The 54,407-nt window shown below is 62.8% G+C and carries 61 protein-coding genes and 1 tRNA gene (2 of these 62 only partly in view); 44 read left to right on the forward strand and 18 right to left on the reverse strand.

Translation table 11 applies throughout. The features are described 5' to 3' along the window. Together Q0887_RS13730 and Q0887_RS13735 are read left to right on the forward strand one after the other, a co-directional pair. A protein-coding gene (locus tag Q0887_RS13730; protein WP_299196351.1) for a hypothetical protein crosses the window boundary here: on the forward strand, nucleotides 1-42 show its 3' end. 363 nt of this gene lie to the left of the window's left edge; the window shows 42 of its 405 coding nt (coding positions 364-405); its start codon lies beyond the left edge, outside the window; its stop codon occupies nucleotides 40-42. A 50-nt stretch (nucleotides 43-92) separates the two neighbouring features. Beyond that, on the forward strand, nucleotides 93-3,398 hold the full coding sequence (locus tag Q0887_RS13735) for an amidohydrolase family protein (RefSeq protein ID WP_299196353.1): 3,306 nt from the start codon (nucleotides 93-95) through the stop codon (nucleotides 3,396-3,398). 12 nt (nucleotides 3,399-3,410) lie between these two features. Here the strand turns inward: Q0887_RS13735 and Q0887_RS13740 are convergent, their stop codons facing one another. From Q0887_RS13740 to Q0887_RS13765, 6 genes are all read right to left on the reverse strand, one after another. Continuing rightward, nucleotides 3,411-4,142, reverse strand: a complete 732-nt coding sequence (locus Q0887_RS13740; protein WP_299196355.1) for a sigma-70 family RNA polymerase sigma factor — start codon at nucleotides 4,140-4,142, stop codon at nucleotides 3,411-3,413. Next, nucleotides 4,139-6,238: a flagellar biosynthesis protein FlhA gene (locus Q0887_RS13745; RefSeq protein WP_299196357.1), complete on the reverse strand. Its 2,100-nt coding sequence runs from the start codon at nucleotides 6,236-6,238 to the stop codon at nucleotides 4,139-4,141. The genes Q0887_RS13740 and Q0887_RS13745 overlap by 4 nt, the downstream gene beginning before the upstream one ends. A gap of 20 nt (nucleotides 6,239-6,258) precedes the next feature. After that, nucleotides 6,259-7,317 (reverse strand): transglycosylase SLT domain-containing protein, encoded by a 1,059-nt coding sequence (locus tag Q0887_RS13750; RefSeq protein ID WP_299196359.1) that lies wholly within the window; start codon nucleotides 7,315-7,317, stop codon nucleotides 6,259-6,261. Nucleotides 7,318-7,441: 124 nt separating this feature from the next. Beyond that, complete coding sequence (locus Q0887_RS13755; protein WP_299196361.1) at nucleotides 7,442-7,798, reverse strand: flagellar protein FlgN; 357 nt, start codon at nucleotides 7,796-7,798, stop codon at nucleotides 7,442-7,444. Next, entirely contained in the window at nucleotides 7,795-8,097 is a 303-nt protein-coding gene (gene flgM, locus Q0887_RS13760) for a flagellar biosynthesis anti-sigma factor FlgM (RefSeq protein ID WP_299196363.1), read from the reverse strand. Before flgM ends, Q0887_RS13755 begins: the two co-directional genes overlap by 4 nt. Nucleotides 8,098-8,175: 78 nt before the next feature. Next, entirely contained in the window at nucleotides 8,176-8,736 is a 561-nt protein-coding gene (locus Q0887_RS13765) for a flagella basal body P-ring formation protein FlgA (protein ID WP_299196365.1), read from the reverse strand. Nucleotides 8,737-8,927: 191 nt separating this feature from the next. Between Q0887_RS13765 and Q0887_RS13770 the strand changes: the two genes are divergently transcribed. Beyond that, a complete protein-coding gene (locus Q0887_RS13770) occupies nucleotides 8,928-9,986 on the forward strand; it encodes a GGDEF domain-containing protein (protein ID WP_299196367.1) in 1,059 nt (352 codons plus the stop codon). Nucleotides 9,987-10,000: 14 nt separating this feature from the next. Here Q0887_RS13770 and Q0887_RS13775 read toward each other — a convergent pair whose 3' ends face one another. Further along, a complete protein-coding gene (locus Q0887_RS13775; protein ID WP_299196369.1) occupies nucleotides 10,001-10,432 on the reverse strand; it encodes a hypothetical protein in 432 nt (143 codons plus the stop codon). Beyond that, nucleotides 10,429-11,118 (reverse strand): MotA/TolQ/ExbB proton channel family protein, encoded by a 690-nt coding sequence (locus Q0887_RS13780; RefSeq protein ID WP_299196372.1) that lies wholly within the window; start codon nucleotides 11,116-11,118, stop codon nucleotides 10,429-10,431. Before Q0887_RS13780 ends, Q0887_RS13775 begins: the two co-directional genes overlap by 4 nt. A 243-nt stretch (nucleotides 11,119-11,361) precedes the next feature. Here Q0887_RS13780 and flgB point away from each other — a divergent pair, with 243 nt between their 5' ends. The 15 genes from flgB to Q0887_RS13855 all read left to right on the forward strand — a co-directional run bounded on the left by flgB (nucleotide 11,362) and on the right by Q0887_RS13855 (nucleotide 24,500). Next, entirely contained in the window at nucleotides 11,362-11,715 is a 354-nt protein-coding gene (flgB, locus tag Q0887_RS13785; RefSeq protein WP_299196374.1) for a flagellar basal body rod protein FlgB, read from the forward strand. Between the two features lie 3 nt (nucleotides 11,716-11,718). Then, the gene (flgC, locus tag Q0887_RS13790; protein WP_299196376.1) at nucleotides 11,719-12,132 is read left to right on the forward strand and encodes a flagellar basal body rod protein FlgC; all 414 of its coding nucleotides are present in this window, start codon (nucleotides 11,719-11,721) and stop codon (nucleotides 12,130-12,132) included. Next, entirely contained in the window at nucleotides 12,129-12,470 is a 342-nt protein-coding gene (locus tag Q0887_RS13795; protein ID WP_299196378.1) for a flagellar hook capping FlgD N-terminal domain-containing protein, read from the forward strand. The genes flgC and Q0887_RS13795 overlap by 4 nt, the downstream gene beginning before the upstream one ends. Before the next feature lie 27 nt (nucleotides 12,471-12,497). Next, nucleotides 12,498-13,310, forward strand: coding sequence for a flagellar hook basal-body protein (locus Q0887_RS13800; RefSeq protein ID WP_299196381.1), 813 nt, complete (start codon nucleotides 12,498-12,500; stop codon nucleotides 13,308-13,310). Nucleotides 13,311-13,333: 23 nt separating this feature from the next. Next, the gene (gene flgF, locus Q0887_RS13805) at nucleotides 13,334-14,083 is read left to right on the forward strand and encodes a flagellar basal body rod protein FlgF (RefSeq protein ID WP_299196384.1); all 750 of its coding nucleotides are present in this window, start codon (nucleotides 13,334-13,336) and stop codon (nucleotides 14,081-14,083) included. A 62-nt stretch (nucleotides 14,084-14,145) separates the two neighbouring features. Beyond that, the gene (flgG, locus tag Q0887_RS13810) at nucleotides 14,146-14,937 is read left to right on the forward strand and encodes a flagellar basal-body rod protein FlgG (protein WP_299196385.1); all 792 of its coding nucleotides are present in this window, start codon (nucleotides 14,146-14,148) and stop codon (nucleotides 14,935-14,937) included. Nucleotides 14,938-14,945: 8 nt separating this feature from the next. After that, the gene (locus Q0887_RS13815; protein ID WP_299196387.1) at nucleotides 14,946-15,629 is read left to right on the forward strand and encodes a flagellar basal body L-ring protein FlgH; all 684 of its coding nucleotides are present in this window, start codon (nucleotides 14,946-14,948) and stop codon (nucleotides 15,627-15,629) included. Then, nucleotides 15,629-16,732: a flagellar basal body P-ring protein FlgI gene (locus Q0887_RS13820; RefSeq protein ID WP_299196389.1), complete on the forward strand. Its 1,104-nt coding sequence runs from the start codon at nucleotides 15,629-15,631 to the stop codon at nucleotides 16,730-16,732. The genes Q0887_RS13815 and Q0887_RS13820 overlap by 1 nt, the downstream gene beginning before the upstream one ends. Next, nucleotides 16,729-17,028, forward strand: a complete 300-nt coding sequence (locus Q0887_RS13825; protein WP_299196391.1) for a rod-binding protein — start codon at nucleotides 16,729-16,731, stop codon at nucleotides 17,026-17,028. The genes Q0887_RS13820 and Q0887_RS13825 overlap by 4 nt, the downstream gene beginning before the upstream one ends. Further along, nucleotides 17,028-18,383, forward strand: coding sequence for a flagellar hook-associated protein FlgK (gene flgK / locus Q0887_RS13830; protein WP_299196393.1), 1,356 nt, complete (start codon nucleotides 17,028-17,030; stop codon nucleotides 18,381-18,383). Before Q0887_RS13825 ends, flgK begins: the two co-directional genes overlap by 1 nt. Continuing rightward, nucleotides 18,383-19,300 (forward strand): flagellar biosynthesis protein FlgL, encoded by a 918-nt coding sequence (locus tag Q0887_RS13835; protein ID WP_299196395.1) that lies wholly within the window; start codon nucleotides 18,383-18,385, stop codon nucleotides 19,298-19,300. Before flgK ends, Q0887_RS13835 begins: the two co-directional genes overlap by 1 nt. Nucleotides 19,301-19,315: 15 nt before the next feature. Beyond that, nucleotides 19,316-20,179 carry a flagellar motor stator protein MotA gene (gene motA / locus Q0887_RS13840; protein WP_299196398.1) on the forward strand — a complete coding sequence of 288 codons (864 nt, stop codon included), beginning with the start codon at nucleotides 19,316-19,318 and terminating at the stop codon, nucleotides 20,177-20,179. 1 nt (nucleotide 20,180) lies between these two features. Beyond that, nucleotides 20,181-21,167, forward strand: a complete 987-nt coding sequence (locus Q0887_RS13845; RefSeq protein WP_299196400.1) for a flagellar motor protein MotB — start codon at nucleotides 20,181-20,183, stop codon at nucleotides 21,165-21,167. A gap of 49 nt (nucleotides 21,168-21,216) precedes the next feature. After that, nucleotides 21,217-23,682, forward strand: a complete 2,466-nt coding sequence (locus Q0887_RS13850; protein WP_299196402.1) for an HAD family hydrolase — start codon at nucleotides 21,217-21,219, stop codon at nucleotides 23,680-23,682. After that, entirely contained in the window at nucleotides 23,679-24,500 is an 822-nt protein-coding gene (locus tag Q0887_RS13855) for a class I SAM-dependent methyltransferase (protein WP_299196404.1), read from the forward strand. Before Q0887_RS13850 ends, Q0887_RS13855 begins: the two co-directional genes overlap by 4 nt. Nucleotides 24,501-24,667: 167 nt before the next feature. Here Q0887_RS13855 and Q0887_RS13860 read toward each other — a convergent pair whose 3' ends face one another. Beyond that, on the reverse strand, nucleotides 24,668-25,486 hold the full coding sequence (locus tag Q0887_RS13860) for a flagellin (protein ID WP_299196407.1): 819 nt from the start codon (nucleotides 25,484-25,486) through the stop codon (nucleotides 24,668-24,670). Between the two features lie 262 nt (nucleotides 25,487-25,748). Between Q0887_RS13860 and Q0887_RS13865 the strand changes: the two genes are divergently transcribed. The 18 genes from Q0887_RS13865 (at nucleotide 25,749) to Q0887_RS13950 (ending at nucleotide 41,503) form a co-directional block, all read left to right on the forward strand. Next, entirely contained in the window at nucleotides 25,749-27,086 is a 1,338-nt protein-coding gene (locus Q0887_RS13865; RefSeq protein WP_299196409.1) for a sigma 54-interacting transcriptional regulator, read from the forward strand. Then, on the forward strand, nucleotides 27,083-27,448 hold the full coding sequence (gene fliE, locus Q0887_RS13870; protein WP_299196412.1) for a flagellar hook-basal body complex protein FliE: 366 nt from the start codon (nucleotides 27,083-27,085) through the stop codon (nucleotides 27,446-27,448). The genes Q0887_RS13865 and fliE overlap by 4 nt, the downstream gene beginning before the upstream one ends. 3 nt (nucleotides 27,449-27,451) lie before the next feature. Next, nucleotides 27,452-29,107 carry a flagellar basal-body MS-ring/collar protein FliF gene (gene fliF, locus Q0887_RS13875; protein ID WP_299196415.1) on the forward strand — a complete coding sequence of 552 codons (1,656 nt, stop codon included), beginning with the start codon at nucleotides 27,452-27,454 and terminating at the stop codon, nucleotides 29,105-29,107. Then, the gene (locus Q0887_RS13880) at nucleotides 29,104-30,150 is read left to right on the forward strand and encodes a FliG C-terminal domain-containing protein (RefSeq protein ID WP_299196417.1); all 1,047 of its coding nucleotides are present in this window, start codon (nucleotides 29,104-29,106) and stop codon (nucleotides 30,148-30,150) included. The genes fliF and Q0887_RS13880 overlap by 4 nt, the downstream gene beginning before the upstream one ends. Beyond that, nucleotides 30,134-30,775 (forward strand): FliH/SctL family protein, encoded by a 642-nt coding sequence (locus Q0887_RS13885; protein WP_299196419.1) that lies wholly within the window; start codon nucleotides 30,134-30,136, stop codon nucleotides 30,773-30,775. Before Q0887_RS13880 ends, Q0887_RS13885 begins: the two co-directional genes overlap by 17 nt. 17 nt (nucleotides 30,776-30,792) lie before the next feature. After that, nucleotides 30,793-32,112, forward strand: a complete 1,320-nt coding sequence (locus tag Q0887_RS13890; RefSeq protein ID WP_299196776.1) for a FliI/YscN family ATPase — start codon at nucleotides 30,793-30,795, stop codon at nucleotides 32,110-32,112. A 64-nt stretch (nucleotides 32,113-32,176) separates the two neighbouring features. Next, a complete protein-coding gene (locus Q0887_RS13895) occupies nucleotides 32,177-32,548 on the forward strand; it encodes a hypothetical protein (protein WP_299196421.1) in 372 nt (123 codons plus the stop codon). 255 nt (nucleotides 32,549-32,803) lie between these two features. Continuing rightward, the gene (locus Q0887_RS13900; protein WP_299196423.1) at nucleotides 32,804-34,483 is read left to right on the forward strand and encodes a hypothetical protein; all 1,680 of its coding nucleotides are present in this window, start codon (nucleotides 32,804-32,806) and stop codon (nucleotides 34,481-34,483) included. Between the two features lie 43 nt (nucleotides 34,484-34,526). Beyond that, nucleotides 34,527-35,111: a flagellar basal body-associated FliL family protein gene (locus Q0887_RS13905; RefSeq protein WP_299196425.1), complete on the forward strand. Its 585-nt coding sequence runs from the start codon at nucleotides 34,527-34,529 to the stop codon at nucleotides 35,109-35,111. Continuing rightward, a complete protein-coding gene (locus Q0887_RS13910; RefSeq protein ID WP_299196426.1) occupies nucleotides 35,108-36,067 on the forward strand; it encodes a flagellar motor switch protein FliM in 960 nt (319 codons plus the stop codon). The genes Q0887_RS13905 and Q0887_RS13910 overlap by 4 nt, the downstream gene beginning before the upstream one ends. Continuing rightward, nucleotides 36,064-36,381: a flagellar motor switch protein FliN gene (gene fliN, locus Q0887_RS13915; protein WP_299196427.1), complete on the forward strand. Its 318-nt coding sequence runs from the start codon at nucleotides 36,064-36,066 to the stop codon at nucleotides 36,379-36,381. Before Q0887_RS13910 ends, fliN begins: the two co-directional genes overlap by 4 nt. Next, the gene (locus Q0887_RS13920; protein WP_299196428.1) at nucleotides 36,378-36,665 is read left to right on the forward strand and encodes a flagellar biosynthetic protein FliO; all 288 of its coding nucleotides are present in this window, start codon (nucleotides 36,378-36,380) and stop codon (nucleotides 36,663-36,665) included. The genes fliN and Q0887_RS13920 overlap by 4 nt, the downstream gene beginning before the upstream one ends. 50 nt (nucleotides 36,666-36,715) lie before the next feature. Further along, nucleotides 36,716-37,447, forward strand: coding sequence for a flagellar type III secretion system pore protein FliP (gene fliP / locus Q0887_RS13925; protein WP_299196779.1), 732 nt, complete (start codon nucleotides 36,716-36,718; stop codon nucleotides 37,445-37,447). Between the two features lie 10 nt (nucleotides 37,448-37,457). Continuing rightward, on the forward strand, nucleotides 37,458-37,730 hold the full coding sequence (fliQ, locus tag Q0887_RS13930) for a flagellar biosynthesis protein FliQ (protein WP_299196429.1): 273 nt from the start codon (nucleotides 37,458-37,460) through the stop codon (nucleotides 37,728-37,730). Nucleotides 37,731-37,746: 16 nt separating this feature from the next. Further along, complete coding sequence (locus Q0887_RS13935; RefSeq protein ID WP_299196431.1) at nucleotides 37,747-38,541, forward strand: flagellar biosynthetic protein FliR; 795 nt, start codon at nucleotides 37,747-37,749, stop codon at nucleotides 38,539-38,541. Further along, a complete protein-coding gene (locus tag Q0887_RS13940) occupies nucleotides 38,538-39,665 on the forward strand; it encodes an EscU/YscU/HrcU family type III secretion system export apparatus switch protein (protein WP_299196433.1) in 1,128 nt (375 codons plus the stop codon). The genes Q0887_RS13935 and Q0887_RS13940 overlap by 4 nt, the downstream gene beginning before the upstream one ends. Nucleotides 39,666-39,695: 30 nt before the next feature. Beyond that, a complete protein-coding gene (fliD, locus tag Q0887_RS13945) occupies nucleotides 39,696-41,129 on the forward strand; it encodes a flagellar filament capping protein FliD (RefSeq protein WP_299196436.1) in 1,434 nt (477 codons plus the stop codon). Beyond that, nucleotides 41,111-41,503, forward strand: a complete 393-nt coding sequence (locus Q0887_RS13950) for a hypothetical protein (protein ID WP_299196438.1) — start codon at nucleotides 41,111-41,113, stop codon at nucleotides 41,501-41,503. The genes fliD and Q0887_RS13950 overlap by 19 nt, the downstream gene beginning before the upstream one ends. Here the strand turns inward: Q0887_RS13950 and Q0887_RS13955 are convergent. Next, entirely contained in the window at nucleotides 41,500-42,375 is an 876-nt protein-coding gene (locus Q0887_RS13955; RefSeq protein ID WP_299196441.1) for an alpha/beta hydrolase, read from the reverse strand. The two genes, Q0887_RS13950 and Q0887_RS13955, sit on opposite strands and share 4 nt — an antisense overlap. Nucleotides 42,376-42,579: 204 nt before the next feature. On the opposite strand from Q0887_RS13955, the gene Q0887_RS13960 reads away from it, so the two are divergent. Both Q0887_RS13960 and Q0887_RS13965 read left to right on the forward strand, forming a co-directional pair. Continuing rightward, complete coding sequence (locus tag Q0887_RS13960) at nucleotides 42,580-43,104, forward strand: flavin reductase family protein (RefSeq protein WP_299196444.1); 525 nt, start codon at nucleotides 42,580-42,582, stop codon at nucleotides 43,102-43,104. Continuing rightward, entirely contained in the window at nucleotides 43,104-43,724 is a 621-nt protein-coding gene (locus Q0887_RS13965; RefSeq protein WP_299196446.1) for a TetR/AcrR family transcriptional regulator, read from the forward strand. Before Q0887_RS13960 ends, Q0887_RS13965 begins: the two co-directional genes overlap by 1 nt. A gap of 3 nt (nucleotides 43,725-43,727) precedes the next feature. On the opposite strand, the gene Q0887_RS13970 is transcribed toward Q0887_RS13965, so the two are convergent. Genes Q0887_RS13970 through Q0887_RS13980 form a run of 3 tightly spaced genes read right to left on the reverse strand, consistent with a single transcriptional unit; the run spans nucleotide 43,728 to nucleotide 45,604 of the window. Further along, on the reverse strand, nucleotides 43,728-44,129 hold the full coding sequence (locus Q0887_RS13970; protein ID WP_299196448.1) for a PaaI family thioesterase: 402 nt from the start codon (nucleotides 44,127-44,129) through the stop codon (nucleotides 43,728-43,730). 6 nt (nucleotides 44,130-44,135) lie between these two features. Further along, nucleotides 44,136-44,498: a cupin domain-containing protein gene (locus Q0887_RS13975; protein ID WP_299196450.1), complete on the reverse strand. Its 363-nt coding sequence runs from the start codon at nucleotides 44,496-44,498 to the stop codon at nucleotides 44,136-44,138. Further along, nucleotides 44,498-45,604 carry an S-(hydroxymethyl)glutathione dehydrogenase/class III alcohol dehydrogenase gene (locus Q0887_RS13980; protein ID WP_299196452.1) on the reverse strand — a complete coding sequence of 369 codons (1,107 nt, stop codon included), beginning with the start codon at nucleotides 45,602-45,604 and terminating at the stop codon, nucleotides 44,498-44,500. Before Q0887_RS13980 ends, Q0887_RS13975 begins: the two co-directional genes overlap by 1 nt. A 212-nt stretch (nucleotides 45,605-45,816) precedes the next feature. Between Q0887_RS13980 and Q0887_RS13985 the strand changes: the two genes are divergently transcribed. After that, nucleotides 45,817-46,065 carry a DUF6356 family protein gene (locus tag Q0887_RS13985; protein ID WP_299196454.1) on the forward strand — a complete coding sequence of 83 codons (249 nt, stop codon included), beginning with the start codon at nucleotides 45,817-45,819 and terminating at the stop codon, nucleotides 46,063-46,065. Nucleotide 46,066: 1 nt separating this feature from the next. Here the strand turns inward: Q0887_RS13985 and Q0887_RS13990 are convergent, their stop codons facing one another. From Q0887_RS13990 to Q0887_RS14000, 3 genes are all read right to left on the reverse strand, one after another. Continuing rightward, a complete protein-coding gene (locus Q0887_RS13990) occupies nucleotides 46,067-47,143 on the reverse strand; it encodes a putative sulfate exporter family transporter (RefSeq protein WP_299196456.1) in 1,077 nt (358 codons plus the stop codon). Between the two features lie 85 nt (nucleotides 47,144-47,228). Beyond that, nucleotides 47,229-47,315, reverse strand: a tRNA-Leu gene (locus Q0887_RS13995). Between the two features lie 108 nt (nucleotides 47,316-47,423). Continuing rightward, entirely contained in the window at nucleotides 47,424-48,371 is a 948-nt protein-coding gene (locus tag Q0887_RS14000) for a zinc-ribbon domain-containing protein (RefSeq protein WP_299196459.1), read from the reverse strand. A 177-nt stretch (nucleotides 48,372-48,548) separates the two neighbouring features. Between Q0887_RS14000 and ftsE the strand changes: the two genes are divergently transcribed. The 4 genes from ftsE to Q0887_RS14020 are packed head-to-tail and all read left to right on the forward strand — an operon-like array spanning nucleotide 48,549 to nucleotide 51,513. Further along, the gene (gene ftsE, locus Q0887_RS14005; protein WP_299196461.1) at nucleotides 48,549-49,304 is read left to right on the forward strand and encodes a cell division ATP-binding protein FtsE; all 756 of its coding nucleotides are present in this window, start codon (nucleotides 48,549-48,551) and stop codon (nucleotides 49,302-49,304) included. Continuing rightward, nucleotides 49,301-50,242 (forward strand): FtsX-like permease family protein, encoded by a 942-nt coding sequence (locus Q0887_RS14010; protein WP_299196463.1) that lies wholly within the window; start codon nucleotides 49,301-49,303, stop codon nucleotides 50,240-50,242. Before ftsE ends, Q0887_RS14010 begins: the two co-directional genes overlap by 4 nt. A 4-nt stretch (nucleotides 50,243-50,246) precedes the next feature. Continuing rightward, the gene (locus tag Q0887_RS14015; protein ID WP_299196465.1) at nucleotides 50,247-50,783 is read left to right on the forward strand and encodes a YdcF family protein; all 537 of its coding nucleotides are present in this window, start codon (nucleotides 50,247-50,249) and stop codon (nucleotides 50,781-50,783) included. 7 nt (nucleotides 50,784-50,790) lie between these two features. Beyond that, nucleotides 50,791-51,513, forward strand: a complete 723-nt coding sequence (locus tag Q0887_RS14020) for a lysophospholipid acyltransferase family protein (RefSeq protein ID WP_299196467.1) — start codon at nucleotides 50,791-50,793, stop codon at nucleotides 51,511-51,513. A 264-nt stretch (nucleotides 51,514-51,777) separates the two neighbouring features. On the opposite strand, the gene Q0887_RS14025 is transcribed toward Q0887_RS14020, so the two are convergent. Together Q0887_RS14025 and hisC are read right to left on the reverse strand one after the other, a co-directional pair. After that, nucleotides 51,778-52,686, reverse strand: coding sequence for a prephenate/arogenate dehydrogenase family protein (locus tag Q0887_RS14025; RefSeq protein WP_299196469.1), 909 nt, complete (start codon nucleotides 52,684-52,686; stop codon nucleotides 51,778-51,780). After that, nucleotides 52,683-53,798, reverse strand: a complete 1,116-nt coding sequence (gene hisC / locus Q0887_RS14030) for a histidinol-phosphate transaminase (RefSeq protein ID WP_299196471.1) — start codon at nucleotides 53,796-53,798, stop codon at nucleotides 52,683-52,685. The genes Q0887_RS14025 and hisC overlap by 4 nt, the downstream gene beginning before the upstream one ends. 97 nt (nucleotides 53,799-53,895) lie before the next feature. On the opposite strand from hisC, the gene Q0887_RS14035 reads away from it, so the two are divergent. Next, nucleotides 53,896-54,407: the start of a homoserine O-acetyltransferase gene (locus Q0887_RS14035; RefSeq protein ID WP_299196473.1), read on the forward strand. It continues 598 nt past the right edge of the window; only the first 512 of its 1,110 coding nucleotides appear in the window; the start codon lies at nucleotides 53,896-53,898; its stop codon lies off the right edge, out of view.

Raw genomic sequence — 54,407 nt, forward strand, 5'->3', positions numbered from 1 at the left:
ATTTCGATTGACCGAGTCGAGCCCGAAGACACTCGCCCCTAGCAATATTCTTTCGCGCCGCTAGTCTCCCGTTCCAATACAGGGAGAGACTCATGCGCCGCATCGCACGCACATTGACCGCCACACTTCTCGCAGGTTCCATGCTGGGAGCGCCTTCGCTGGCACTCGCGCAGGATGAGGACGAGGGCTGGGACGTCGAGGCTCCGCGCGGGGCGACAATCGAGCAGGTGCCGATCCAGACCGACGAAGCCACCTGGATGGATGTCGATGTCTCGCCTGACGGACGCATGATCGCCTTCACGGTGCTGGGTGATATCTACACCATGCCGATCGGCGGCGGCACGCCGAGACGGATTGCCGAGGGGCTGGCTTGGGAAGTGCAGCCGCGCTTTTCCCCCGATGGCAGCCGCATCGCCTTCACTTCGGATCGCGGGGGCGGCGACAATATCTGGGTGATGAATGTCGATGGCTCAGACAAGCGGCAAGTGACCGATGAGAGCTTCCGCCTGATGAACCAGCCCAGCTGGTCGCCCGATGGCCGCTTCATCATCGCCAAGAAGCACTTCACCACCCAGCGCTCTGCCGGGACTGGCGAGATCTGGATGTATCACGTCTCTGGCGGCGGCGGCGTCGCGATTGTCGAACGCGCGAATGAGAGCCAGCAAAAGGAGCTGGGCGAGCCGGTTTTCTCTCCCGATGGAGAGGCGATCTACTACACCCGCAACACGACGCCGGGGAACACCTTCATCTACGCGCAGGACAGCCAGACCGGCATCTTTGCGATTGAGCGGCATGATCTGGAAACCGGCGAAGTTACGACTGCGGTTGACGGCTTTGGCGGGGCGGTGCGCCCGACCCCTTCGCCTGACGGGACCGAGATCGCCTTTGTGCGCCGCTATCAGGACACCTCGCAGCTGTGGGTCAAGGACATCGCCAGCGGGCGCGAGCGGATGATTTACGACGCGCTCGATCTCGATCTGCAAGAGACCTGGGCGGTTTACGGGGTCTATCCGAATATGGACTGGACGCCGGACGGCCGCTCGATCGTGTTCTGGGCGGGCGGCAAGCTCAACCGGATCGACCGCGACGGGTCGAACTTCGCGCAAATCCTCTTTGCCATCGACGACACACGCGGCGTGGCCGATGCGCCGCATCCCGAAATCGAAGTCTCGCCCGACCGTTTTGTCACCACAATGCCGCGTTTCGCGCAGCTTTCGCCTGACGGGTCGCGGGTGGTGTTTGAGAGCCTTGGACGGCTCTACACCAAAAGCGCGCGCGGCCGTGACGGTGCGCGTCCGCTGACGGGCGCGAGCGGCGTGGTCGAAGCCTTCCCGGCATTCAGCCGCGATGGTTCGCAAATCGCCTATGTCGAATGGACCGACGAGAATTTGGGGCGGATCATCGTTGCAGGCGCGGACGGGCAGAACCCGCGTGTCATCACCAGCGAGCCGGGCCATTATGCCGATCTCGTCTGGTCGCCCGATGGCCAGCATATCGCCTATGAAAAGCGCTCTGGCGGCTTCCTCACATCGTCGGATTATTCGGAGAATACCGGCATCTACATGGCTCCGGTTTCCGGCGGAGAAGCGATGCGGGTCAGCCGCTCGGGCTCCAACCCGCAATTCGGCGCGGATGCATCCCGCATCTTCATGACCGCCAGCGAAGGCGACGGGCTTGCGCTCGTCTCAACCGATCTCGACGGCGAAGACCGGCGGGTGATCGTCAAGGGCGATCTCGCCAATGATTTCCGCGTTGCGCCGGACGGGCAAACGGTTGCCTTCCGCCAGAATTACGAAGTCTTCGCCATGCCGCTGATCCCCGGCGGCACCACGGTGAGCGTGAGCGAAAGCGGCGGCGCATTGCCGGTCACCAAAGTCTCCGAAGGCGGGGCGGACTATATCGGCTGGGCGCGCGGCGGAGAGACGGTTTACTGGTCCATCGGCGCGCAATTGCTGAGCGCCAATGTGTCCGATTTCTTCGCCAACGCGCCGGCTGGCGATGATGACGATGAGGATGACGGCTACAGCCCGCCCGACAGCGGTATCTCGATTGCGATCACGGTCGATGCGGCCAAGCCGGAGGGGACGACTGTCATCACCGGCGCGCGCATTCTCACCATGGCGGCAGGGCTTGATGCGACCGATGCGGGCGTAATCGAGAACGGCGTGATCGTGATCGAAGGCGACCGGATCGCGGCCATCGGCGCGTCGGGCGAAGTCGATATTCCAGGCGGCGCGACCATGATCGACGCAAGCGGGCAGACCATCATGCCCGGCCTCGTCGATGCCCACGCGCACGGCCCCTACGGCATTGGCGACTTCATCCCGCAGCAGAACTGGACGCTGGTTCAGGATCTCGCCATGGGTGTGACCACGATCCACAACCCGTCCAGCGATGCGAGCGTGGTCTTTGCCGCGGCAGAGCGCCAGCGCGCTGGCATGATGCTGGGCCCGCGTATCTTCTCGACCGGAGAGATCATTTACGGCGCGAAAGCTCCGAGCGTCTATGCCCGGATCGACAGCTACGAAGACGCGCTCGCCCATGTCCGGCGCATCCGTGCGCAGGGCGGTATCTCGGTCAAGAACTACAACCAGCCGCGCCGCGAGCAGCGCCAGATGGTTGCCCGCGCCGCTGCGGAGGAAAACATGCTGGTGGTGGCCGAAGGCGGTTCGCTGTTCGGCATGGATATGAACCTGATCGCGGACGGCAATTCGACCATCGAGCACAATGTGCCCGGCGATGTGTTCTACGAGGACGTGCTGCAATTCTTTAGCCAGTCCAACTCGAATTACACGCCGACGCTCAACGTCACCTATGGCGGTCTCGCAGGCGATCCCTATTGGCGCCAAGCGACCAATGTGTGGGAGAATCCGCTGATGATCCACACCCCGCCGCGCGCGCTGCTCGCACAGACCGGCAGGCGCACGACCGCGCCCGACTGGGCCTTCGTCGATGACAATGCCGCGCGTGAGGCACACAAGCTCGCGCAGCGCGGTGTGCTTGTGTCCATCGGCGCGCATGGTCAGCAATCGGGCGTCGATGCGCATTGGGAGCTGTGGAGCTTTGCTCGCGGCGGAATGAGCCCGGTCGAGGCTCTGCGCGCAGGCACGATTGCGCCTGCACAATCGCTTGGCATGGCGGATGACATCGGATCGCTGGAAGTCGGCAAGCTCGCCGATCTGGTAATCCTCAGCGCCGATCCCAGCGAGGATATCGCAAACTCTGACGACATCGTGCAGGTGATGCTGGGCGGGCGACTATATGATGCGCTGACCATGAACGAGGTCGCGACCGGCACCACCGAGCGCCGCACCTATTGGTGGGAGTCCACCGGTGCTGGCGGATCAGAAGCCGCCGCTCATGCAGCGGGCGTCCACGCCGACGGAGACTCGAACTAGTCCCAAGACTAACTAATCTTCATCGCGTTGCATCGCTGCGCGCAGGTCTTTCAAGGCCTTGGCGCGCAGTTGATGCACGCGCGGGACGCTAACTTCGAGCACTTCGGCGATCTCGGTGAGGTTCATTTCCTCGACGAAGAAGAGTTGCAGCACCAGTTTTTGCCGGTCAGCCAACCCGGTCATCGCGGCGACTAGCCGTTCGCGATCTTCCTGCCCGCACAGCACTTCGAACGGGTCGGGATCTTCGCTGGCAAAGGCGGTGTTGCTGTCGTCATATTCCTCGCTGATCGAGGTGAGATGGACGGCGGAGGCTTCGATTTCGGCGAGCTCGCTATCGCTGACGCCAAGCGCTTGCGCGATCTGACTGCGGGAGGGATCATCGCCCGATTGCGCCCTTAGCGTATCGACCACTTCCAGATAGCGCATCCGTTTCTTGCGCGCGGTGCGGGTGTCACTCAGCAGCCTGCGGATCTGATCGAGCATCGCGCCGCGCACGCGGATCTTGGCATAGGCGGCAAAGCCGTCTTCGGTCGGGCCATTGTGCTTTTGGGCGCATTCGGTCAGCGCCATGATTCCGGTCTGGATCAGGTCTTCGATCTCCAGCCCGTCGCGGCCCATTCCGTAGATATGCCACGCCGCGCGGCGAACCATGGGGAGGAAACGCCGCACGCGGTCCTCCACCTCTTCGCGCGAGGATGCGCCATAGGCTTTTGCGCCTGCAAAACTGGCCGGATCGTGCTTCATGCGGCCCTTCCTTGTTCGGCTGGTTCCTGTCCGATTTGCAGCGCCTCTTCGGCGCCGATCACCGCGATGACTTCAACCGGCTGCGTGACGGGGAGTTCGTTGATCGACAGCACCTGACAGCGGCTCGCGCGCTGGCGCAAAAGGCCGGCGAGCGCGCGGCGGGCAGGCGGCTGGACGATCAGCGCAAGCGGCGCTTGTGCTTCTTCGATAAGCTCTGAAATGCGCCCCGCGATCATCGCCCCGCAATCGGGTTCGATCAGCGGCTGCCCGGTCGCGGGGTCGACCATCCCGCCAAGGATCGCGCTTTCTAGCCCCGCATCAAGCGTGACCACTTTAAGCCGCTCACCGGATTCGCAAATCGGAGCAATCAACCGCGCGCCAAGGTCTGCACGAACCGCGTCGATGATCGCGTCAAATTCCTGCGTGGTCTGGAGCGCCAGCGCGAGGCTGGTCAGCAATGGCTGCGGATGGGCCAGACTGATCCCGTCGGCGATCAGCGCCCGGCAGATGCGGGTCAGCGCGGCAAGCGAGAGCGGATCGGGGTGGATCGCCTCGATCAAAGCAGGGGCGCGGTCTTTCAGGTCATCGATCAGCGCGCGGACCTCTTGGGGCCCCAGCAATTGGTGGCTTGCGCGCAGCAATTCCTGATTGGCATGGGTGGCGATCACGGTGCTGGGATCGACGGTCATAAAGCCTTCGGACACGGCGTGATCGCGCGCGGCTGCGTCGATCCACAAAGCCGGGCACTGGAAGCTGGGATCGCGGGTCAGGTCGCCGGGCACGCCGTGCCCTTCGCGCACTTCGCCAGTGTTGATGGCGAGCAGTTTGGCCGGTTTGACCTCGCCCTGCGCGATGGTCAGCCCGCCAAGCAGCACCTTGTACTGGTTCGCGGCGGCATCGAGCGAATCGCGAATGCGAAACTGCGGCAGAACAAAGCCGAGATCGCGAGAGAGCTGTTTGCGGATACCGGTGATGCGGGTGAGCAGCGGGGCGCCTTTACCTTCGTCAACGAGGTGGACGAGGCCGTAGCCGAGCTCGATTGTGACCAGCGTCTGGTCGGAAACTTCGGTGATGTCGATCCGGTCGGGCGATATCTCTTCGATCACTTCCTCGACTTCGTCAGGCAGCGCCGCGCGTTTGCGCATCGCCCACCAGATCGCGCCAGCAATCGCGGCGGCGGGCATGAAGATCATCTGCGGCATGGCGGGAACCACGCCGATGGCTGCGAGGATCACCGCGACCGGCAACCACCCGCGCGGGTCGGAAAATTGCCCGCCGATTTGCCCGGCCAGATCGCGCGTATCGGCGACGCGGGTGACAATCGCCGCTGCCGCAATCGAGAGCAGCAGAGCGGGCACTTGCGCCACCAAGGCATCACCCACGGCAAGGGTGATGTAGAGCTCGCCCGCTTCGCTGGCCGAAAGTCCGTGGCTGATCATGCCGAGCGCGAAACCGGCGATGATGTTGACGCCAAGGATCAGCAAAGCGGCAATCGCATCGCCCTTCACGAATTTGGACGCACCATCCATCGAGCCGTAGAAATCGGCCTCGACCGTGACTTCGCGGCGGCGCACGCGGGCTTCGTCGGCGGTGATGAGGCCTGCCGCGATATCGGCGTCGATCGCCATTTGCTTGCCGGGCAAGGCGTCGAGCACGAAGCGCGCGGAGACTTCGGACACCCGGCCCGCGCCCTTGGTGATGACGATCATGTTGATGATCAGCAGGATGCAGAAGACGAACAATCCGACCGCGAAATTGCCGCCGACCAGAAACTGTCCGAAACTTGCGATGATATCGCCCGCCGCATCGCCGCCTTCGTGACCGTTGACGAGCACGATCCGGGTCGATGCGACATTGAGCGCGAGGCGCAGCAACGTAGCGAAGAGCAGCACGCTCGGGAAGGACGAGAAATCAAGCGGAGTGCGCGCATTGAGCGCGACCATCAGCACTGCAACGGCGACCGCGATGTTGAGCACGAAGAACATGTCGAGCAGCAGCGGCGGGATCGGCAGCACCATCAGCACGAACAGTGCGAAGATGCCCAGCGGCAAGGCTATGGCGGCAGGGGCGGCGCGCAACCGGTCGGCCCAGGTCACGCTCCTATTGGCAAGAACGCTCACAGGCCGAGCGCTTTCAGCCGCTCATAAGCGCGCTGGACTTGCTCGGGCGGGGCGCTGTGAGAGCTTGCGCCAAATGTGCTCTGGAGCAAGCCGGACATCGGCCCGCGCGATAAAGGCGCGGCGAGTTCCCCCATGCCGGATGCGCTCGCGCCCGGCCTCGACCGGCCTGTAATCGCGGGTGGGTTGCGGGGGCCAAAGACCGCTTCTTCAGCGATGATATAAGGAGGGGGAGGCTGGAACTGGCGTCCGTAAACTTCTTGAATCGCGGCAGGCGGCGGGGTCAGCGTATCGGGGGCGTAGCCTTGTGTGACGCTCGAAGGCGCGTCGGCGCGGGCGCGCTCAAGCTTGCCAGACAGGTGGTCCATCACCCCGGCAAGGCTGCGCGGGCGGCCACCGGGTTCAAAAAAGATCGCGCGGTTGGCGGCAGCCGGACGGCGGAAGAGCGAAGCGGCAGACTGCGACGGGTTCTGCTCCATCGCTGACAGGAAGCGTCCGGCTCCGCCTGCACCGAGGAAATGCGCGAGGTAGAGCTCGCTGTGATCGGGTTGACGGCCGAGGATCGGGGCCAGATGCGCGCGATTGTCTTCGGCCAGACCCGCCGCCATCAGCGAAGCGATCTGCGGGTCGCGCCGCAGCGCGAGGATCGAAGCGCGCGCCTGCGGATCGGCGACATAGGCACGCCCGCTGCTCGTCCGCCCGATCTGCGCGGCAACGTCGCCTAGGCCAAATCTTTCGCCGTGGCGCTCCATCGTGCCCAGCCATGTGCTTTCGATGAACTGATAGAGCCCCGTCGCAGAGGACGTGCGCGCGCGGGCATTGGGGTTCATCGAGCTTTCGACCTGCGCCTGTGCGACCAGAAAATCGAAATCGATTGTGGTTTGCTCGGCGGCGCTGGCAATCGCGCGCTCGACTTGAGTAGCGGGCTGCGCTGGGGCAATCTCGCGGCTGGCCCCCTCGCGGCTTATACCCTGCCTGGGCCGTGCCTCCTCATGCGCGCGCGCCGCTTGCTCGAAAGCGAGCCGCGTGCCTGCCGCAGGGATCAGTGGATGGGTCACGGCTTTCGCTTGCCTCTCTTGCCATTATTCGCATCGCAGCCCGCCTTTGCGGCAGAGGCCATGCAGGCAATGAAGAGAGCAAGCAGCGTGCCAGAATGGCGGCTCTGCGCACAATTACCCAGGCTCAGGCGTGGGCGGCGTTAACCGTTGAATAGGTGTGCTGCGCGGCGCCCAAAGCTTCGAGGCGGGTCGCGACATTGGCCGCCAGCAGGTTGCGCACCCGCCGGTTGACGTCGTTGAGTTGCTGCGCGGTGCGCGCCAGATCGCGGGTTTGCTGGTCAAGCGCATCGGCGCCGAAAGGCGAAAGCGCATCGCAAAGCGACTGCTTCGCATGGGTCGCTTCGAACAATCCGTCCGCATCCAGAGTGGCAAGCGCTTGCCGCTCATTTTCAAGAACGGCAATCATTTGCCGCAGATTGCCGCTTAAAGAGCGGTCTTCGATTGCCGTGTTATCAGATGCGGTTTCAATCACAGCGTTCATTGGGGTATCCCGAAGCTAAGCCTTGCGGCGATCATGGCATCGGCAATCTCTGCCGGCAAAAGCGGGTAACTGCCCTCCTGCAACGCCTTGCGGATCTGAGCCACACGGTCGGTATCGACCGGCGGGCTGGCAGCATCGACCGGGCTCGCCACTTCGATCGATACGCCGCTCGAAGGCGCGGCTGGTCCGGCACCGGCGCTTGATGAGGCGCGGCGCGCCTCAATCGCGGCACGGTCGGTTTCGGACAAGGCTCTGGGGCCTGTCACCGCCTGCAATTTGCTCAGTTCGAAAGAGGGCATGATGCGTCTCCAGCGTGAATTCGTAGTGCTATGAACGGCGACCACGAAAGAGGTTTAAGAGCGATCGGCAAAATTTTCTCAATTGCCCGGGATAATAGCGAGGCCGGGGCGTTCGATGCGCGCGCGCACCGGGGCCGCATCGCGCGACATGCGCACTGCGATCCAATCGCCGATCGCGCCGTTTTCCATCGCCTCACCGCCCTGCTGGACGCTGAAACCGCGCCCGCGAACCTGCACCGCGATCGGATCGCCGCGCGACACGCTGGGTTCGGCCGCCTCTGCGCGCGCTTGCGGGCGAGTGGCGATGAAGATGCGCCAGCTTTGCGGTCCGGGGCAGGCGACGCGGATGGTCGAGCGGCCATTACCGTGCCAGGCGAGATCGAGCGGCCCTTCGCAGGCGGCGAGCCGCAAGCGCTGGTCCGCCGGAACGCGCGCGCCGCCGACTTCGCCGATGGGAACGCCGGTAAATTCGCGCACCGCGCGGTCAATCTCACCCGGATCGGTAAAGCGCGCGACCGGACTGTTTTGCGCCTCGGCAGCAGCGGCAAAGATCGGCAGGCATGCAAGCAGTGTAGCCAGCGCGAGAAGCTGGAACTCCTTGCGCGCTGCACTGCGGGCGGCGGTTTCAAGCGGTCTCATATCAGGTTCCAATCGGTGATGTTTCAGACAATTCCGTGTCCTGATGTTCTGCAAGCCTTGTGCCAATAAGCGCGCCATGGCGGATCGCTGGCTGACTAGGGAGTTCCCGCAGGCACCGGCGAGCCGCGTATTAAGCCTCTTGCCCTAGGCCGGACCCAGAAAGACAAGAAACGAGGCGCACGAATTCAATCATGGAAATGTCCGCACCGCCCGAAGTGCCCGAAAAGGACTCGCCAAGCAGAGCCCGTGATGCCCGGAACGAATTGCTCGATCGTATCCGCGAATTTGTCATGAAGCACGATCTCAATGCCACCGGCTCCAATCTTGCGGCGATCACCACTGCGCTTTCGGGTTCGAATGCGGCGCTCGCCAAGGCCTTTGCCGCGCGCGAGATTTCAGGCGAGCCGATCGATCAGCGCTGGCTCGATACGGTGGTGCGGCTGGACCCAGAGACCGGCCAACGGATGAATGAGCTTGAGGAGTTGATGGACCGGATGGAATATTCGCTGATGCGTTTTGCCCAGACCGCCAAAAGCGCGGCAGACGAAACAACCGAGCAGCGCGGCGCGCTTGATGCGCAGCTGCGCGAGATGAAACGGACGGACGGAGACCTGACGCCCCAAGCCGAAGTTGACCGTGTTATCAGCCTGTCCAAGGTCATGCTCGACCGGTTGGGGCAGGTCGAAATCGCGATGGAGCGCAGTCAGGCCGAATCCGACCAGCTGCGCGCCAATCTGGCCAAGGCGCGGATCGAGGCAGATGTCGATCACCTGACCCGTCTGCCCAATCGCCGCGCCTTTGAACGCCGTCTGGCTTCGGCGGCTCAAGAGGCGCAATTGTCAGGCAAGCCGCTTTGCGTCGCCTTTTGCGATGTCGATCATTTCAAGTCGATCAACGACACGCATGGGCATGATGCGGGCGACCGCGTTCTGGTCACGATCGCAAGCCTGCTCAATGGCAATGCCAGCGATGAATGCTTCGTCGCGCGCCATGGCGGCGAAGAATTTGTGCTTCTGTTCTACGGGCTCGATGCCGATGCGGCTTTCAACAAGCTCGACGGAATTCGCAGTGCGCAGGCGATGAAGCAATTGCTCAACCGAGAGAATGGCAAGCCCTTTGGCAAGGTTACATTCTCCGGCGGGATCGCAACCGTGAACTCGATCGAGGATATGCGCGACGCGCTGGGCCGGGCCGATGCGGCGCTGTATCAGGCCAAGGAAAATGGTCGCAACCAGATCATGGTGATCTAGCGCCTTATTGCTCGTCAGAGCTCCGTTTCCGGATCGATTATCGGAGCGTCATAGGCGAGGCTGGCATAGATATCGCTGCTGTCGGCGCGGCTTAAAACCACTCTGACAGCAAATCCGCTTTCACTTGCTTCGCTGGCCAAGGCTTCGGCGTCACGCCAGATTTGCGAGCGCTCACTCGCGGCGAAGCGGGCAAAGACGGTCAAAGTAGCGCGCCCGTCCGCCGGACGTTCGGCGAGCCATTGCGAAAGTGACGGACCGCGCGGGTCAGGCCGGAAGAGCGCTTGTGCTGCTGCGATTTGCGGAGCCTCTGTCTCAGGAGCCTCTGCCTCAGGGGCCTCTCCATCATGGCCTTCCTCAACGGCCAGCGCTGACAGAGTCACCAGAAACAGGATCAGGGCAAGGTCGGCAAGGATCAGTTGCCAGCTTTGGGCATGGCGGACGATCATGCCGCATCCTGAACCGGAGTGATCGAGCGTGTGCTGCCGCCGGTCAGCTCTGCATCGAACCATTCAAGCAGATCCGCGCGCACTTCTTCCTCGCGTTCGCCGCGGCGCTCGATTGCGCGGGCGAGCGGGATGCAGACAAGGTTGGCGGTCAGCACTCCGTAAAGCGATGACAGAACCGCCGTCCCGACCGCTGCCATGGTCACTTCAGCTGCGCTTCCCGTAGCAGACGGCGCAAGCTGGGTAATCGAGAACAAGGTGCCCACCAGGCCGAAGACCGGAGCCAGCTCGCCGGCAAATTCGAACACGCGCACAGCCTGCGCCATGGCGATTTCGCGGTGCGCGCGCTCGGCTCTGGCGGTGGAATGGAGCAGGTCGAGCGAGCCGGAGACGACATAGGCATCGACCAGCCGCGCGGTTGCCGGGTCGGGCGGGGTGGAGGTCTCTGCGCAAAGGTGCCCGCGCTTGGCAATCGCGCTGACACTGCGGGCCAGGGCAGCGCGGTTGGCGTCTTCGTCGAACGTGCGTTTGCCGAGCCGGATCAATGCGCGCCCGGCGGCCCTGATCTCGCGCCCTCCGCAGCGGGCGATGGTGGCGAGAAATGTTCCGGCCAGCACGACCACCAATGCCGCAGGATCGAAAAACCCCTCCAGAATCCCTCCGGAGCTTGCGGCGGTCTCGCTCAACATCTGTGGCTGCTCCTTGGGTCCGATTGAGGTGGCATCAATCAGAACGGCGCTGGCACCGCAGAATTAAGCGCAATCATATCTGCGAGGCCGGGCAGGGGCAGCGTCTTGCAGGGAGCCTGCAAAGGCTTGCCGCAATCCCGTGTCCTCCCCCTGTGATTGTAGGCGGAACGGTGCGTTTGGCACGCATGCTGCATCATGTGAACGCACACCGGATTGGCCGGTCCAATATGCAGGACATGATCCATGAACGAGCAGATCTTTGGCATCCACGGCGCCGCGCTCGAACTGCGTTCGCAGCGTATGGGCGTGCTCGCTTCGAACATCGCCAATGCGGCAACTCCGGGTTTCAAAGCGCGCGATATCGATTTCAACGCTGCGCTTGATGCGCGGCTTTCCTCGTCACGCAGCGGCGACATGATGGCGGGCGAGCCGGAAATGCTGTTCCGCCGCCCGACCATGCCCAGCCTTGATGGCAACACGGTCGAGCTGGGGCGCGAGCAGGTCGCCTTTGCCGAAAACGCGCTCGCCTACTCCGCAACGCTCAGCTTCGTGCAGGGCAAGGTCAACACGATCACCCGCGCGCTGAAAGGGGAATGATTGATGCCTGACCGCGCTCCCATGACGATGTTCTCGATGACGCAGCAGGCCATGTCGGCCCAGATGGTGCGGATGAATGCGGCGACTTCGAACCTCGCCAATGCCGGTTCGGTTTCCTCCAATGAAGCCGATGCGTACCGCCCGATCCGCGCGGTTTTCGCCAGTGAGCTGGACCGCGCGAGCGGGCTTTCGGCTGTGCGCAGCGACGGTCTGGTGCGCTCCGAATCGGCGCCGACCAAACGCTATGATCCGGACCATCCGCTCGCCGACGAGACCGGCCATATCTGGGAGGCCGCCGTCGATGAGAGCGCCGAGATGGTCGAGATCATGGAAAGCGCGCGCCAGTACCAGAACATGGTCCAGGCGCTGCAAACCGCCAAGCAACTGATGCTCGAAACGCTGAGGAGCAATTCATGACCGAGATCACCAATAATGTGCTGAATGACCTGAACGCGCCCGGTTCCATCCGCCGCGAAAGCGCGGCTGCTTCGCTCGGTGCGGCCGATTTCCTGCGCCTGATGACCGCGCAGCTGGCCAATCAGGATCCGTTGGAGCCGCAATCGAACGAGCAGATGCTCGCCCAGCTGGCGCAATTCTCTTCGCTGGAGAACAACACCGCCTCGCGCGCCACTTTGTCCGAGATTGCGGCCAAGCTCGACGCGCTGATCGAAGCGCAGGAGCGCGCCGCCGAGGCCGCAGCTGCCGAGGCCGCCGCGTCAGCCGCTGGCTCCACCCCCATCGCAGAAACCGTCTGATCCTCTTTCAACCACAAGGAAAACCCCATGTCCTTCTTCACTTCGCTTAGCGGCATGCGCAACGCCGAAACCGATCTGCGCGTGATCTCGAACAATATCGCCAATGCCGAAACGGCGGGCTTCAAAAAGTCGAACGCGCAATTTGCCGATCTGGTCGCGACCGGCGGTAGCACCGATCCGCGGCGCACGCCCGGCATCGGCGCGGCTGTTTCAGCGATCTCGCAGGACTTTGGTCTCGGCCAGCTCGAACAGACCGGGCGCGTGCTCGATGTCGCGATCAATGGCGACGGATTCATTGCCACGGCCAATGCGATTTCGGGCGACGTCACCTTCACCCGCAACGGCAATCTGCAACTGGTCGCAACCGGCGAATTGCAGGATGCGTTCGGCGACCTGGTGCAGGCCTTCCCTGTTGATGCAACCGGCACACCGACTTCGACCACGCCGGCCAATGTGCTTGTCCCTACCGTCAATGGCGCAGGTGAGACGCTGTCTAGCATTTCGCTCGATGCCCAGGGCCTGCTCGTTGCGACCTATTCCGATGGTTCGAACGAACCGGTTGCGATGATCTCGCTGGCTTCGTTCGCATCGAATGGCGGATTGCGGCCGATCGGGCAGACCAAGTGGGAGACGACCGCTGATTCGGGACCGCCCACTTACGGTCAGCCGGGTATTGGCAATCTGGGCCAGTTGTTCAGCGGCGCGCTGGAACGCTCCAATGTCGATCTGGCTGAGGAAATGGTTTCATTGCTGACGGCGCAGCGCAACTTCCAGGCCAATGCCCGCGCGATCGACACCGCCACCGCGATCTCGCAGACCGTCCTGAACCTCCAGCGGTAATGGCTAGGATTTAGGAACCCGCCATGGACCGCCTGATCTACACCGCTTTGACCGGCATGAACTCGGCGATGGATCGCCAGCGCACGATTGCCAACAATCTTGCCAATGCGTCCACGCCGGGTTTCCGGCAGGAGATCTTTGCCGTCACGCCCGCAACTTTGCGCGATGGCAGCATCGAAGCGCGGGCTATGGCGCGCGGCTTGGTGCGCGGGGCGGATATGGCGCAGGCGCGGGTCAATCCGACCGGCCAGCCGCTCGACATTGCGGTGCAGGGTCAGGCGCTGATCGCCTATCAATCGCCGGATGGTTCGGGCACCGAGATCTATTCGCGCCGCGGCGATCTGCGCGTGGCCGAAACTGGCGTTTTGGAGAATGGCGAAGGCCTTCCGGTGCTGGGCGAAAGCGGAGCGCCGATCACGGTGCCCGCAGGCTTCCGCATCACCATTGCTGGGGATGGCAGCGTGCTTGCGAGCGATCCGGCAGCTCCCAACGCAGAGGCGCAGGCGATTGACCGGATCAAGCTTGTCTCTCCCGAAGGCAGCCAGCTGCTCAAGGGGATCGACAGCTTTCTCGAAGTGCCCGGCGGCGGCGTCTTGCCGATTGATCCCACGGCGCAAGTGACAGCGGGCGCGCTCGAGCAATCCAACGTCCAGACCGCCGAAACCCTCGTTCAGATGATCGAGGCCCAACGCGCTTTTGAACAGCGCGCCAAGATTATCCAGACCGCAGGCGAACTCGACGAAGCAAGCAGCCGCTTGCTCGGCATGGGTTGAGCTTGGGGTTGAGCTTGGGCTTGAGCCTGAGCCTGCGGACCAGAGACTGAAAGGATACACAGATGCCCACTTCCGCCCTTCACGTCGCCCGAACGGGGCTTGAGGCGCAGGATGCGCGCATGCGTGTCATCGCCAACAATCTCGCCAATATCGGCACGTCGGGTTTCAAGCGCGACCGGGCCGATTTTGCCACGCTCGCCTATCAGGAACAGCGCGTGGCGGGCCAGCAATCGACGGGGCAGACCGCCTATGCGGTCGGGCTCAATCTGGGCACCGGCGTGCAGGTTCAGGGCACCACGCGGATCAATTCGCAAGGGACGCTGAACCAGACCGGCAACACGCTCGACATTGCGCTCGATGGTCCCGGCTTCTTTCAGGTTGAACTGCCCGGCGGCGGGCAGACCGCCTATACCAGAGCGGGCAATTTCACCCTCTCACCCGAGGGCCAGCTGGTCACCTCGCAAGGCTATTCAGTGACGCCGCCAATCCAGATTCCGGCCGGTGCGCGCAGCGTCTCGATCGCGCCTGACGGGACAGTCAGCGCGGTCCAGCCGGGTCAGGCCGCGCCGATCCAGGTCGGCCAGCTTCAGGTCGCCAGCTTCATCAACCCGGCGGGCTTGCAGTCTATCGGCGACAATTTCCTCGTCGAAACCGCTGCCAGCGGGCCTGCCGATAGCGGCCTCGCCGGACAATTCGGGCGAGGCAATATCCGGCAGGGCATGCTGGAGGGTTCCAACGTCAATGTCGTCGAAGAGCTGGTCGAGATGATCGAAGCCCAGCGCGCCTACGAGATCAATTCCAAGATGGTCAGCGCGGTCGATGAGATGCTCCGCAACGCCAATCAGACCCTGTGAGGATATTCATGCGAACCCCAATCCGCCTTGCCATTACCGCGCTCGCTGCGCTGTCGCTTTCTGCCTGTCTGGGGGGAGGTCCGGACCGCGAGCTGGGCTTTACCGCCCCGCCGCCTCCGCCTGCGCCCACCGCGATTGCCGGCGCGCAAAGCGGTACGCAGGGCGCAATCTTTCAGGCCTCGCAAGGTTACTCGGCGCTGGTCGTCGGCACCCGCGCGCGCCAGCTTGGCGATATGGTCACGATCCTGCTGATCGAAAGCACCAGCACTTCGAAGAGCACAACCGGATCAACCCAGCGCGATGGCGGCTTTGCCTTGATCCCGCCCACCGCCGGTCCGCTCGATTTTCTCAACCCCAATGCCCTTAATGCCAGCGGCCAAGGGTCGTTCAATGGAAGCGGGAATGCTGCACAGCAAAGCCAGATGACTGGCGCGGTCGCGGTCACGATTGCCGCGATCTATCCCAACGGAACCGCCGAAGTTGTCGGAGAGAAACAGATGTCGCTGAGTCAGGGGGATGAGTGGGTGCAATTTGCCGGCCGCATCCGCTTGGTTGATATCGACGCTGATAACACTCTGCCCAGCTCGCGCGTTGCCAATGCGCGGATCATCTATGCCGGGCAAGGCGCGGTGCAGCAGGCGAGCCGTCCGGGCTGGCTGTCGCGCTTCTTCAACGCGGTCTCGCCGTTCTGATGCCCCGTTTCAGCATCTTTGCCGCTCTGCTCGCGCTCTTCGCTTTGCTCGCGCCCGCCCCTGCTGCTGCCGAACGCATCCGCGATCTCGGGCAGTTCGAAGGGCTGCGCGCCAACCAGCTCACCGGATATGGCGTGGTGGTCGGCTTGCAAGGGACCGGCGATGACAACCTTGAATATGTGACCGAAGCGATGCGCGGTGTCTCCGGCAGGCTGGGGCTGCAACTGCCGCCCGGTGTCAGCCCCAATCTGCGCAATGCCGCAGCCGTCATCATCACGGCTGAGCTCCCCGCTTTCGCAAAGCCGGGGCAGCGTATCGACATTACAGTCTCGACCTTGGGACAGGCGCGTTCCTTGCGCGGCGGCGCGCTGGTGCTCGCCCCGCTCTACGGCGCCGATGGACAGATCTACGCCATGGCGCAGGGCAATGTCGCGGTCGGCGGTCTGGGCGTGTCGGGCCGCGATGGATCGCAGCTGACCGTCAACGTCACCACTGTGGGCCGGATCGCTGACGGAGCCTCGGTCGAACGCGCGGTTGCAACCGGCTTTGACCGCGAGGCGAGCCTGCGTTTCAACCTCCATCAGGCCGATTTCCTCACCGCTGCCCGCGTGCGCGATGCGATCAATTCCCGCTATCCCGGCATGGCGCAGATTGCCGACGGGGTGAGCATCGAATTGACGCTGCCCTTTGGCAATGATGTGCGCGCAGCGGCTTTGGCTGAAATCGAGATGCTGCCGGTGACGCCAGCGCCGGTCGCGGCGCGGGTGATCGTCAACAGCCGCACCGGCACCGTTGTAATCAATCAGGCCGTCCGGCTAGCGCCCGCCGCGATCAGTCATGGCAAGCTGGTAATCCGCATCGATGAAGCCCCGCGCGTGGTCCAGCCCGAACCCTTTGGCAATGGCGAGACGGCGGTGGAGGAATCCTCCGAAATTTCGGTCGTGCAAAGCGATGACCGTGTGGCTCTGATGCCGGGCGCGGCCAATCTTTCGGAGATTGTCGACGCGCTCAATCTGCTGGGCGTGGGTGCGTCTGACCTTGTGGTGATCCTCGAAAGCCTCAAACAGGCCGGCGCTTTGCAGGCCGAGATGGTGGTGCTGTGATTACGCCCATTCGTCCCCAAACCGATGCCGCATCCGCGCAGATCAGCCCTGAACGGCTGGAGCTGCGCGAGGCTGCGCAAGGGTTCGAGGCGATCATGATCCGGCGCATGCTGGAATCTGCGCGCGCGGCGAGCTTTTCAGAGGACACCCCGCTGACGGGCGGCGGGCTGAAACAGTTCGAAAAGATGCGCGATGAAAACTTCGCCGAGATCGCTTCGCAAAGCGGGGCCTTCGGGTTTGCACGGAGTATCGAAGAGCAGCTTGCTCAATTCCTCCCTGCCAATGGTGAAGAATAATGTCGACGAGCATCCTCAATATCGGCCGGACAGGGGCCGCAGCAGCGCGGGCCAGCCTCGAGCTGACTGCGCAGAATATCGCCAACGCCTCCAATTCCGACTACACAAGACGGCGGATGGATCAGGTTGAACTGGTCGGCACCGCGCGGATCGATCGCCAGTCGCGCAGCACTTTGAACGGCGTCCTGATCGGTGACGTACGCCGCTTTGACAGCGAGTTTGGCCAGCGGCAGGTTCGTGCGAGCACTTCGGATCTTGCCCGCGTTGCAACCGAGATATCGGGCCTGCGCGATGCCGAATTGGCGCTCGAAGAATCCGGGCTCTACGAAAAGCTGATCGACTTTGAGGCCTCGCTCACTCTGCTGGAGAGCGACCCCACCGATCCTGCTTTACGTACCGGCGCGCTCGAAACCGCGCGCCAGCTGACGCAAACATTCCAGACCGCCGAATTTGCGCTTAGTAACGCGCGCAGCTTCATCGAATCCGAGCTGACCGCCGGGGTTGAAACTGTCAACGGCACCGCAAGCGAGCTTGCGCGGATCAATGTCGAACTTGTCAATGCCCGCGAGGGTACAGCAGGCCGTGCGGCATTGCTCGATGCCCGCGATGCGGCGCTGCGCGATTTGTCCGAGGAAGTGGGGATCACAGCCACTTTCGACGAATTCGGCGCGGCAGAAGTGCGCGTTCTTGCAGACCCGCCGCCGCCTGGCGAAACCGGCGTTCTGCTCGTTTCCGGGTCGAATTTCAGTCAGCTCAGCGCCACCACAAACAATGGCAATCTATCACTCGCGGTGGGCGGAGCGAGCTTCACTGCGGTCGGCGGAGCGATGGCGGGCCGGTCTTCGGCCCTGTCCGATATTGCTGGCCGCCAGGTCGAGCTCGATGCGATTGCAAACTCAATAATTATAGGCGCCAACGCTGCTCAGGCAGCCGGAAGCGCGCTCGATGGTTCGCCGGGACAGCCCCTGTTCTCCGGCAACGGGGCCAGCGACATCGCCTTGGTCCTTGACGATGGAGCTGGCCTCGCATTGGCTCCCGCGGGCGCTCCTGCGGGCAGCCGTGACACGTCCAATCTTGGCAATCTGATCGCCGCTTTTGGTGCCGATAACGGCCCTATAGCTGCAACCGACCGAATGTTGCTGTCGCTGTCGAGCCGGATATCCGGGCTTGATTCGCTGCGCGACGGGCTCGCGATTATCGCCGAGAGCGCTGAAGCCAACCTGCTCGCCGAAGTCGGTGTCGACCTAGATACCGAAGCGACCAATCTGATCCGGCTGCAACAGGCTTTCGAAGCAAACAGCCGCGTGATGCAGGTCGCAACCGAGTTGTTCGACACGATCCTGGGGCTGGGCTGATGAACATTGTTGGAAACTCAACCGGCGCATTTTTTGAGCGCTCGCTGGGCCAGATGGGGAGTCTGCGCGAGGCGCTGGAGACCTTGCAGACCCAGATTGCGACGGGTGAGCGGATCACGCGCGGGTCCGATGATCCGGTGGGAGCCTCTCGCCTGCGCGCGCTTTCCCGGCTCGAAGTGCGCGGGCGCACCGAACAGGAAAACGCCGCACGGCTCGAACAGGATCTGACCGAAGGCGCCGAACAGATCGCCGGCGTGCTCGAATTATTCCAGCGCGCGCGCGAGCTGGCGATCACGGCAGCCAATGATCCAACCGGCGAGAACGGCCGCGCGGCGATTGCTGACGAGCTTGAGCAGATGAGCGAAGAGCTGTTTGCGCGCAGCAATTCCCGCTCGATCACCGGCGCGCCGCTCTTTGCAGGCACTGCTGGCAATCCCGCTTTCATTCGCGATGCGAGCGGCGTTGTCACTTATAATGGCAACAATCAGAACGGATCGGTGCCGGTTGCTCCGGGCACAGAGATCGAACGCGGTGTGACGGGTGAGCAGTTGTTCGAATTCGATGTCGGGGGCAGCCAGACCAGCGCCTTTGCCGTCATTTCCGGCCTTGCCGCAGCGATGCGGGGCGGAGCGGTTGATCCCGCCGCGGCGGCACAAGATGCCATCGCCGGGATCGATGCGGCGATCGACACCGCCAACCGCAGCCAGACCGTCATCGGAACGCGGCTCGCCTGGGTCGAGGCGATCCAGCAGGACCAGCAGAACCGCGCGGTGACAGTCGCTGAAAAGCGCTCCGATATTGGCGATACGGACATTGCCGACACGATCGTGCGTCTGCAGCAAACCCTCACCGCGCTCGAAGCCAGCCAGGCAAGCTTTACCCGTGTCAGCTCGCTGACCCTGTTCAACGCGCTCTAAGAAGGGGTCGGTTCCATGTTTGCCGCAATCGGTATCGTAGTTCTGATCGTCCTGGTGTTTGGCGGCTTTGTGCTGGCGGGCGGGGCGTTGGGGCCGGTTCTCGCCGCCTTGCCGCTTGAAATGATGATGATCGGCGGGGCCGCGCTAGGCGCGACCATAATCGGCAATTCCATGCACGAGATCAAACTGCTCGGCGGCGGTCTTGGCAAGGTGTTCAAAGGGCAAAAATACACCGACGAAGATCATATCGACGCCATCGCGCTCACCAGCAAGCTGATGAAACTGATGCGATCGGAAGGGGCGGTCGCGCTCGAAAGCCATGTGACTGAACCCGAGAACTCAACCGTTTTCAGCGAATATCCGCGCCTGCAAAAAGACCCGGTCGTGGTCGATATGATCTGCGATCCGCTGACTTTGATGGTGGTGTCGTCGGGAACGCTCGACACCCATGCGGTCGAGGATGTGATCGACAATGCGATCAAGACCCAGCTGCACGAAATGCACGAGCCCGAACATGCGATCCAGTCGCTCGCCGATGCGTTCCCGGCATTGGGTATCGTCGCGGCTGTGCTGGGTGTGATCAAGACGATGGGTTCGATCAACGAACCGCCCGAGGTTCTGGGCAAGATGATCGGCGGCGCGCTGGTCGGCACGTTTCTGGGCGTGCTGCTGGCCTATGGATTTGCCGGGCCGATGGCCGCTCGGCTGAAACAGATCAACGCGCATGACGAACAGATCTTCCACACGATCAAGCAGGTCATCATTGCCAGCCTCCACGGCTATCCGCAGCCAATGGTGCTCGAGGCCGCGCGTTCGGGCCTGCCGCCTGCGCACCGTCCGAAACTGACCGAATTGCTCGACGCGATGCGGGGCAAGTGAGATGGCGAAAGAGGCAGTCGCTGAACCGCCAGCCGAGATTCCGGCACCGATCATCGTCAAGAAGATCACGATTGAAGGTGGAGGCCATCACGGCGGCGCTTGGAAGGTGGCCTATGCCGACTTCGTGACCGCGATGATGGCGTTCTTTCTATTGCTCTGGCTGCTGGGTGCGACAGAGGAAAACCAGCGCAAGGGCATTGCCGACTATTTCGCGCCAACCCTGGTCAAGACCCGCCAGCAAAGCGCAGGTTCTGACGGCATGTTGGGCGGCAGCTCGATCACTGATGTCGATAATTACCCCAACCGTCAGGGCCAGACCGGCACCCAGTCGATGACTGTTCCGCGCGGCGCGCAGGGCGGGCCGGTCGAAGGCGGCGGTCGGGGTGAGGCCGATGTGGAGCGGGTGCGCGACCTGCGCGAAGCCATTGATCGAAAGCTCGCGGAGCAGCGCGAACTCTCTCACCTCGCCAATCAGGTCCGCGTGATGCGCGCGCCTGATGGCATCAGGATTGATCTGGTCGATGATGCGGACTTCTCGATGTTCTCGCTCGGCACCACGATCCTCACCGACGATGCGCGCGGGCTCCTGGAGATCATCGGAGAGGCGATCTCGGACCAACAAAGCCCGCTGATCCTGCGCGGTCACACAGATTCGCTGCCGTGGCGGTCAGGCGTTGTTGCCAACAATTGGTCGCTCTCCGCAGGCCGCGCAGAGGCAACGCGCCAGCAGCTGATCCTCGGCGGCATTCCGCAGGGCCGCTTTGCCCGGATCGAAGGGGTTGCCGATACCGAGCCGCTGATCGCTGATGATCCCGCCGACCCGCGCAACCGCCGGATTTCGCTGCTGTTGCTTAACGAGCCGCGCGAGCGGGTCAGGCCCCGCCCGAGAACTCCGCCTGCTATTCCGCCGGCAGAGGCTCCGCCTCTCGAGCGCCCTCAGCAAACCGCCCTAAGGGATAGCGCGGAGGCTGCTGCTCCGACCCCGTAAAGCATGATGGCTTAGCTCTGCCGTGCATGGACCAATGGGGAACGACGCGATGACAGAGACAATCCTGCCGCATGAAATGCCGCACGCGCTGGAGCGCGGACCGGCCAATATGAAAGTGCTTTCACTCGATTGCTTCGACACTTTGCTGTGGCGCGATTGCCATGCGCCAACCGATGTCTTTGCCGGTCTTCCGGACCTGTCCATCGCCCAGCGCGTGAGAGGCGAAGCCAATGCCCGCAAACAAGCTGCGACCTTGCACCAGCGCAGCGAGGTTGGCCTTGCCGATATCTATGCCCACTCAATGCCCAGCGCCTCGCCTGAGGCCCGCGAAGCCGCGATTGCGGAAGAACTCGCCGCCGAAGCGCGCGCCTGTTTTGGATTTGAACCGACTATCGCCCTGATGCGTGCAGCCAAAGCGGCGGGTCACAAGGTCATGATCGTCTCGGACACCTATCTCGATGCCGATCAGCTGCGCCAGTTGATCGCGGATGCAGCGGGTGCAGAAGTGGCCGCACTGATCGACAATGTTTTTGCCTCCTCGCAAGAAGGCGTTTCGAAAACCCAAGGGATGCTGGCCTGCGCGATCAAGGCGATGAAGTGCCGCGCGGCTGAGGTCTTGCATATCGGCGATAATAAGGCAGCCGATTTTGACGCGGCGCGCGCGTTGGGCATTCCGGCGCTGCATTTGCTCCAGTTTTCCGAGCACGCCCGCCAGCGGATGCGCTTTGAACGATCATGCCAGCAGCTTGCGGGTGATGAGCAAAGCGGCGTGCGCGGATTGATGCCGCATCGGCCGCTACTGGCGGCCGCAGAACCGCGAGAGGATGATCCAGCCGGAGCCTTGGGGGCGAGCGTGCTTGGCCCGGTCTTTCACGGATTTGACCAATGGCTGCGTGCCGAGGCGGAGGCCATCGAGGCTGAGCGGGGCGGAACGGTCCATTGGCTCTTCATGCTGCGCGACGGACATTTGCCGCATCTAATCCACCAGACCGGCGATGAAGCGCCCAGCACCGCGCGGGTCGAGATCAGCCGCTTTGTCGCGATTGGCGCCTCGCTGACCACGCGCGAGGCCTATCGTCAGCAATGGACGCTTGAGTTTGGCCTTAACCCAGCAACCTTGGCGCGCCAGATGCTGTTTGAAGGCGCGGAAGTCGCCAAGATCGTCGGCAATCCCAGAACCGATGCGGACAGGGTTGCTGCGAGCCACCGCCTGCGCGCCGAACTGAAGAAAGGCCAGCGCGAGAAACTCACCCGCCGCCGTTCGCGCGCGCGCGCCGAACGCCTGATCGCGCATATTCGCGCGGCGGTCGATCCGCAAAAACCGATCGCGCCGGGCGACACGCTGATGCTGGTCGATCTTGGCTATAACGGCTCGGCGCAGGACCGCGTTGATGCGCTGCTGGCCGAGGCTTTCGATTGCCATGTTGCGGGCCGTTACCTGTTGCTGCGCGAGATGAGCGCAAGCGGGCTCGACAAGAAAGGGCTGATCGATGCGCGGCACTATGATGCCGAAATGCTCGAAGCCTTGTGCGCCAATGTCGCGGTGATCGAGCAGCTGGCTACTTGCGAGCTGGGATCGGTAGTGGACTTCAGCGAAGTCGGCGATCCAATCCGCAAGCAAAGCGCGGTCAAAGGCGCGCAAAGCGATGTGCGCGGCCGCGTGCAAGCGGGCGCGGTTCGCTTTGCCCAAGCGGCGCAACACCCCCCTATCAACCGTGAAACCGACACCCATGCCGAGCGTGGCTGGCGCGAAGCGGCGCTGGGCGTGCTCACCCGCTTTATGTTCCTTCCTCTCCCGCAGGAACTGGAGGTGCTCAAGAGCTTTGAGCATGACGTCAATCTGGGCAGCGAACGGATGGTGGCGCTGTTCGATCCGGATCATTCGGCAGAGGGGATGCGGCGGCGCGGACTGTTCTACATGAAGGGCTCAGCGCGCATGTTCCTGCCCGCCGAACTCGCAGGTGAAGACATCAATACGCGGCTGTCGCTGCTGGTGCAGAAACGCTTTGGCCTTAGCCTGTCCTATACCGACAGCAGTTTTGTCAAAATTGCGGTCCCGGCCTTTTATCTTGGCGAGAAAGACAGCGCGCGGCTCGAAGTTGAGGCCGAGGCCACGCATCAGGGTTACTACACAGTGCGGCTGCCAATTGCGCCGGGTGCGCGCGGAATTGCGCTGCAAGTCGGCTCGGTTTTCGAGTGGCTTGAATTGTCGTCGGTCACTTTGTCGGAAGTGGCGACGCTCAAGGGCGATGCCCGCAATGACGAGACTCCAGCCCGGCTCGAGGCGCAATTCGACGCGATGACCGAGCATGCAGAGGGCATTTTCGAATGCACCGATCCGGCGGCTTTTATGCTGGTCAATCCGCCTGCTCAAAGCGAAGGCGGCAAGCCTCAAATGATCGAAATCACACTTCGGCCACTGCGTCTTCGACCTGTGGGCCAGCGCGCCCATCAGGCCAGCTCTTCCAGCCAGCCTGCAACCCGCGAAAACCAAATGAAGGATGCTGCGGCATGAGCGAACTCCTGATCCACTCGATGTCCGAATTTTCGAGCATTATCCTGCCCTGTCTTGACGAGGCCAAGGTCCGCGACATTGCCGAGATCGGCAGCGAATTCGGCGGGATGTCCAAAGTGCTTGCGCAGCGCGCGGCTAAGGTCGGAGGGACGCTTACTTGCATCGATCCCGAACCAGCCGACGGCTTTCTCGAATGGCAAGCGGGCGAGGACCAGGTCAATCATGTCCCGCGGCCCAGTCTGGAAGCACTGGAGGATTCCGGCGCAGTTGATGCGTGGTTCATCGACGGCGATCACAATTACTACACGGTCTACAATGAGCTGATTGCGGTCGACGCGATCCAACGCGAGGCTGACCGGCCCCTGCTCGCATTTATGCACGATGTGTCATGGCCCTGTGCACGGCGCGACTTCTATTACGCGCCCGACCGTGTTCCGCCCGGCTGGCGCCACCCGCACAGCTATGATCACGGGGTGGTGCTCGGTAATGATGGGGTTTTCAAAGGGCGCGGCTTTCGGGGGCAGGGGCAGTTCGCTGTCGCACTTGAATCGGGCGGCGAACGCAATGGGGTTCTTACCGCTGTCGAAGATTTTCTGCGCGAAGCAGACACCGATGAGCGCCCGCTGTTCTATGTCCATGTTCCGGCGGTCTTTGGCCTTGGCATCATCTTCGATGCCAGCGCAGACTGGTCAACAGCTGTCGCCGAATTCCTGCTGCCCTTTCATGCCAATCAGCTGATCGCGCGGCTGGAGGAAAACCGCCTGCGCAATTATCTCGAAGTGGTCGACTGGCAGGACCGCAGCGCTGCCGGTTTCTGATCGCTCCGGTTCCAATTCTTATGACACGGCAGAAACGATAAGGCCCGCTTGTGCACGTCGCGCAAGCGGGCCTTTTATCTGACCGGATTGTTTAAGCAGCAAGAAGCCCGGAGCGAATTGCCCCGGGCTTCCCTGCCACCCCAGCGGGGAGCTTGTCCTGCGTTCGATTAACGGAGCAGGGACAGTACGCTTTGCTGCGACTGGTTTGCCTGGGCAAGCATTGCGGTTGAAGCCTGTCCGAGGATCTGCGCCTTGGCGAGCGCGGTGGTCTCGGACGAATAATCCGCATCCTGGATCCGCGACCTTGCATCGGAAAGGTTGGTTGAGGTTGTGGTCAGGTTACCGATAGCCGCTTCGAGCCGGTTCTGCCCCGCACCCAGCGAGGAACGCGTGGTGTTTACGGCCGAGAGCAGGGAGTCGACATTGGTGATCGTCGTTCCCGCTGCGGTGGCGGTGGTCACGTCAAGGCCGGTGGCGGTGATGTTGGTGCCATCGATCGCATTGCTGGTGAGCGTCACCGTGCGGCCCGCATCGATCGCGATATCGACCGTAACATCGGTGCCGCTCGTCGTGCTGAACAAGGTCACACCATTAAAGCTGGTGTTCGACAGAATGTCGGTGATCTGTGCGCGCAACTCGTCGACTTCCTGATCCATGAAGCCGCGAGCTTCCGTATCATAAGTGCCGGTGCTCGACTGGATAGCCAGTTCGCGAACGCGCTGGAGCATGTTGGTGACTTCTTCCAACGCGCCTTCAGCGGTCTGGGCGAGCGCAATACCGTCGCTGGCATTGCGAATGCCCTGATTGAGGCCGCGAATGTCGGAGGTAAAGCCGGTTGCAATCGACAGGCCAGCAGCATCATCAGCCGCACCGTTGATACGTTGGCCGGTCGACAGACGCTCCATTGCAGTGCCGAGCATTTCATTGGCCCGCATGCTCGCATTCTGAGCGCGAAGGGCCGAGATATTGGTGTTAATTACAGACATTATTCAAACTCCCGTGGTGGTCATCGAGTGGTCAGGACAGGGCGGGGAAATGCACCTGCTGGAGCTAAGAGCGACCACCTGCGAAAATGTTTAAGGGCTTTGCCGGAGAAGCTTTTCCCAACCGCCCGTTTCCGCGCTGTTTCTTGGCCCATCGATACGGGGGCAAACCCTTAGGGATGATACGGGTGCTTAAATTCGTCCTATCTTGGACGCCGCGGGCGCAAATCCTTTCCACCAGCAATGATCTTGTGGATTCAGGCGAGTGCTCCAGAGCGAAATTCCAGAAATACAAACAGACGAAACAAGCGGCGAAGCATTGTTTCCGGGCGAGCCGATTTGCGGTCCTCATAGCGCTCTTGTTGATCCGACCCTGCCTCTGCTCGCCCAAAGCTGGCAGCGCGACCGGATCGTTTTGGGCGATCATGGCCGCTTTGATCCGCGCAGCAAATGCAGCGCTGGTCAGCTTGCCATCGATCTTGTTCATGACGACAAGCCCGCACTTACCCGCATCGGCGCTGCCCGTGTCACTTTGGCCTATTCGCCGCAAACACTCGGCGCGGCGCAATCGGCGCTGATCGCCAGTGCTGCTGCAAAAGGCTGGCCGGTCGCGGGCGACAATGAAAGCCTTGCCCTGCTGACATTGGCAGAGCGGATCGCCGCGAGCGAGATACCCGTCCTGCTCGAAGGGCCGACCGGCACCGGCAAGGAAGTGATCGCGCGCTTCGTCCACCGGATGAGCGCGCGCAAGGACGCCGCATTCCTCGCGGTCAATTGCGCTGCCATGCCCGAGGCGATGCTCGAAGGCATGCTGTTCGGCCACCGCAAAGGCGCGTTTACCGGCGCCGCCGAAGCGCGCGAGGGGCTGTTCCGCGCGGCTGACGGCGGTACATTGCTGCTCGACGAGATTGGCGAGCTGCCAATTGCGCTTCAGGCCAAATTGCTGCGGGTTTTGCAGGAAGGCGAAGTGCTGCCGCTGGGCGCGACCAAGCCGGTCAGCGTCAATGTCCGCATCGTCGCCTCCACCAACCGGACGCTGGCCAGCGAAGTGCAGGCAGGGCGGTTCCGCGAAGACCTGCTCTACCGTCTCAACGTTTTTCCCATGGCTCTGCCTGCCTTGCGCACCCGTGCGGGCGACATTGCTCCGCTCGCCTTTGCGATGCTGCTGCGGCACGCCTGCGAGCCGGGCATGCCGTGCTGGATCTCGCAATCCGCGCTCGACATGCTCAAAGCGCATGTCTGGCCGGGCAATGTCCGCGAGCTGGAAAATGTCATCCGCCGCGCGATCCTGTTGGCGGGTAAAGAGCCGTGCATCGGCTCTGAACACATTGTCTTTGATCAGAAAGTGCGTCCTGTCGATGCGGCTATGCAGGAGGCGGGCGAGGCCTCCCCGACACCTTCAACGCCATCCCGGTCCGGCGCGAAATCGCTCTCCGATGTCGCGTTCCAGTCCGAGGCGAAAGCGATCCTGTCGGCTCTGGAAAGCCATAACGGCCACCGCGCACGGACCGCGCAAAGCCTCGGCATTTCCGAGCGGACCTTGCGTTATCGGCTCGCCTCGATGCGCGAAACCGGATTGATTGCCAAAGGGGGTAAAGCATGAGCAGCGTCGGACAAGCGAGCGGTGTCCAGCAGGTCATGGCGCTGCGGGCAGAAGTGCTCTCGCGCAGCCGGGCCTTGCAGGATGTGCGCGATGCAACCGGCAATCCGCCGGTTCAGGGCGCGAGCCAGACACCGCCTCAAGGCGGCGGTTTTGGCGAAGTGCTGACCGACGCGCTGCAAAATGTCAGCGCGGTTCAGCAACGTTCGGGCAATATGCAGGCCGCCTATGAGCGCGGTGAGGTGACGGATATCGCGCAGGTTATGCTCGCCCGTCAGGAAGCGGGTGTCGCGTTTGAGGCGACCTTGCAGGTCCGCAACAAACTGCTCTCCGCCTATCAAGAAATCATGCGGATGGGGAGCTGATAGGTGGCTGAAACAATGGTTCCTGTGCCCGCTGAAGGCGCGATTGCGATTGGCGGCGCGCCTCCTGCCGATTGGCGCGCGCGCTTTTCCGAATTTACCGCACAGCCCGCCTTTCGCCGCGCTTTGCCCGCTTTGATCTGTGTCGGAGTGGTGGCGATCCTCGCCGCGCTCTATCTGATGATCGCCGATGGGCCGCAGCGCACGCTCTATGCAGGGCTTAGCGATGGCGAGCGGGCCAAGGTGGTCGAAACGCTCGACCGCTCTGGCATTTCCTATTCGATCGACAACGCAACCGGCGCGCTCACCGTGTCGGAAAACGACGTCTACCGCGCGCGGATGCTGGTGGCGAGCGATGCCGGTCTGGCCGCTCCACAAGGCGCGAGCGAGATGCTCGATGCGATCCCCATCGGCTCCAGCCGCACGCTGGAAGGCGAAAGATTGCGGTTGGCACGCGAGCGCGAATTGATGCTGACCATCCGCGAAATTGACGGGATCGAGAGCGTGCGCGTCCACCTTGCGACGCCCGAACGCTCGGTCTTTGTGCGCGCCAACAATCCGCCCAGCGCCAGCGTGATGGTGCGGCTTGTCTCGGGCCGCAGTCTGAACGAGGCGCAGGTCAATGCCATCGTCAATCTGGTGTCCGGTTCGGTTCCGGGGATGAGCAGCGATGCCGTGCGCGTGGTCGACCAGAATGGCCGCCTGCTGTCGTCCGAACGCGAAGGCACGCTCGACGGGTTGATTCTCCAACGCGAATTCGAAGCGAAACTGCGCGAGCAGGTTACCAGTCTGCTTCTGCCGCTGCTGGGCGACGGAAATTTCTCCAGTCAAGTTCAGGTCGAACTTGATCAGGCGGAGATCACTTCGGCGCGCGAAACCTATGATTCCGAAGGGGCGATCCGCAGCGAGAGCGAACGCACCTCTACGCGCCTGGCCGGTGCAGGCGTTGGCGGAGTGCCGGGCGTGCCTGCCAACACCCCTCCGCCCGATGCAGAGCTTGTCGACGGTCCGCCCGACCCGCAGGCCGCCGGTGCCGGCGAAGAAGCGCCAGCGCAGCCACCCACCGACAGTGAAAGCGCGGTGCAACGCAATTACGAATTGGGCCGTGAAGTGGCGGTCTCCAGCACACGTCCGGGCGGTCTGGTGAAGCTCTCGGTCGCAGTCGCGGTCAGCGATGCCGCGCTCGAAGCGGCTGCGCCAATGACGTCCGAACAGCTGCAATCGCTGGTCAGCGCGGCAGTCGGCGCGGATGAAGCGCGCGGCGATCAGGTTCAGGTTGTGGTGAGCGCTTTCGAAGCCTCCGAATTGCCAGCGCCGGCCTTTTACGAAGCCAAGTGGTTCGCCGATGTGCTGCGCTATATGACCGCGCTGATCGCGGTGCTGCTGGTGCTGATGCTGGCCGTGCGCCCGCTGATCAAGCGGATGCGCGAAGCAGGCGCGGCGCCCGGCACGCTTGAAGAAGAGGGTGAAAGCGCAATGATCGAGGGCGACGAGAAACGCGAACGCGCCGCCGAGGATGCAGAGGTGCTGCAAGCCAACTTCCCGCAAAAGGTTGATCTGGCGCGGCAATTGGCTGCGGCCCAGCCCGATCGCGCGGTCGAGGCGCTGCAACGCATGCTCGATCTATCCCGCGACCAGCAAAAAGAGGCAACTGCCCGGTGAACGCGCTCTCAACCGAAGAAATGGAGGAAGGCGCTCCTACTGCACCCGCGCCCTTGCTCAGCCGGGTCGACCGCGCGGCAGTCTTTTTGATGTTGCTGAGCGACGACGAGGCCGCAGGCCTGTTGTCGCGGCTTGGCCCCGACGAACTTGAACAGATCGGCGCGGCCATGTGCCAGCTGGGCGAGATCGACGCGCCATCCATGGCCGAGGCGCTGGAGGATTTCGTCAGCGAAAGCACGCGCGAGGTCCTTGCCAAGGCGGATCGCGGCGCTCAGGTGCGCGCATTGCTCAACCGCTCGATTGGCCCGACCAAGACCGAAAGCATGATGCTGCGGATTGATCCCGTCAGCCGTCCCCGCAGTATCGAGATGGCGCGCTGGCTGGCCCCGCCTGTGCTGATCAAGCTGGTCGAAGACGAACACCCGCAGATGATCGCGGCCTTGCTGCTGATGCTCGAGCCCGAACCCGCTGCCGAAGTGCTTTCTGCACTGCCCGAACAGGTCCAGTCGGCTGTGGTCGAACGCGTAGCGCGGATCGGGCCGATTTCGCAGCAGGCGGTCGGCATGATCGACAAGCTGCTATCCCAGCGGATCGGTGCACGCTTCGGTCCGGGTGCTCTGACTTTGGGTGGCCCGCGCGAAGCGGCCAACCTCATCAATCTGGGCGCTGGCGATCTGCGCAACACTGTGCTGCCCGCAATCGCGCAGCGCGACGCGCCGCTCGCCGAGAAAATCGAAGAGGAACTGTTCACCTTCGAAATGCTCTACGACCTCGACGCAATGGCGATGGGCAGGTTGCTGCGCGATGTCGACAACGAAGCGCTGGTCGATGCGCTCAAAGGTGTCGACGAGGCCAGCCGCGAACCGTTCTTCGCATCCATGTCGAGCCGCGCTGCCGATGGCATCCGCGACGAGATCGAACTGCGCGGCCGCCTGGCGCGCAGCGAAGTGGACGCGGCGAAGCGCAAGATTGTCGAAGTCGCGCGCGCACTGGCCGATCAGGGAGAGATTGCAATAGGGGCCGACGATGGCGAATTCGTCTGATTGGATCGCCGCGCTGGCAGATCCGGCGGAACCTGATGAGCGCCGCGGCACGCCTGACTGGATCGCCGCGCTCGCGGCTCCGGGCGGCTTTGTCGAAGGCCTGCCGATTGCGCGCAAACCGGCGGTTGTCGATTGTCCGGCTGACCCCAGCGTCACGGCTCCCCCGCCGCCCGATCCGGTGGCAGAGGCGCTCGCGCGGGGTGAAGCTCTGGGCCGGGCTGCCGCGAATGAAGAGCGCGAGGCCGATCTGCTTCACCGCAAGGCGCTGCGCCTGACCTTTCGCGAGCTTGATGCAGCAGCGATCGACAGTCTGGCAAACGAGCTGGCTGAGACGGTCATCGCGCTGTGCGGACAGACACTTGCAGATTACCAGCCCGAGGCCGAGGCGCTCAGGGCGCGCTGCGAGGCTGCGGCGACGCGGCTTGGCAAGGCGGCCTGCGAACATGCGCTGCACCTCAATCCTGCGGATATGGAGCTGCTCGACGCCGATACCAAAGAACATTGGCAAGTAGTTGCCGATCCAGCGGTGGAGCGCGGGGGGCTGCATTTCGAAGGACCCGATGGCGCGATCAGCGATGGTCCAGCCGACTGGCGCCGCGCCATCGCCGCTGCGATCCGCGGATAATAGCGATGCTCGCTGAGATGCAGATCGAACTCGCGCGGTTCCGCAATATCGAAACCGCCTCGGGCCCTGTCTTGTCAGGCCGCGTGGTGGCCTGCGATGGCGGCTTGATCGAGGTCGCAGGGCTTGCTCTGCCGATTGGATCGCTGGGAGCTATCGAGAATGACAACGGCACCGAGGCGCTGGCCGAAGTGATCGGATTTCGCGGCGGTCATTCGCTGATGATGCTGCTTGGCGATACGCAATTGCTCCATCCCAGCGCCCGCGTCCGATCGGTCGGATCGCCGGGAACGGTGCGCGTCGGAGAGGCCTTGCTGGGCCGAGCAGTCGACGGGCTGGGCAATCCGATTGATGGCGGCCCGCCGCTGGATTCTGGCGCGAAATGGCCGCTTTCCGGAATGCGCGAAGGGGCGCTCGAACGCGCGCCGGTGCGTGAGCCATTCGATTGCGGCGTGCGCGCGATCAACGCGCTGGCGACCATCGGCGTGGGACAGCGAATGGGCATCATCGCAGGCTCGGGCGTCGGCAAGTCGGTTCTGCTCGACACGATTGCGGGCAATGCTGTGGCCGATATCACCGTCGTCGCGCTGATCGGAGAACGCGCGCGCGAAGTCTCTGATTTTGTTGCGCGGCATATGACTGGATTGCAGCGCGGGCGAATGGTGGTGGTGGCGGTTCCAGCCGATCACGCCCCCAATCTGCGGCTGCGCGCGGCGCAATACGCGACCGCGATTGCCGAATATTTCCGCGCTCAGGGCAAGAATGTGCTGCTGGTGCTCGATAGCCTGACCCGTGTTGCCCATGCGGCGCGCGAATTGGCCCTTGTGCTGGGGGAGCCGGGCGCAGCGCGCGGCTATCCGCCATCTGCGCTGGCTGCGATCACGAGGCTGGTCGAGCGCAGCGGCAATTCGGCGCAATCGGGCGGAGCGATCACTGGTCTCTACACCGTGCTCGCCGATGGCGATGACACCAGCGATCCGGTGGTCGATACGGCGCGGGCGATCCTTGACGGGCACCTCGTCCTGTCGCGCGATCTGGCGCAGCGCGGGCATTATCCTGCGATTGATGTGCCTGCTTCGCTGAGCCGGGTGATGGACGATATCGTGCCTGAGCCGATTGCCGCGACTGCCTTGCAACTGCGCGCGCTGATTGCCGCGCGTGAGGAGAACCGCGATCTGGTCTTGATGGGGGCCTATCGCGCGGGCTCAGACCCGTTGCTCGACCGCGCGCTAGCGCAGTCGCAGGCAATTGACGGGTTTCTGCGGCAGGCGCGGGGCGAGGCCTCTGCTTTGCCGGTCAGCTTCGAGGCATTGCAGACGCTGATGGTGCCTGATGAATGAGCGCCGACGCCATAGCCGATTCGAACGCCAACTGACCCTGGCTAAGATTGCGCGGCGCGATGCGATGGCTGCACTTGCCGATGCTTTGGCTGAGGAAAGCAAAAGCGCTGCCCTGGCTGAGCGCAGCCGCGCGCTGATGCGCGAATATGTAGCACGCGGCGAGCTGCCCAGTGGCTCTGCCCTGCGCGATCACACCGCCTTTGTTCAATCGCTTCAGGGGGTCGCGGAGCAAGCCGACGAAGCGAGCAAGGATGCTGGCGATCAGGCGCGCTGGCAGGTCCAGACACTGGCGGCCGCTGATACACGCGCAACACGGCTCGAAGCCCGCCTCGATGCCGCACGGCGCGAGCTGACCGCGCTCGAGATCAAACGCGAAGGCGCGGCTTCGGCGGCAATGGCACGCAAGTTGCAAACTCCATCGGGCAAGACCCGCTGACGCCGGTCGGTCACAGTAAAAAGGAAGCCGAACTTGATTGCGACCCCGCTTGATCTCACCGCCAAAACCTCCGCAGCCAGTCCGGCAATCGCGCCGGATCTGCAGGTGGGTGGCGCCGAATTTCCCTCATTACTTGAGACAGTTAGATCAAGTTCGTCCGGTCAGCTGAGTGCGCAAACACGTTTGCTTGCCTCAGCCGCACCGGCTCAAAGTCCAGACATTCCGCCGACCGATAAGGCTCACGGCGAAGTTTTCGTGGCATCGCCGTTCCCGCGCGAGACGGCAAAATCAGGCATGGACTTGCCGGAAGGCGGAAAGACTTTGCCGATCAAGGGGCTGGCGGTGAGTGATCCGGCAATTGAGATTTGGGTCGAACCCGCTTTGGCCGAGCCGAAAACTGCCCCTGCCGAGCAGCCGCTTCCCGAAGCGGAAAATGATCTGCTGCGCTGGACGTTCCCGGCAGACAAGGCGCCAATTGCACCCAAAGCCAACGCAGACACCTCGCCGATTGTCGCGGAGCCCGCGCTTCGAGTGGTGCAGAATCCCCGTGCTTTGCCGGAAGGCGAGGCTATTGTGCCTGCTTCGCACCGACACACATCACAAGTTCCCGTCGGCGATGACGTGCCGCGCGCAGCAATGGCTGCAAACGCGCCTTTAGCCCAGCAATCGCCAACGCCCTTGGCTGGCGAGTTCTCGCCTGTGCGCGAGGCAGCTTCTCCGCGTGAGATGGCCTCCACCCCCGCTTTGCCGCCGCGCGGTGAGACCTCGATTGTCGCTGCGAAGCCGCAAATGAGCGCCGCTCAAGTCGTGGAGCAAGACACCGCGTTACCGGCCAATGCGGCTCGATCCACGGGGCTGGAGCGGCATGGTGATGGAGACGTGCAACACCGGCCAAACACGTCAGATCAACAGCAACCATCGATCCGCGAGGCTCACCGCGATATGGGCGAGGCTGCAAAAACAAGCCCTGCTCCAGCATCCGCTCCGGTTCTACATCGTGAGGCACATCGCGAGGCACATCGAGAGGCACATCGCGTCGCCGCCCCGGCCAATAATCCAGCCGCGACGCCAAGTGCCCCCGTTGGCGCTGCGCCAGAAGTCGCACCCGCCGCGCCTTCTGCTCAGCCCGCGCGCACCGAAGCGATTCTGAACCCTGTGCCGGCGGCGCTGTTGCGCGAAGCGGCTGCTAAGACCGAGGCCCAGCGCACCGCTCCGATTGCCGAAAGTCGCGCAATCGATGCGGAGCCAGCGTCAGCTATGCCAGCGCCCAACCGCGCCGAGGCCATTTCGGGTCTTGCCTCCGCCAGCCCTCCGGCAGGGAGCGCCAATGGAGCTGATCTGCCGCCCGTGCCCGCACAATCCCAAGGTCCCGCTCCCACCGCTCCCGCTGCGGCACAGGCGGCAGCAGCACCGACAGCCGTCACCCCAACCGCGCCAGCCGCGGTGCATTCAGCGGAGCATGCCGCCAGAACCGATGGCGGCGCCCAGCTTGAGTCGGCGATCAACCAGCTCGCCGAAGCGCGCGAAACGGGGCGTAAGTCGCGCCCCGAACTGACTGTCCGCCATCAGGATTTCGGCGCGGTGCGGATGCAGATCGAAGCCTCCGGGTCCGACCTGCGCGCGACAATCGCCAATCGCGACCCCGGCTTCATCCCGGCGGTGCAGGCAGCTCTGGCAGAGCGCGCATTGAGCCAGACCTCCGATAGCAGCCCGGCTGGATCACAGCGCGGATCGGAAAATGCAGGCAGTTCGGCTTCGGGCAACAATGCCCAATCGGATGCCCGCTACGGGTCTTCCACAGGGTCGGGTCAAGGCTCGTCGCAACCATACCGGGAGCAAATGGGGGCACGAGACGAAGACAGGCCAGCTCAGGGATCACCGGGCGCTGCGATTAGCGGCGAACAGGATCCGGGCGGCGGCGATGTCTTTGCATAGGACCGGGCCAAGGATCGAATTGGGCCCAAGGAGTTGATTGAGCATGGCAAAGGCAGCCGAAGATACCGCGGAGGGCGATAAGCCCAAGGGCGGAATGCTGAAAATGGTAATCTTCGCGGTGCTGTTGCTCGGCATCGGGGCAGGCGGTGCCTATGGCGCGTTTGCCGCAGGCCTGATCGGCGAACAGGGACCAAGCGGCCCCGACTTTCCCGAATATGTGCGCAAGGGTGAGGGCGAACCTTACGCGCTACCCGAAAACAGCGCCACGAGTGATCCGGCTGGCATCGTTCACGGCGAAGGGGGGAGTGAATACCGCACCGCCTATTACAGCTTTGACGAGACTTTCACCTCCAACCTCGCCGATTCACCCGGACTGATCCAGGTCGATATTGCGGTGTCCACGCGGCGCGACGGCCGGGTGCTCTTGTGGGTGCAGAACCACGAGCTCGCAATCCGCTCAGCCATCCTCGCCCAGCTTGCCGCCACGCCCGAGGGGCCGATCTACACGGTCGAGGGGAAGAACGAATTGTCCGAACGGCTGACAGTCGCGATCAATCAGGTGCTTGAGGAAAACGAGGGCTTTGGCGGGATCGATTCGGTTCATTTCAAGGGGTTCCTCGTTCAATGAATATGTCCGGAGCCTTTGCCGAGAGTTTTGCCGATGCGCGCCCGGTGGCGCAGCATTGCACCGAACTGACATGGCGCGGGCCGCGCCCTGAAGAGCGCGCGGAAACGATCTCCGCATGGTGCCGCGATCTGGGCAATGAGTTGTCACAGGAACTGGCGCAGCTGTTTTCGGGCGGCAAGCTGAAGGCCGTGCTCAGCGAACCCGAAATGCTGCCGGGCAAGGATGTGTTTGACCGGATCGGACCGATCGCGGTGAACAGTCTGTTGCGCTGCGGTGACAGCGATCAGACAATGCTGCTCTCGCTCGATCTGGCGACAGCGATTGCGCTCACTGATGCCTCTTTCGGCGGGACCGGCGCTCTGCCTGACGAAGTGCCCGCGCAATTGCCGCGCTCGGCCGCGATGCTGGCCGAGCAATGCGCAGCGATGATTGCTCAGAGCATTGTGACCACCAATGGGTCCTCGCCTCAGGTGAACAGCGATGTGCTGGTGCTCAGCGAAAACGCCGCGCGCCTCAAGCCTTTCAGCGCCGAAGCGCAGGTCGCGGTCTTCACGCTCAATGTCCAGATGGGCGCCGAGACTGAATGGAAGTTTCTGCTCGCAGTTGGCAATGACCGGCTCGATGGGCTGCTTCCCGGTGAGGCAGGCGGGGCAATGCCTATGGCCCGCCCGCACCTGCCCAGCGACGGGACCAGCGGCGCATTTGCCGAACTGCCGATGCCTGTCGAAGCGGTTCTGAGCGAATTTGAAGTCACGCTGGGGCGGCTCGATAGCCTGTCACCCGGCGATGAAATCCCGCTTGCCATTGCTGGCGAACTGCCACTGCGGATGGGTGAGAAAGTGTTGGCGCATGGGGCGCTCGGCACGCTTGAAAACCGGATGGCGCTGCGGGTGACGCGGCTCGCGCATTCACCTCGTCCCGGAACCGCCAGCCCCTCACCGGAGTTTTCCGCATGAACGCCTTTAACCCCGCGATCCATCGCTTCGGCGAAGTGACCGTCCGCCTGTCGGTCGAGCTTGGCCGCACCGATATGCCGCTCAAAGACGTGCTCGCGCTGGGAGAGGGCAGTGTTGTGCCGCTTGACCGGTTGACCGACGAATTGCTCGACGTGACCGCCAATGGAAAAGTCATCGCGCGCGGTGAAGTGATCGCGCAGGATGGCCGCTTTGCATTGCGGATTGTCAGCCTTGTCGGCGATGAACAATCGGGCATGCAAGTTGGCAAGGGCAATGCGCCGGTCGAACCAGAGACGACGGACGCCGTCCAATGATGGTCGAATATTTCCTCCGCCTGGCTTTGCTCCTGCCGCTGCTGGCTTTGCTTATCTGGGGCAGTCTGCGGCTCACGCGCTACCTCCAGACGCGGATGGTCGGCGCTGCGGCAAGCGGCAAGCGGATTGAGCTGGTGGAGACAAGTCTGGTCGCGCCGGGGCTCAAGCTGGCGGTGGTGCGCTTCCACGACCGGGAGATATTGCTGGGTTGTTCGCGCGGCGGGCTGGTGCGGCTGGGCGAGGCCCAAGCATCCGTGCAGCCAAGCGAAATCGAAACGCAGTGATGATGCGCCGCTTTCTGACCATAAGCCTGCTGGGCCTGACCGCGTTAACCATGTTTGCCGTGCCCGACGCGGCGGTTGCGGCGACAGCTGAACCGGCTGGGATTGGCGGCGCAATCGAGCGCGCGTTGGGTTCTGAAGGGACAGGCGAAGACGCTCCTTTGAGCTTCTCGATCCAGCTGCTGCTGGTGATGAGCCTGCTCTCATTGCTGCCAGCCATTGTGCTGATGATGACCAGCTTTCTGCGCATCCTGGTGGTGCTGTCGATCTTGCGTCAGGCGCTCGGCCTGCAAGGCTCTCCGCCGATGCAGGTGCTGGTGGGGCTGTCGCTGTTCCTCTCGATGTTCGTCATGGCTCCGACAATCGAAGCGGTGAACGCGATGGCAATTGAGCCTTACTCCGCTGGCACAATCAGCGCCGATGCGGCGATTGCGGCAGCGGGCGAGGCCATGCGCGGTTTCATGATCGCCCAGACCCGCGAGGCGAACCTTGTGATGTTTGCCGACATCGCCGGTGTCGGCCTGTTCGAAAACCCTGACGACATACCCTTCTCGATCCTGATGCCCGCCTTTGTCACCAGCGAGCTCGAAACCGCATTCCAGATCGGCTTCATGCTGTTCCTGCCCTTTCTGGTGATCGACCTTGTGGTGGCGAGCGTTCTCATGAGCCTCGGCATGATGATGCTGTCGCCGACAATCATCTCGCTGCCGTTCAAACTGCTCCTGTTCGTGCTGGTCGATGGCTGGGCACTGCTGATGGGCAGCCTTGCGATGAGCTTTGCGTGAGGGGACCGCGATGACAGAAGATGCACAACTCCTCGCATTGGCCGACCGGACGCTTTGGGTCACCGCATTGATCGTTGGCCCGGTGCTGCTGTCTGCGCTGGCTGTGGGCCTGCTGGTCGGGATCATTCAAGCCGCGACTTCTGTCAACGAACAGACGCTGACCTTTGTGCCCAAGCTCGGGATTATCGCGCTTGTCTTTATCTTGCTGGGCGGGACGATGATGGCGTTGTTGGGTGATTTTCTGCGCGAGATATTCGCCCAGATCGCGCAGATTTCGGCCTGAGGCGGCAGGGCGCGCGATGAACGTCCTCGATCTCGGCTTTGGCGGGCTGGAGGAACAATTGTGGCAAATGCTGTTCCTCTCGATCCGCTGCGGAGCCGCGCTGGTGGCCGCGCCGATGATCGGCGGCATGACTATCCCGCCGCAGCTGCGCGCGCTTCTCGCGCTGGTCTTTGCGGTGTTTATCGCCAGCTGGGGACCGCCGCTGCAAGTGCCCGAAATGCTCAGCTTCGCTGCGCTTTTGGCGATTGTGCAGGAGATTGTGATCGGGGCGGCGCTCGGCTTCATGTTGCAGATCGCCTTTGCCGTACCCTTGATTGCAGCCGAGCAGATTGCGGGCACAATGGGCCTGGCGATTGCGACCTCGATTGATCCGTCGAGCGGCGCGCAATCGGGCGCGCTGGGCACCTATTTTGCGCTCATCCTCACATTGCTGTTCTACGCGATTGGCGGGCATCTGCTGTGGTTCGAGCTGGTGATCGAAAGCTACCGCGTGCTGCCCGCCGGATCGTTTGCGGTGAGCGATCTGGCGCTGCTCGATATCGTCGGCTTTGCCGGATACGGCTTTGCCACAGCGGCTGCGATTGCCTTTCCCGTGGTGCTGGTGCTGCTGACCGTGCAGACCATCACCGGCACGATTTCACGCTCCGCCCCGGCGCTCAACCTGTTCGCGCTTGGCCTGCCTGCGGGCGTGCTCGCCGGCATTTCCGCGCTCATCATCGTGATGCCGATTGTGGTTGAGCAGTTCATCGCGCTGCTCAATGTGACGATCGAGCAAACCGGAGCGTTGATCGGCGGCGGAGGCCTACGATGAGCGAGGAATCAACCGGCGAAAAAAGGTTTGATCCAACTCCGAAGAAGAAACGCGACGCTGCGCTCAAGGGCGACACTTTGCGGTCCAAGGAAGTCTCGACCGCAGCCGCTATGGCGACCGGCACGTTCATGTTGCTGATGATCGGTCCGTGGCTGTTCGAAGGCATGCAGAATGTGGCGCGCGCAAGCTTTCGCTTCGAGATCGGCCAGTTCACGCCCGGCACCCAGTTCGCTCAGGCCGCGGGCGAGATATTGCCGCCGATCTTCGCGCTTGGCCTTGCGGTGATTGCAATAACGGTGGGATCGCAAATGCTGCTGGGCGAAGGGCGGTGGGTCCCCCAAAACCTGAAGCCCAAGGGATCGCGGATCAATCCGCTCGCCGGTCTCAAGCGGATTTTCGGGATTCAAGGCGTGATCGAGCTGGGTAAGTCGATCCTCAAACTGGGCCTGCTGGGCGGGATTGCGGCCTATTGGGTCTCGCTCAACATGGACAATATTCTGGGGCTGGGGCGCGGGACATTGGGCGCGCAAATCGCCTTTGCCTGGGACGGGCTGGTGACGTTGATCGGAATGCTGGTGATCGGCCTGCTGGTGATCGCGCTGATCGACTACCCGCTGCAAATGTTCCAGCGCAACAAGCGCCTGAAGATGAGCCATCAGGATCTCAAGAACGAGAACAAGCAAACCGAAGGCTCACCCGAAATGAAGATGGCGCGCAGACAGCGCCAGCGCGACTATGCTCGCGGCAGCGTCGCAAGTGCGATGAAGGAAGCGCAATTTGTGGTGGTCAATCCGATGCATTTTGCGGTCGCGCTAACCTATGATCCCTTGCGGGCTCCTGCCCCCATCGTGCTGGCCAAAGGGCGCGGCGAAACCGCGATGGCGATGCGCGAAATGGCAAGCGAGGCGGGGCTGCCGGTGCTGCATTACCCGCAGCTCGCCCGCGCACTCTACTTCACCACCCGCGCCAACCAGATGGTGCGCGAAGAGCTCTATCTCGCCATCGCATCGCTGGTTGCATTTGTCCTGTCGCTGAAGCGCGGTGACAGTCCGGTCGAGCCGCGCGTCGAAGTGCCCGAAGACCTGCGCTTCGATGCCGACGGAAAGCTGCCGGAAACCTCTTAATCCCTCGCGGCAAAGGCCGTCCTATGAGCCATGGATAATCCCGGCTCTTCAATCATCTCGGCACTCGGCGGCGGCAGCGGCGTTGACTTCCTCCAGCTTGCTAGCGACCTTTCTGAAGCGACCTTCTCGTTCCAGCGCAGCAATCTGGAACAGCGTAATGAATCGCTCGAAGCGCGCATTTCCTCCGCCTCGATCCTGCGCAATGCCTTGACCAGCCTTTCGAGCGCTCTGGGTGACAGAGTGCGCAATGGCGACCTTTCGCCGCGCGCGACTATCGGCAATCCTGCGGTTGCCAGCGTCTCTACCACGCCGGGGATCAGCCCGACGGGCACCTATTCGCTCGAAGTGTCGCAGCTGGCGCAGGGGCAGAATCTCGTTTCGCAAAGCTATACCGGTTCCGGCGATCTGGTCGGCGAAGGCACGCTCAATATCCGCTTTGGCACTGTGAACGGCGCCAGCTTTACCGAAGACACCTCGCAAAGCGCGCTCAACATCACCGTTGATGCGAGCGACACGCTCGAGACGCTGGCGGGCAAGATTTCGACCGAGAGTGGCGGCAAGCTCGATGCCTATGTCGCCAATGGCACCAATGGCGCGCAGCTGGTGGTGAAGGGCGAGGATGGCGCGACGAATGGCTTTGTTCTCGACGGGCAGAGCAGCGCGCTCTTGCCTCTCGCGCAGCCGGGCGATCTGTCCTATCTCTCATGGGACCCCTCCAGCGATGCGGGCGAGCTGCGGCAGGGCGCGCAGGACGCACTCTACGAATTCGACACCGTAGCCCTGAGCAGTTCGAGCAACACGATTACCGGCCTGCCCGAAGGCATCTCGCTGAGTCTCACCGCGACCAATGTGGATGCGCCGACCTCTATCTCGTTCTCCAACAACACCAGCGCGATCACCGATGTGATGAACGATTTCGTTGCCGCATTGAACGACCTTGCGGGACTGCTGAACGATGAAGCGGCGGCCTTTGGCGGTACTTTGGCCAATGATCCGGGCGCGCGTGAATTGAAGCGCGACCTCGCCCGGCTGACCAGCGAGACCGTGATGCCGACCGCTGCCGAAGGTGAGCCTTCGACGCTCGCCGATCTCGGCCTTACTACCAATCGCGATGGCACATTCAGCCTCGATACCGAGCGTCTTGCTGAGACGCTGGCCGCCAGCCCCGATGGCGCGGCAGCGATGTTCACCACCGGCGCATTCGGCGTCTTCGCGACGATTGACGGGCTGGCGCGCGACAACACGCTGACCACCGATCCGGGGTCGCTGGGCGGCTCGCTCGGTCGTTATGAAGGCCAGATCGAGCGCAATGACGAGCGCCTGACCAAGATTTCTGAGCAACAGGAAGATTTGCGCCTGCGCCTGACCCGCCAACTGGTCGCCGCCGAGCGCCAGATCTCCTCCTCGCAATCGACCTTGACCTTCCTGCAGCAGCAGATCGAAGCTTGGAACGGATCGAACTGATGCAGATGCTCGCGCGCAAACCGGCCGATGCCTATCGCCGCGTCGACCTCGATGCGCGGATCGAGGCATCTTCGGGCGAAGAGCTAACCGTAATCTGCCTCGAAGAGGCGAGCGCGGCACTGGCGCAGGCGCTGGTTTGTGTTGAGCGCGAGCCTGCCACTTCGCCGCGCGATGCGCTGGCCCGCGCGCATGGCATCCTCGTCTCGCTGGCGCGCGGAGTGAGCGATGACAACCCGCTGCAAGAGGCAATGCGGCTGTTCTATGGCGGATTGTCAGCAACGATCGCGCGCAATTTGTCACGCTGCGAAGCGGTCGATCTGCGGCAAGCCCGGCGTGACATCGCCGACTTGCTCGAAGTCGTCAGACCAGCCTAGCGCGCGGCGAATTCCGCAATAATCCGCGCCGCATCGGCGGGGTCTTCAAACGGATGGAAATGCGTTCTGTCGGGACGCGGCATATCTTCGCCCTTGGACATGGTTGATGCCAGAAGCGGCCAGGTTGGCGAGCTTTTGAAATCGGTGAGCTTGGTCTGCTTGGCGCGCACCACCAGCACCGGAATCTCGATCGAAGCGACCGCGTCGTGAATGCCGACATTGCTGCGGCTGGACCCGTAAACGCTTGCTTCCATTTCAGGCGAACAGGCCAGGACGTAGCCGCCTTTGCCGTCTTCGGTGAGGCCGTGCTGGCAGTAATCCTCGAACACGCGGGCCTCGAACAGGGCATAGGGATCGCGCGCAGCAAAGCGTTCCATCATCGCTTGCGGGGAGGCAAAGTCGCGCTTGCGCCGGATCGCGGGGTGGGGCGCGTCGGGGGTGAAGAGCTCCGAGCCTTCCACGTAATAGTCAGGCGCGAGGATGACCGGATCGAACAGAACCAGCTTACTGAATGCTGGCCCGTTATCAGCCGCGCATTGAGCCAAAGTCAGCCCGCCCATAGAGTGCCCCACGCCAACCGCGCCGCGAATGCGCAATTGATCCAGAAACGCGCTCACATCCTCCACAATCGTGCGCCAGCTGTCGATTGGCCCGCCTGTGCTGCGGCCATGCCCGCGCAGGTCGAGCGAGATAACCCGCCGGTCAGGAAAAGCCTCGGCAATCGCGCTGTAGCAGCGGCCATGAAATCCGGTCGCGTGGGCGATCAGCAGCGGTGCTTCAAGATTGCCCGCCGCCCCGCGCCATTCGTTAAAAGCAAGGCTGATCCCGTTGACCGCGACTGTGCGGGTGACCGGTTTTGCAGGCTTCGTCATCGGTTGCGGTTTCCTTGGATCGGTTAAGGCCCGCATTGTGTGTCTTCGCGCGGCGCTTCGGGCAACAGTGATTTTGGTAGTCAGGCCTGGCGATTGCCGGGGCGTTATTGACAATCTTGCGCCTGTGCCCGAACGCCTTTCTTGATTATCCGGGGCGAGGCCCCATTCTCTTTTCTGCACATTATGCCACCGCCGGAGTTTCCCTTGCACAATATTCAGCCGGCAAAATCTGCCAGCACTGATGAAGTGCAGCGCGAGTTTCGCCGCGCGATGGGCCTGTTCACCACCGGCGTGTGCGTGATCTCGGTCCCTTCTGGCCAGCAGGGGGTGAGCGCCATGACGGTGAACTCCTTCCAGTCGGTGTCGCTGGATCCGATGCTGGTGTGCTGGAGCATCCAGAACGATGCGAGCCAGTTCGATCTCTACAATGATTGCGAGCGCTTTGCGGTTTCCATTCTGGCAGACGATCATGCCGAACTGGCCCGCCGCTATGCCGCGCGCGGCGACACTTTGCTGCGCGTCGACGATTTTGTGCAAAGCGATGGCGGCTTGCCGATCATCGACGGCGCGCTTTGCCATTTCGAATGCCGCCGCTGGTCTGAATTTGTCGCAGGCGATCACACTATTATCTTTGGCGAAGTCACCGGCATGAGCGCGAGCGAAGCCAATACTCCTGCTCGAGCACCGCTTGGCTTTTTTAACGGCACATTTTGTTCTATCGGCAGTTGATGGTCGTAGAAACACTTCAGGACGCGCAAGATGATACGCGCGAAAAACTGCTTGCAGCGGCGCATCGGCAATTTGCCGATCGCGGGTTTTATGGCGCAAGCATCGCGCAGATCGCAGGCGAGGTCGGACTGACCAAGCAGGCGCTGCTGTATCATTTCAAGCGCAAGGAAGACCTTTACAGCTCGGTGCTCAAAGCGATTGCCGAGCGGCTGCTGGCAGCGATGCGGGCTGGGGTCGATCCGGCCAAATCGGCAGAGCAGCAGTTTGAGGACATCATCCTTGGCATTTACACGGCCGCGCGCGCGAACCCGCTTGATTCCAAAGTGCTGATGCGTGAGATTCTGGACGACCAGCGCCGCGATGCTCCGCCTGAGGAATGGTTCTTCCGGACCTATCTTGATGAAATTATCGCAGCGCTTGATGCCGTTGCCGGAATGGCGAAACTGCCGCGTTCGATCAAACTGGCGCGGATTTACCTTCTGATCTCCACCATCGAATATTTCTCGGCGTCAGAGCAGGTGCTTCGGCGGTTCTATGGCGATGAGGAATATGCGCAGATTTCGGCCGATTATCCCGAAGAGCTGCGCGCGCAGATCTACCACCTGCTTGAGCGGCGCTAGCCTTTAATACAGGATCATCTGGGTGCAGCGGAACAGCGCGAGTTTGCGCCCGCTTTCGCGGTGTGTGACGGTTGATGTCCAGACCTGCGTGGTGCGCCCGAGATGATCGGCCTGTGACCTTCCCGCCAATGTCCCTTCGCTCGCTGAGCCGAGGAAGTTCGATTTGAGCTCAATGGTGGTGTAGCCCTTTGCGCCTTTGGGCAGGACCTGCCCGGCCGCAAAGCCGCAGACGCTGTCAGCAAGCGCGATCATGCTGGCTGCATGGAGCGCATTCGCGCCTGAGCGCAGGTGATGCTGGCGGATCACCATTTCCGCCTCCAACCAGCCTTCGCCTTCATCGACCAGAGTGATCCCCATATGCGGGACAAGGCCGCCTGCTTCGGGGTGGAAGCGATTGTCGGCCATTCTGCTCTAGACCTCTATCGGAGTGAAAGCGGTGGCTTCATCGCCGGTATTGGGCGTGCCATCTGCGTCCATGACCAGCAGCTTGACCTCGCCCTTGCGTGCGCAGGGACGGTGTTCGACCCCGCGCGGCACCACGATCAGATCGCCGGTATGCATCGTCTCGGTCCGATCGCGGAATTCCATGTCGAGCTCACCTTCGATCACCAGAAACAGCTCGTCGGTATCCGCGTGATGATGCCAGTGAAATTCGCCATCTATCTTTGCCAGCCGCACTTCGTTGCCGTTGTAATGCGCGGCCAGACGCGGCGCCCAATGGTCGGAGAACAGCGCGAACTTGTCCGCAAGGGTGACCTTAGCTGGCGCGGTCATCAGTAAACCACCACGCTGCGGATGCTCTCGCCTGCATGCATCAGGTCGAAGCCCTTGTTGATCTCTTCCAGGCTGAGCTTGTGGGTGATCATCGGGTCGATTGCGATCTTGCCGTTCATATACCAGTCGACGATCTTGGGTACATCGGTGCGGCCCTTGGCTCCGCCAAACGCCGTGCCGCGCCAGTTGCGCCCCGTTACCAGCTGGAAGGGCCGAGTGGCGATCTCCTTGCCCGCTTCGGCGACGCCGATAATGATCGAGGTGCCCCAGCCCTTGTGGCAGCATTCCAGCGCCTGCCTCATCACATCGGTGTTGCCGGTGCAGTCGAACGTGTAGTCCGCGCCGCCATCGAGCATCTCGACCAGATGCGCGACAACATCCGAGGTGTCCTTGGGGTTGACGAAATCGGTCATCCCGAACTTGCGGCCCCATTCCTCGCGCGCCGGATTGATATCGACACCAACGATCCGGTCAGCACCCGCCATCTTCGCGCCCTGCAGCACGTTGAGGCCGATCCCGCCCAGACCGAACACCACCACATTGTCACCCGGCTGAACCTTGGCGGTGTTGACCACCGCGCCGACGCCGGTCGTGACGCCGCAACCGACATAGCAGCTGGTGTCGAACGGCGCGTCGGTGCGGATTTTGGCGACCGCAATCTCGGGCAGGACGATGAAGTTCGAGAAGGTCGAACATCCCATATAATGGTAGATCGTCTCGCCCTTATAGCTCATCCGCGACGTGCCATCGGGCATCAGGCCCTGACCCTGCGTGGCACGGATCGCGCTGCACAGATTGGTCTTGCCTGACAGGCACATTTTGCACTGACGGCATTCGGGCGTGTAGAGCGGGATGACGTGATCGTCGGGCGCGACCGAAGTAACGCCTGCACCCACTTCGCGCACGATCCCTGCGCCCTCATGGCCAAGCACGCTCGGGAAAATCCCCTCGCTGTCCAACCCGTCCAGCGTGTAGGCGTCGGTGTGGCAGATGCCGGTCGCCATAATCTCGACCAGCACTTCACCGGCTTTGGGCCCTTCGAGATCTAGCTCGACAATTTCGAGGGGCTGTTTGGCAGCGAAAGCGACGGCGGCTCTGGTCTTCATGTTGGGGCTCTCCGGCAATTTGGCTGTCCGGACTAGCATAGCGGCAAGCGCAAGCGAAAGCGGCTTTGCGCAGTCATCATCGAACGCGATCAAGATCATTCCTGCAGCCGCAACCATCAGGGGTTCAGACGCGCGCCGAATTGTGCCATTGGCTTGCGCTTGATCCAGCGCGGGCACTTGTGCTGCCCGCTAGAAACTTTCGGGACCAACTGATGAAAATCTTTACCCAGCATCCGGCCAGTATCGGCGAAACCTATGGCCAGCATTTCGCTCACGCGTCAGGTTTTGGCGTGGCGATGCTTTCCGGCGGCTTTGCCTGCCTTGTCCATGCGGTGTTCCCGTGGCTGTGCGAGCGGACCGGCAGCGACACGATCCGCCGCCTCTATCGCTCGATGGTCACCAACCGCGCTGACATCGCCAAGCTCGACGAGTTGGAAAGCCACTTTGACTGGGTGATCTGAGCTAGATCAGGAAGTAAGCCAGCGCCAGCGCGGCTGCAAAAGAGGTCAAGGTCGCGCCAATCACCGGGGCGAAAGTGCGCCACCCGGCTTGCATGATCAGACCGAGTTCGGATCGCATCGCGGTTGATATAACCGCGATCAGCAGCATAGCCTTTGACGCGATCAGGCCGCTGCTGGTGATTTGCTCAGGGACCGGCACGAATGAATTCACGGCAAGCACGGCGAGGAACAGCAGGATGAAACCGGGCATCGCGAAGCGCGGTCTTGCCGCCGCTCCTGCTTCGCCCTTGGCTTTTGCAGCCAGAAACAGCGCCAGCAGAGCAACCAGCGGGGCGAGCAAGGCTACCCGCGCAAGCTTGACCACCGCTGCGACCGTTCCGGCTTCATCGGAAATCGCATAGCCGCCGCCAATCGCCTGCGCGACATCATGGATTGCTGCGCCTGTCAGAAAACCGGCCTGCTCATCGCTCAATGAAAGCCAGGTGGCGACCAGCGGATAGGTGGTGAGCGCAATCGCGCTCGCAATTGTGATGCCGACCAAGGTGATGGTGAACTGGGTATGCGAAATGCGCTTGTCCCCGATCACGCCATACAGCGCGAGCGCGGCGGAAATCCCGCAAATCGCGGTCGCGCCGCCTGCAAGAATGCCCGCTTCGCGCGACTCGCCCAGCAATCGCGCAAACAAAACTGCACCCAGCAGCGCAGCTACCATTACCGCGATCAGCGCGGCAAAGGGGGTGAGGCCCATCTCCATGATCTGCCCAAGCGTGACTTGAAGGCCCAGCAGGACGATCCCGACCCGCAGCAATGTGCGCGAGGCAAAATCAAAGCCAGCATGCGTGCGCGCATCCTGGGCAACAAAGCTCATCGAAAAGCCCAGCAGCAATCCGGCGAGCATTAGCGGGAAGCTATAGGTGGCACTCAAGAAAGCCGCCGCCATTGCGGCGATCCCTGCGATCAGCAATCCAGGGACGAGCGCAGTGATTGTGGGCTTGGTCTCAACCTCGTCCGCATAGGCGAGCTCGCCAAACAGATCGCCCATATAATAGGATTCATGCGGTGACTTGCCCGATTTCACGCGTTTCTTTCCCCAAATGCCTGCGCACACCCATAGGCCCAGCCATGCCGGCTTTCCTAGCGTGTTTATCCAGCTTTGAGAGAAATGGTGCGGTCGAGAAGACTCGAACTTCCACGGGCGTTAGCCCACAACGACCTCAACGTTGCGCGTCTACCAGTTCCGCCACGACCGCACTCGGGTGATGGGAGGCGTCAGCGACGCTCCCCTCGGTAGGCGCGCGCCTCTAGCAAGGGGCTGTGATGCGCGCAAGCTCTTTGATCGCGCAATCGTGCAGATGCGATCAGTTGGGCGCCCAGCCGATATAGGCTGCCTTTGCGGCAGGCGGGATATCGGTGATCGCTTCGGTCACATTCAGGCTCTCGCCCGGTGCAAGTTCACGCTTTGACGGAACCACAACCCAGTTGCCGACATTGCGCTCGCGCTCGTCACGGAAGACGACCAGCAGGCTGGGCACGCTGACGCTTTCCTGACCGGTGTTGGAAATGCTTCCGCGCACCCGGAATATCTCTTCACCCGATTCGAGCAGCTCCTTGCGCTGCTGGGTGTCGGGAAAATCGAGTTCAAGATCAGCCTGACCGATGCCAAAGGTCGGCCGCTGGATCGGCAGCCAGTCGGGCAGGCCGTAATAATTGACCGCGACGATTGTGCCGGTTGCCAAAGCTGCAAAAACCGCCGCGGCAATGGTCCACATTTTGAGCGAATTGCGGCGGCGCGAGAATGGCGGGGAGTAATCGAAGCTCGACCCCTCGTCCTCATCATAACCTTCGTCGAAATTGTAGTCGGGATCCTCGTCGTAGCTCTCGCTGGAGCTTTCGCCGGCAAGCGGATCGACGCCGGGCGCGAAGTCTTCCTCGCTCTCCTCTTGCTCTGCCTCAGCCGCAGGCGGTTCTTCGTCCGCACCCGCCGGGACAGCGCCGCCGCTTTCAAAGCCCTGATAGGACGGTTCGCTAGGCGTTGCGGTTTGCGCATGGTCGCCGGTGCGCCAGTGGCTGACTGAGGGAGCCGCTGCCGGATCGGGTGCTTCGGCCTGCGGCTCTGGCTCCGTTGGCGCCGGAGCAGGTGTCGGGCTCGGCGCGGGGCTTTCTGCTTGCTGTGTCAGATCGAGCGGTGGCGGATCCTGAAACCAGCTGTGTTTGCATTTGGCGCAGCGCACAGTGCGACCGTCGCCGCCAATTGCGGTTTCGGGCACGACATAGCGTGTTCCGCAGGCTGGGCAGGATATGATCATTGCGCTTGATGCATGTGCCAGCGGCGGCTTGCAGACAAGGGGAGGCGCCGCGCTCTGTCCCGAATTGCGCGCTTTTTCCACATTACCGCGCCGATATTGTGCGCAAGCGGCGAATTGAGGGGGCAAAGCGGTGCCTTCGCCCTTTCCCCGAGGGAATCCCGCTGATAAATCCGCGCCATGAATGACCGGCCAGCCGAGATTGTAAAATTCGACAATGTCGGCCTGCGCTATGGCACCGATCCTGAAGTGTTGAGCGATCTCAGCTTCACGCTTTATCCCGGCAGTTTCTACTTCCTCACCGGTGCCAGCGGTGCGGGCAAGACGAGCCTGCTCAAGCTGCTCTATCTCGCGCAGCGCCCTTCGCGCGGGGCGATCCGGATGTTCGGCAAGGACATGATCACTCTGCCGCGCCAGCGCCTGCCCGATTTCCGGCGAAGGCTTGGCGTGGTGTTCCAGAACTTCCGTCTGGTTCAGCACCTCTCGGCCTTCGACAATGTCGCGCTTCCGCTCAGGCTGGCAGGAACGGATGAAACCCGCGTGGTCAAAGCGGTGTCCGACATGCTCGATTGGGTTGGCCTGTCGCACCGCGCGCATGCCATCCCTGCGACCATGTCAGGCGGGGAGCAGCAGCGTGTGGCGATTGCGCGTGCGGTGATCGCGCGGCCGCAAATGCTGATCGCTGACGAGCCGACCGGCAATGTCGACCCGGAAATGGCGCTCAAGCTGCTGCGCCTGTTCGAAGCGCTCAACAACCGCGTGGGCACAACCGTCATCGTGGCGACCCACGATGTCCACTTGCTCAAGAAAGTGCCCGATTCGCTGATCATGCGGCTCAATAAGGGCCAGCTTTCCGATCCGACCGGCGCGCTGCGCTATCCTCCGCGACCCGCTTCGAAATCCTCGGGCACCAAATCCGGTGGAGGCAGCGCATGACCGACGCTCCACCACAACCCGAAGAGGGTGCTGAAAAGGCTCCGCAGAACACTGCTCCCAAGCGTATGGGCAACGCAAAACTGCTGCCGCCAACACGCTTTGGCGGGCCTATTCCCTGGGTGATCGCAATCCTGATCGCATTGGTCGTGATCGCCGCAGCGGGCGGATTGGCGCTGCGCAATCTGGCGGAGAATGCGCGCGCGGACCTGTCGGGCGCAGTGACGGTGCAGATTGTCGAAGCGAACGCCGAAATACGCGCGGCCAGTGCAGATGCAGCCGCGCAGGCGCTGGGCAATCACCCGCTTGTCACCTCGGTGCGCGTGGTGCCCGAGGCGGAGCTGGCTGAATTGCTCGAGCCATGGCTGGGCGCCAATGCGGCGAGCGGCGATGTGCCGATACCTGCGCTGATCGATGTCGAACTGTCGCGCCGCGCCTCGGCAGACGAAGTCGCCCAATTGCAGGCCGCGCTCGATTCTGTGGTCGAGGGCACGCGGGTTGATGCCCAGTCAGAATGGCTGCGTCCGGTCTATGATGCGCTCGCCGCGCTGCAATATCTCGCGCTCGTGCTGATCGCGCTGATCGCCTTTGCCACTGCAGCGGCCGTGTGGCTGGCGGCGCGCACCGCCTTTTCCAATCACCGCGAGACGGTGGAGGTCATCCACTTGCTGGGCGGAACCGACGCGCAGGTCACCAGGATATTCCAGCGCTCGGTGCTGCGCGATGCGGCGTTTGGCGCGATTGTCGGCCTGCTGCTGGGGCTGGGCGCGGTCTGGCTGCTCGGCATGCAATTTGCCGCGCTTGATAGCGGAATGGTCGGCGGAGGGGGGCTAGACTGGGCAGACTGGCTGGTGATCGCCGCGATTCCTGTCGGCGGCGTTCTGCTGGCGCTCATAACAGGGCGCATAACCATCGGCTTTGCGCTAAGGTCGATGTTGTAGGCCCATGAAGATCATCCGCTACCTCCTTTCCGGCACTGTGCTCGTATGGGCGCTCGGCTTCCTGTGGTTCGCTGTCTCGCTGCCGCAACCGGCAGACGGACTGACGACCGATGCGGTTATCGTGCCCACCGGCGGCGCGGGGCGGATCGCGCAGGGGCTCGAGGTGCTCGATCAGGGTCTGGCGACGCAAATGCTCGTCACCGGCGTTGATCCCGAAGTCACGCCGGAAGAATTCGCCGCCGAATTCGAAGTGGACGAAGCGCGAATGGATTGCTGCATCACGCTGGGCTTCCGCGCAGTCGATACGCGTAGCAACGCCACCGAAACCGCAGAATGGGTCGAAGCCAATGCAATCACCTCGCTGCGGCTGGTCACAACAGACTGGCACATGCGCCGCGCGGCCAACGAATTGCACCGCAAAATTCCATCCAACGTAAAAGTGGTGCGGGACGCCGTGCCTTCCGAGCCGAGCCTTGCCAGCCTGTTCCTTGAATACCACAAGCTGATCGCCAGTTTCGCGGCCGGTCTTTTGGGGTTTTGAGGCAGTCTTGGCCTATCTTCGCAGTCTGATTTACTACCCCCTCTTCTACGGGTTCAGCGCCTGCCTTGTCGTGGCATCGGTGCTGGCGATCCCGTTCGGGCGCGAGCGGCTGAAGAAGGTCGTCGCGCTATGGGGCCGGTGGCATCACTGGTGCGTCGAGAATATTCTCGACATCAAGATCGTGCAGGAAGGGGTGATCCCGGACGAGCCGGTTCTGATCGCGGTCAAGCATGAGAGCTTCTTTGAAGCGATCGACATGCCGCGGCTTTTTTCCTTCCCGACAGTCTTTGCCAAGCAGGAGCTGTTCTGGATCCCGGGCTGGGGTTACTCCGCCAAGATCTACGGGCTGGTGCCCGTCGCCCGCGACAAGGGGGCCAAGGCGCTGCGCAATATGATCGCGACCGCCAAATTGCGCATCAATGAAGGCCGCCCCTTGGTGATCTTCCCCGAAGGCACGCGGGTAAAACACGGCGCAGAGCCGCCTTTGCAATCGGGCTTTGCCGGTATTTACAAGCTGCTGGGCCTGCCGGTCGTGCCAATCGCGGTGGATAGCGGGCCGACCTATCACAGAATCGTGAAGCGACCCGGCACGATCACCTACCGCGTCGGCGAGATGATCCCCGCCGGCCTCCCCCGCGCCGAAGCCGAAGCTCGCGTGCACCGGGCGATTAATGCGTTGAACCGGGGTGAGAGTGTGAGTGATAGTGGCTCGGTGGCTGCTAGCGCTTAGTGGACAGGCCGATGTGTGTTTCCGCGGAGTCTTTGTTTGCGTGGACGCATCCGCGCCCACGTCCTCGCTAGACGTGCGGCAAGCCGCACCCGCTGCGGGCGCCCGGTCGGGCTTTGACTGCCGTGACCAAGGATCAGGAACAACATTCGTGGCTTGGAATGGGTCGGTCCGCGACAGCGGGCCGCAAGGGCGACCGCCCGTCCGCAGCGGGCGCATCTTTGATGCGCGTCTAGCGAGGAGTTCGCCCGGAGGGGCGAACACAAATCATAAATGATCCTCGCGCCCGAAGTCGGGGCGATCATCGTCTTGCCCTTCTTCGATCACCGCGCGGCGGATGGTGCGGGTGCGGCTGAAGAGTTCGTGCAAGGTCTCGCCATCGCCAGATCGGATCGCGCGTTGCAGCGCGGTCAAATCCTCGGTGAAGCGCCCGAGCATTTCGAGCACCGCGCCCTTGTTGGAGAGGAACACGTCGCGCCACATCACCGGATCGGAGGCGGCGATGCGGGTGAAGTCGCGGAAGCCACCTGCGGAATATTTGATCACTTCGGAGCGGGTGACTTCTTCCAGATCGCTCGCCGTACCGACGATGGTGAAGGCGATGAGGTGGGGGATGTGGCTGGTCACAGCGAGGACCAGATCGTGGTGCTCTGCGTCCATCAATTCGACATTCGCGCCGAGAGCAGACCAGAACTCTGACAGGCTGGCGATGGCGGCCTCATTGGCACCTTCTGGCGGGGTAAGAATGCACCAGCGATTGGTGAAGAGCGAGGCAAAACCGGCGTCCGGCCCGCTCTGCTCCGTGCCTGCGACCGGGTGCGCGGGAATGATCGTGTGACCGGGCAGCGCGCGGGTGAGCGCTTCGGCGACGCTTTGCTTGGACGAGCCGACATCGGAGATGATCGCGCCGTCTTTGAGATGCCCGGCAAGCTCGCGCGCAGCCTCTTCCATCGCGCCGACCGGCACACATAGAACAACCAAATCGGCCTCGCGCACGGCCTCTTGCGCACTGTCGCAGATGGTTCCTGCAAGGCCCAACTCGGCAGCCTTGGCGCGCACGTCTGGATCGCGGTCATAGCCGGTGGTTGTGATTTGCGGGGCGTGTTCCTTAACCGCGAGGCCTATCGAGCCGCCAAGCAGACCCAGCCCGATTATCGCGACATTGCGGACGCTCATGCCGCTTCCCCGCATAGGGTGCGCAAGGTCGCGGTGACTTTCGCCATATCTTCGCTTGTCCCGATGGTAATCCGCAAGGCATCGCCCAGACCCTGTCCGGGCAAATGCCGCACGGCATATCCGGCCTCGGCCAGAGCATCGAGCGCGGCCTCGGCTTTCACCTCGCCCTCGAAACGCACGAGCACGAAGTTCGCCTCGCTCGGCACCGTGCTGATCCCATGATTGCCCAGCGCAGCCATGGCTTCGGCAAAGCGTGCACGTGTTGCGGAATTGTGCGAGCGGCTGTGCTCGACAAAATCGGTGTCGCCTAGCGCGGCGAGCGCAGCTTTCTGCCCGCTGACGGTCACGTTGAACGGCCCTCTGATCCGGTTGAGGACGTCGATCAAGGCAGGCGCGCCGGTCGCCCAGCCGACCCGCTCAGCGGCAAGACCGTGGATCTTGGAAAAGGTGCGCGTGACCAGCACATTGTCATGCGCGGCGGCGAGGTCGAAGCCGACCCGCTGGACCTCGGGCGCGCAATATTCGGCATAGGCCTCATCGACCACCAACAGCACGTCAGAAGGCAGGCCAGCATGCAGCCGCTCGACTTCAGCGGGCGCGAGCCAGGTGCCGGTCGGGTTGTTGGGGTTGGCGAGGAAGACGACGCGGGTTCGCTCCGTCACAGCCGCCAGCATCGCATCCACATCAGCGGTGAAGTCCGTGTCCGGCACCTCGACAACGCTAGCGCCGCAGCGCCGTGCCGCGATGTCATAAACGGCGAAGGAGTGGCGGCTGAACAGCACCTCATCGCCCGCGCCTGCAAAGCCTTGGGCGGCGAGGTTGAGGAGCTCGTCCGAGCCGGTTCCGCACACGATCCGCTCTGCGTCGAGCGCGTGATGCTCGGCCAATGCTGCACGCAGAGCATTCGCGTCGGGATCGGGGTAGCCCGCTGCTTCTCCGCGCGCTGCTTCCAGCGCCGCCAAAGCCGCCGCGCTGGTGCCCAGCGGGTTCTCGTTCGCCGACAGTTTGACCAGCGCGCGCCCGTCGCTCGCCGTCGCCTTTCCGGGCACATAGGCGTGGATGCCGAGGATGTAGGGCTTCGGGGCCGGAGCGGGTTTGGTGCGAGCAGTCATATCGCGCGCGGCGATAACCGCTTCGCTGCTGCAAGAACACCCCATATGATCTCGGCCAATTGACTTCGCATCATAGCTCGCCCAATCCGCTCACCCGATGAATGCCGCCCCCGCCTCGAAGGTCTATCAGCTTCCCAACGCGCTCCCGCTCGACAGCGGGCAAGCGCTCGAAAGCGCGCAGGTCGCGTATGAGACCTATGGCGAGCTGGCAGCGGACAAGTCGAATGCGGTGCTGATCTGCCACGCGCTGACCGGCGATCAATATGTGGCGAGCGAGCATCCCGTGACCGGCAAGCCGGGCTGGTGGGAGCGAATGGTCGGACCGGGTAAGCCGATTGATACGGACCGCTTTCACGTCATCTGCGCCAATGTGATTGGCAGCTGCATGGGCTCGACCGGGCCCGCGAGTCCGGCGGCGAGCGAGGGACCGGACGGCGCTCCCTATGCGATGCGCTTCCCCGTCATCACGATCCGCGACATGGTGCGCGGGACGGTCGCCTTGCTTGACGGCTTGGGGATCGAGCAGCTGCACAGCGTTGTCGGCGGATCGATGGGCGGGATGCAGGCGCTTAGCCTCGCCGCCAACTGGCCGGAGCGCGCGGCGCGGGT

The sequence above is a fragment of the uncultured Erythrobacter sp. genome, assembly GCF_947492365.1.
Lineage (GTDB): Bacteria > Pseudomonadota > Alphaproteobacteria > Sphingomonadales > Sphingomonadaceae > Erythrobacter.

Excerpts from the sequence above, each read along its gene's own strand:
- Q0887_RS13780 (WP_299196372.1), bottom strand. The coding sequence starts at position 11,118 with ATGTTGAGCGAGACCGCCGCAAGCTCCGGAGGGATTCTGGAGGGGTTT.
- Q0887_RS13910 (WP_299196426.1), top strand. The coding sequence starts at position 35,108 with ATGAATATGTCCGGAGCCTTTGCCGAGAGTTTTGCCGATGCGCGCCCG.
- Q0887_RS13890 (WP_299196776.1), top strand. The coding sequence starts at position 30,793 with ATGCAGATCGAACTCGCGCGGTTCCGCAATATCGAAACCGCCTCGGGC.
- Q0887_RS13850 (WP_299196402.1), top strand. The coding sequence starts at position 21,217 with ATGACAGAGACAATCCTGCCGCATGAAATGCCGCACGCGCTGGAGCGC.
- Q0887_RS13965 (WP_299196446.1), top strand. The coding sequence starts at position 43,104 with ATGGTCGTAGAAACACTTCAGGACGCGCAAGATGATACGCGCGAAAAA.
- Q0887_RS13860 (WP_299196407.1), bottom strand. The coding sequence starts at position 25,486 with ATGTCTGTAATTAACACCAATATCTCGGCCCTTCGCGCTCAGAATGCG.
- Q0887_RS13935 (WP_299196431.1), top strand. The coding sequence starts at position 37,747 with ATGAACGTCCTCGATCTCGGCTTTGGCGGGCTGGAGGAACAATTGTGG.
- Q0887_RS13980 (WP_299196452.1), bottom strand. The coding sequence starts at position 45,604 with ATGAAGACCAGAGCCGCCGTCGCTTTCGCTGCCAAACAGCCCCTCGAA.
- Q0887_RS13835 (WP_299196395.1), top strand. The coding sequence starts at position 18,383 with ATGAACATTGTTGGAAACTCAACCGGCGCATTTTTTGAGCGCTCGCTG.
- flgG (WP_299196385.1), top strand. The coding sequence starts at position 14,146 with ATGCCCACTTCCGCCCTTCACGTCGCCCGAACGGGGCTTGAGGCGCAG.
- fliD (WP_299196436.1), top strand. The coding sequence starts at position 39,696 with ATGGATAATCCCGGCTCTTCAATCATCTCGGCACTCGGCGGCGGCAGC.
- Q0887_RS13755 (WP_299196361.1), bottom strand. The coding sequence starts at position 7,798 with ATGAACGCTGTGATTGAAACCGCATCTGATAACACGGCAATCGAAGAC.
- Q0887_RS13820 (WP_299196389.1), top strand. The coding sequence starts at position 15,629 with ATGCCCCGTTTCAGCATCTTTGCCGCTCTGCTCGCGCTCTTCGCTTTG.
- Q0887_RS13905 (WP_299196425.1), top strand. The coding sequence starts at position 34,527 with ATGGCAAAGGCAGCCGAAGATACCGCGGAGGGCGATAAGCCCAAGGGC.
- Q0887_RS13770 (WP_299196367.1), top strand. The coding sequence starts at position 8,928 with ATGGAAATGTCCGCACCGCCCGAAGTGCCCGAAAAGGACTCGCCAAGC.
- Q0887_RS13775 (WP_299196369.1), bottom strand. The coding sequence starts at position 10,432 with ATGATCGTCCGCCATGCCCAAAGCTGGCAACTGATCCTTGCCGACCTT.
- hisC (WP_299196471.1), bottom strand. The coding sequence starts at position 53,798 with ATGACTGCTCGCACCAAACCCGCTCCGGCCCCGAAGCCCTACATCCTC.
- fliP (WP_299196779.1), top strand. The coding sequence starts at position 36,716 with ATGTTTGCCGTGCCCGACGCGGCGGTTGCGGCGACAGCTGAACCGGCT.
- ftsE (WP_299196461.1), top strand. The coding sequence starts at position 48,549 with ATGAATGACCGGCCAGCCGAGATTGTAAAATTCGACAATGTCGGCCTG.
- Q0887_RS13740 (WP_299196355.1), bottom strand. The coding sequence starts at position 4,142 with ATGAAGCACGATCCGGCCAGTTTTGCAGGCGCAAAAGCCTATGGCGCA.
- Q0887_RS13975 (WP_299196450.1), bottom strand. The coding sequence starts at position 44,498 with ATGACCGCGCCAGCTAAGGTCACCCTTGCGGACAAGTTCGCGCTGTTC.
- Q0887_RS13800 (WP_299196381.1), top strand. The coding sequence starts at position 12,498 with ATGTCCTTCTTCACTTCGCTTAGCGGCATGCGCAACGCCGAAACCGAT.
- flgF (WP_299196384.1), top strand. The coding sequence starts at position 13,334 with ATGGACCGCCTGATCTACACCGCTTTGACCGGCATGAACTCGGCGATG.
- Q0887_RS14000 (WP_299196459.1), bottom strand. The coding sequence starts at position 48,371 with ATGATCATATCCTGCCCAGCCTGCGGAACACGCTATGTCGTGCCCGAA.
- Q0887_RS13920 (WP_299196428.1), top strand. The coding sequence starts at position 36,378 with ATGATGGTCGAATATTTCCTCCGCCTGGCTTTGCTCCTGCCGCTGCTG.
- fliN (WP_299196427.1), top strand. The coding sequence starts at position 36,064 with ATGAACGCCTTTAACCCCGCGATCCATCGCTTCGGCGAAGTGACCGTC.
- Q0887_RS13855 (WP_299196404.1), top strand. The coding sequence starts at position 23,679 with ATGAGCGAACTCCTGATCCACTCGATGTCCGAATTTTCGAGCATTATC.
- Q0887_RS13845 (WP_299196400.1), top strand. The coding sequence starts at position 20,181 with ATGGCGAAAGAGGCAGTCGCTGAACCGCCAGCCGAGATTCCGGCACCG.
- Q0887_RS13765 (WP_299196365.1), bottom strand. The coding sequence starts at position 8,736 with ATGAGACCGCTTGAAACCGCCGCCCGCAGTGCAGCGCGCAAGGAGTTC.
- Q0887_RS13895 (WP_299196421.1), top strand. The coding sequence starts at position 32,177 with ATGGCTGCACTTGCCGATGCTTTGGCTGAGGAAAGCAAAAGCGCTGCC.
- Q0887_RS13970 (WP_299196448.1), bottom strand. The coding sequence starts at position 44,129 with ATGGCCGACAATCGCTTCCACCCCGAAGCAGGCGGCCTTGTCCCGCAT.
- Q0887_RS14025 (WP_299196469.1), bottom strand. The coding sequence starts at position 52,686 with ATGAGCGTCCGCAATGTCGCGATAATCGGGCTGGGTCTGCTTGGCGGC.
- flgK (WP_299196393.1), top strand. The coding sequence starts at position 17,028 with ATGTCGACGAGCATCCTCAATATCGGCCGGACAGGGGCCGCAGCAGCG.
- Q0887_RS13795 (WP_299196378.1), top strand. The coding sequence starts at position 12,129 with ATGACCGAGATCACCAATAATGTGCTGAATGACCTGAACGCGCCCGGT.
- Q0887_RS13940 (WP_299196433.1), top strand. The coding sequence starts at position 38,538 with ATGAGCGAGGAATCAACCGGCGAAAAAAGGTTTGATCCAACTCCGAAG.
- flgC (WP_299196376.1), top strand. The coding sequence starts at position 11,719 with ATGCCTGACCGCGCTCCCATGACGATGTTCTCGATGACGCAGCAGGCC.
- Q0887_RS14010 (WP_299196463.1), top strand. The coding sequence starts at position 49,301 with ATGACCGACGCTCCACCACAACCCGAAGAGGGTGCTGAAAAGGCTCCG.
- flgB (WP_299196374.1), top strand. The coding sequence starts at position 11,362 with ATGAACGAGCAGATCTTTGGCATCCACGGCGCCGCGCTCGAACTGCGT.
- Q0887_RS13815 (WP_299196387.1), top strand. The coding sequence starts at position 14,946 with ATGCGAACCCCAATCCGCCTTGCCATTACCGCGCTCGCTGCGCTGTCG.
- Q0887_RS13955 (WP_299196441.1), bottom strand. The coding sequence starts at position 42,375 with ATGACGAAGCCTGCAAAACCGGTCACCCGCACAGTCGCGGTCAACGGG.
- fliE (WP_299196412.1), top strand. The coding sequence starts at position 27,083 with ATGAGCAGCGTCGGACAAGCGAGCGGTGTCCAGCAGGTCATGGCGCTG.
- Q0887_RS14015 (WP_299196465.1), top strand. The coding sequence starts at position 50,247 with ATGAAGATCATCCGCTACCTCCTTTCCGGCACTGTGCTCGTATGGGCG.
- Q0887_RS13985 (WP_299196454.1), top strand. The coding sequence starts at position 45,817 with ATGAAAATCTTTACCCAGCATCCGGCCAGTATCGGCGAAACCTATGGC.
- Q0887_RS13885 (WP_299196419.1), top strand. The coding sequence starts at position 30,134 with ATGGCGAATTCGTCTGATTGGATCGCCGCGCTGGCAGATCCGGCGGAA.
- motA (WP_299196398.1), top strand. The coding sequence starts at position 19,316 with ATGTTTGCCGCAATCGGTATCGTAGTTCTGATCGTCCTGGTGTTTGGC.
- fliQ (WP_299196429.1), top strand. The coding sequence starts at position 37,458 with ATGACAGAAGATGCACAACTCCTCGCATTGGCCGACCGGACGCTTTGG.
- flgM (WP_299196363.1), bottom strand. The coding sequence starts at position 8,097 with ATGCCCTCTTTCGAACTGAGCAAATTGCAGGCGGTGACAGGCCCCAGA.
- Q0887_RS13735 (WP_299196353.1), top strand. The coding sequence starts at position 93 with ATGCGCCGCATCGCACGCACATTGACCGCCACACTTCTCGCAGGTTCC.